A 51,385-nucleotide genomic window follows, 5' to 3' on the forward strand; every position below is an offset into this window, starting at 1 on the left:
CCCTGGCCGCCGCCCTCGCCGGCGCGGTGGTGGTCGCGGGCGGCGGCCGGGTAGTCGCCGCAGCGGCGGGCGCGGCGGGCGGCGTCGACCAGCCGGTCGGCGAACGCGTCCCGGTCGCCGGGCGCGCGGGCGGCCTCGTGCCAGGTGCGGCGCGGACCGGAGGGCAGGGCCTCGGCCAGCGCGGCGTGCGCGGCGTAGCGCAGGGCCAGCGGGATCTCGGCGCGCAGGGTCGAGCGGACCAGCGGCCCGCCGTCCAGCAGCGCGCGGGCCTGCTCGACGGCGGCGAGGTCGAGGTCGGGCATCCGGGCCAGGGTGTCCGCGTCGACCTCGTCGTCCACGACCAGCAGCGCGGTCGCGTAGCGGGCCTGCGGGGACAGGTCGTGGAAGCGCGCGCTGAACCGGGCGCGCAGCGAGCTGTCCTCGGGCAGCTCGTCGGGCGGTGGCGCGGTGCCGCCGAGTTGCTCGGAGGTGAGCGCGCGGGTCAGCTCGACGAGGGCGAGCGGGTTGCCCAGGGCGAGGTCGGCGACCGCGTCGGCGAGGCCCGGGGGCAGGCCGGGGCGCAGGTCGCGCAGGACGCGGAGGCTGTCGGCGTGGTCGAGCGGGTCGAGCCGGACCCGGGGCAGGCCGAGGGTGTCCCCCTCGGTGGCGATGAGCAGGGCCACCGGTTCGTCGGCGACGTCCCGGGCCAGCTCGGTGAGCCACGTGGTGTCGTCGAGCAGGTGGGCGTCGTCCACGCACAGGAGGACCGCGCGCGAGGCCGACCCGCCGGGGGCGGGGTCACCCGGGCCTGAGCCGGCGGAGCCGCCCCGGGCGGACCCGCCGGAGCGCGCCGCGCCGAGACCTCCGGAGACGCCCTCGTCGGACCGTGCCGCACCGGGGCCCCCTGAGGCGCCCCTGCCGGACCGCGCCGCGCAGGGGCCACCGGAACCAGCCTCTCCAGGACGAGCGGCTCCAGGACCAGCGGCTCCAGGGCCGCCCGTTCCAGGACCACCCGCTCCGGAGCCGACCGCGTCGAAGCCGCCCGCGCGGGCCGCGGCCTCGCGGGCGGCGGCGAGCACCGCGCTCTTGCCCGAGCCGGGGCCGCCGCGCAGCACCAGTGCCCCACCGCGCCCGGCACGGGCCCTGGCGAGCAGCGCGTCCACCTCGACGCGCTGCCGATGACGTCCGCGCAGCATGCGGCCAGTTTTACGGGCCTGGGCCGTTTCGCGGAAGGGGTCGGGCCGAAGTTATCTACCAGCGTTAGGTTTCGTGGCGGACCGGTGGTTGCACCGATGCGGTGCGGTCACGCGGCGGAGCAGGGTCGTCGCTGTCCGCAGTTCCCTGCTTAGCGAGGTGTACACCGACGTGCAACTCCGCAAACTGATCCCGGCGCTCGTGCCCGCCCTGGCCCTGGCGCTGGTCGCCCCCCAGGCGACCGCCGCCGAGACCGAGTACCGCCGCGGCCCCGCTCCGACGAACTCCAGCATCGAGGCCTCGCGCGGTCCGTTCTCCACCTCCGAGACCTCCGTGTCCTCGTTGGCCGTGACGGGCTTCGGCGGCGGCACCATCTACTACCCGACGAGCACCTCCGAGGGCACGTACGGCGCGGTCGCCATCTCCCCCGGCTTCACCGGGACGCAGTCGAGCATCGGCTGGCTCGGCCCGCGCCTGGCCTCGCAGGGCTTCGTGGTGTTCACCATCGACACCAACACCACCCTCGACCAGCCGGACAGCCGGGCGAGCCAGCTGCTGGCGGCGCTGGACTACCTGACCGAGCGCAGCTCGGTGCGCAGCCGGATCGACACCTCCCGGCTGGGCGTCATGGGCCACTCGATGGGCGGCGGCGGCACCCTGCGCGCCGCCGAGCAGCGGCCCGCCCTCCAGGCCGCGATCCCGCTGACCGGCTGGCACACCGACAAGTCGTGGAGCGGCGTGCGCACGCCGACCCTCGTCATCGGCGCCGAGAACGACTCGGTCGCGCCGGTCTCGTCGCACTCCGAGCCGTTCTACTCGTCCCTGCCCTCCACGCTGGACAAGGCGTACCTGGAGCTGAACGGCGCGAGCCACTTCGCGCCGAACACGTCCAACACCACCATCGCCAAGTACAGCATCGCCTGGCTCAAGCGGTTCATCGACAACGACACCCGCTACGAGCAGTTCCTGTGCCCGGCGCCGGGTCGCAGCACGCAGATCGAGGAGTACCGGGACACCTGCCCGCACTCCACCTGATCGCGGCCGGGGCGCCCCTCCCCGCCCCGCCGCGCCACGACCGGAGCCGCGTCACCCGTCAACGGGTGGCGCGGTTTCGCCGTGAACACCGGTGGCACTCGCCCCGGTGGTGCTCCCCGGGGGTCACCGACCGCACGGTGGCGAGGATTTCTCACTTTCCCCGAGGTTCACCCGAACAGCGTTTTCGCATAAATCGGGGTACACATCCCCGCGAAGGAGTACCCACACAAGGATGATTTTTTGTCCGCACATCGGCGAAACAGGCACAAACAGGCGGGGCTGACCTCTGTCAATGACACCATCGCGTGAAAAAAGCTGGTACGAACGTGGTAAACATTCCACGTAAGAGCGAATAAAACACTGTTCAAACCGAAGAATCACCCGTTGTCACCTGTGTCGCTGCCCAATTGCACTATCAGTGCACACAAAGCGCTGAAATGACCCCCAAGGGGGTCGCCGCATCGGCCGCTTCCCGTGACGCATTCGGTCTCACTACCGTCAACCCGGCCCAATGAACCAGATCCGATTGGCGGTGTCCCGGGTGTCTGTGACCGATTCGGACGTGGAGGTCGAGCGACCTCAGCTCAGCCTGAGCAGGGCTGCGGCGCGGAACCTCGCGACGACCACCAAGTCCGTGCCCCAGATGCAGAACATCACCTCGCGTTGGCTGCTCAAGGTGCTGCCCTGGGTGGAGGCGAAGGGCGGCGCCTTCCGGGTCAACCGCAGGCTCAGCTACGCCATCGGCGACGGTCGCCTGACGTTCACCAACATCGGCGCGAACGTCTCGGTCGTGCCGCAGGAGCTGACCGAGCTGCCGCTGCTGCGCGACTACGACGACGTCGAGGCGCTGGCCGCCCTCTCCACCCGCTTCGAGCAGCGGGAGTACCAGCCCGGCGACGTGATCGTGGAGCGCGGTCGCCCGCAGGACGCCGTCCACCTCATCGCGCACGGCCGGGTCGACAAGATCGGGCAGGGCGAGTACGGCTCGGAGACCGTGCTCGGCGTGCTGGCCGACGGCGACTACTTCGGCGACCAGGTGCTCGCCGGGCCCCGGGGCGAGTGGGACTTCACCATCAAGGCCGTCACGCCGGTCATCCTGCTCGTCCTGCCCTGGGAGGTGTTCGAGCGGCTCAACGGCGAGGCCGGGGGCCTGCGCGCCCACATCCAGCGCGCCTTCGCGGGCTCGGCCGGCCGGGCCAACCAGCACGGCGAGGCCGAGATCGAGATCGCCTCGGGCCACGACGGCGAACCCGACCTGCCCGGCACCTACGTCGACTACGAGCTGGCGCCGCGCGAGCTGGAGCTGAGCGTCGCGCAGACCGTGCTGCGGGTGCACAGCCGCGTCGCCGACCTCTACAACCACCCGATGGACCAGGTCGAGCAGCAGTTGCGGCTCACCATCGAGGCGCTGCGCGAGCGCCAGGAGTACGAGATGGTGAACAACCGCGACTTCGGCCTGCTGCACAGCGCCGACCTCAAGCAGCGCATCCACACCCGCAGCGGCCCGCCCACCCCGGACGACCTGGACGAGCTGCTGTCCACGGTGTGGAAGGAGCCGACCGCGTTCCTGGCCCACCCGCGGGTGATCGCCGCGTTCGGGCGGGAGTGCAACAAGCGCGGCATCTACCCGGACACGATCGACTTCAACGGCCACCACGTGCCCGCGTGGCGCGGTGTGCCCGTCCTGCCCTGCAACAAGATCGCGGTCAGCGAGACCCGCACCAGCTCGATCCTGCTCCTGCGCGCCGGCGAGCAGAACCAGGGCGTCATCGGCCTGCACCAGACCGGGCTGCCCGACGAGTACCAGCCGGGGCTGAACGTGCGGTTCATGGGCATCAGCGAGAAGGCGATCATCTCCTACCTCGTCAGCGCCTACTACTCCACCGCGATCCTCGTCCCGGACGCCGTGGGCGTGCTGGAGCACGTCCAGATCGGCCGCGAAGACTAGTCCCCACGACCAGATCGGACACCTGACGTGACCGTGACCGACCCCGGCCTCACCCCCGAGGAAGCCGAGCACCAGCGGCAGAGCCTCGGCACCGCGGCCGCGCGGAACCTGGCGAGCACCACCAAGTCCACGCCCCAGATGCAGGGCATCTCGCCCCGCTGGCTGCTGCGGAAACTGCCCTGGGTGACCACCCAGGCGGGCACCTACCGGGTGAACCGCCGCCTCACCTACGCCGTCGGCGACGGGCGGGTGACCTTCATCAGCACCGGCGCCGACATCCGCGTCATCCCGCAGGAGCTGCGGGAGCTGCCCGTGCTGCGCGACCTCCCCGACGACGAGGTGCTCGTCGCGCTGGCCGAGCGGTTCGAGCAGCGCGAGTACCAGCCCGGCGACCTGCTGGTCGAGTCCGGCGGCCGGGCCGACGAGGTCTTCCTCGTCGCCCACGGCAAGGTCCAGAAGATCGGCCGCGGCGAGTACGGCGACCAGACCGTGCTCGACACCATGGCCGACGGCGAGCACTTCGGCTCCGAGGCGCTGACCGGCGTGGAGGCGTCCTGGCAGCACACCTTCAAGGCGGTCACCCCGGTCATCGCGCTGGTGCTGCGGTGGGAGGTGGTCCAGCGGCTCAACGGCCGGGCCGACGCCCTGCGCGCGCACGTCGACTCGCTGATCCGCGCCGACGGCAAGCCGCAGAACAAGCACGGCGAGGCGGACATCGAGATCGCCTCGGGCCACGACGGCGAGCCGGACCTGCCGGCGACGTTCGTGGACTACGAGCTGTCGCCGCGGGAGTACGAGCTGGAGGTCGCGCAGACCGTGCTGCGCGTCCACACGCGCGTGGCGGACCTCTACAACCACCCGATGAACCAGACCGAGCAGCAGTTGCGGTTGACCATCGAGGCGCTGCGCGAGCGCCAGGAGTACGAGATGATCAACAACCGGCGCATCGGGCTGCTGCACAACGCCGACCTCAAGCAGCGCATCCACACCCGCACCGGCCCGCCGACCCCGGACGACCTGGACGAGCTGCTGTCCCGGCGGCGCAAGACCGGGTTCGTGCTGGCCCACCCGCGCGCCATCGCGGCGTTCGGGCGCGAGGTGAGCAAGCGCGGCCTGTACCCGGGCACGACCAACGTCGAGGGCACGCAGGTGCTGACCTGGCGCGGCGTCCCGCTGTTCCCCTCGAACAAGATCCCGATCACCGACCGCGGCGCCACCTCGATGATCGCCATGCGCGTCGGCGAGCAGGACAACGGCGTGGTCGGCCTGCACCAGCCCGGCATCCCCGACGAGGTGCAGCCGGGGATCAACGCCCGGTTCATGGGCGTCAATGAGAAGGCGATCGTGTCCTACCTGGTCAGCGCGTACTACTCGGTGGCCGTGCTGGTGCCGGACGCGTTGGGCGTCCTGGAGAACGTGGAGATCGGCAGGGCGTAGTCCCGCCGGCTCGACGGCAGCCGGGCCCCCGCGCCCGGCTGCCGGATCTCCCGCCCGCGTCGCGGGCGCATCCCCCGAACAGGAGCTGTGGCGATGACCGACCTGGACGTGAGCCCCGCGCACCGGTCCGCGCGCGAGGTGCTGAGCTGGAGCCGTGCCGGCGTGGACCCGGCGCTGCGGGCCGCGGTGGAGCGGTTGCCGGAGTCGATGCGGGTGATCGCGGGCTACCACTTCGGGTGGTCGGACGAGCAGGGCAGGCCCACCCGCACGGACGCGGGCAAGGCCATCCGCCCCGCCCTGGCCCTGCTGGGCTCCCGGGCCGTCGGCGGCTCGGTCGAACAGGCGCTGCCCGCGGCCGTGGCGGTGGAGCTGGTCCACAACTTCTCCCTGCTGCACGACGACGTCATGGACGGCGACACCACCCGCCGGCACCGGCCCACCGCCTGGAGCGTCTTCGGCGTCAACCCGGCCGTCCTGGCCGGCGACTCCCTGCTCACCCTCGCCCTGGACGTGCTCGCGGGCAGCGGGCACCCGGCGGCGCAGCAGGCGATCCGGGTGCTGTCGGCCGCCGTGCAGCAGCTGCTGGACGGGCAGAGCGCCGACCTGGCGTTCGAGGAGCGCGGCGACGTGCGGCTGGCCGAGTGCGTGCGCATGGCCGAGTGCAAGACCGGTTCGCTGCTCGGCGCGGCGTGCGCGCTCGGCGCCCTGCTCGGCGGCGGGCGACCCGACCAGGTGGAGCACCTGCGGTCGTTCGGCGAGCGGATGGGGCTGGCCTTCCAGTTCGTGGACGACCTGCTCGGCATCTGGGGCGACCCCGCGGTGACCGGCAAGCCGGTGTACTCGGACCTGGGCAACCGCAAGAAGTCCCTGCCCGTGGTGGCGGCGCTGACCTCGGGCACGCCCGCCGCGCGCGAGCTGGAGGTGCTGTACCACTCGGACCGGCAGCTGTCGGGGACCGACCTGGCGCGGGCGGCCGACCTCATCGAGGTGTCCGGCGCGCGGGCGTGGAGCCAGGGCCGGGCCGACGACCTGCTGGCGCGGGCCCGGGTCCACCTGCGGGCGGCGGAGCCGACCGAGTCGGCGGCGCGGGAGCTGGACGCCGTGGCGCGCCTGGCCACGCGCCGCGACCACTGACCCGCGCCCCCACCGCACCGACCCACCCGCGCCCACTGGACGAGGAGCCGCCCGCATGGTCCTTCCCGTTGTGCTGCTCGCGTCGCCCCGGTCGTTCTGCGCCGGGGTGGAGCGGGCCATCGACATCGTCGACCGCCTGCTCGACCAGCGCGGCGGACCCATCCACGTGCGCAAGCAGATCGTGCACAACACCCACGTGGTGGCCGAGCTGGAGGGGCGCGGCGCGGTGTTCGTCGACGAGCTGGACGCCGTGCCCGACGGCGCCACCGTGGTCTTCTCCGCCCACGGCGTGTCACCGGCCGTGCGCGAGGACGCCGCCCGCCGGGGCCTGGAGGTGATCGACGCGACCTGCCCGCTGGTGACCAAGGTGCACGCCGAGGCCAAGCGGTTCGTCGCCCGGGGCGACACCGTGGTGCTGATCGGGCACGAGGGCCACGAGGAGGTCGAGGGCACGGTCGGCGAGGCCCCCGAGCGGATCGTGCTGGTGGAGAGCGTCGCGGACGTCGAGGCCCTGGAGGTGCCGGACCCCGAGCGGGTGTCCTACCTGACCCAGACCACGCTGGCGGTCGACGAGACGGCCGAGGTGCTGGACGCGCTGCGGGCGAGGTTCCCCGCGCTCAAGGGCCCCGCGTCGGCCGACATCTGCTACGCCACCACCAACCGGCAGGAGGCCGTGCGGGAGATCGCCGGCGAGGCCGACATGGTGCTGGTCGTCGGGTCGGCGAACTCCTCCAACTCGGTGCGCATGGTCGAGGTGGCGCGCCGGATGGGCACGCCCGCGCACCTGGTCGACGACGTGACCGACCTCCGGCTGGAGTGGATGGAGGGCGTGCGGGTGGTCGGCCTGAGCGCCGGCGCGTCCGCGCCGCCGCGCCTGGTGGACGAGGTGATCGAGGCGCTGGGCGCGTGGGACGTGCAGGTGCGCGAGACCGTGCGCGAGACCATCCAGTTCACCCTGCCGGTGGCGGTGAGGTCGCGGTGACCCTGCTGGACGCCATCGCCGGGCCGGGCGACGTCCGGGCCCTGCCGTCCGCCGACCTGCCGGCGCTGGCGGACGAGATCCGCTGGTTCCTGGTGGACCGGGTGACGCGGACCGGCGGGCACCTCGGGCCCAGCCTCGGCGTGGTGGAGCTGACCATCGCGCTCCACCGGGTCTTCGACTCGCCCCACGACGTGCTGCTGTTCGACACGGGCCACCAGGCCTACGCCCACAAGGTCCTCACCGGCCGCGCCGACGCGTTCGCCGGGCTGCGCCGCGCCGGCGGGCTGTCCGGCTACCCCTCCGCCGCCGAATCGCCCCACGACGTCATCGAGAACTCCCACGCCTCCACCGCCCTGTCCTACGCCGACGGGCTCGCCAAGGGCCTGCGGCTGCGCGGCTCGACGCGGCGCGTGGTGGCCGTCGTCGGCGACGGCGCGCTCACCGGCGGCATGGCCTGGGAGGCGCTGAACAACCTCGCCACGACCCGGCACCCGGTGGTGGTCGTGCTCAACGACAACGGCCGCTCCTACGCGCCGACCGCGGGCGGCCTGGCCGAGCACCTGGCGGAGCTGCGCGTGGGCGAGCGGCCCACGCTGTTCGAGGCGCTGGGCCTGGCCTACGTCGGCCCGGTCGACGGGCACGACGTGGTCGCGGTGGAGCGCGCGCTGGTCGACGCCGCCGAGATGGGGCGGCCGGTGGTGGTGCACTGCGCGACGCGCAAGGGCAAGGGCCACCCGCCCGCCGAGCAGGACCCGGCCGACCGCCTGCACGCGGTGTCGCCGACCGGCTCGGGCGGCGGCGCCACGTGGACCGACGTGTTCGGCGAGGAGATCGCCCGCATCGGCGGGCAGCGGGACGACGTGGTGTGCCTGACCGCCGCCATGCAGGGCCCCACCGGGCTGGACGCCTTCGCCTCCCTGTTCCCCGACCGCCTGTTCGACGTGGGCATCGCCGAGCAGCACGCGGTCACCTCGGCGGCGGGCCTGGCGCTGGCCGGGATGCACCCGGTCGTCGCCGTCTACTCCACCTTCCTGTCCCGCGCGTTCGACCAGGTGCTGCTGGACGTGGCCCTGCACCGGCTGCCCGTGACGTTCGTGCTCGACCGCGCCGGGATCACCGGTCCCGACGGGCCCAGCCACCACGGCATGTGGGACGCCTCCGTGCTGCCCGTCGTGCCCGGCCTGCGCCTGGCCGCGCCCCGGGACTGCGCCTCGCTGCGGGAACTGCTGCGCGAGGCCGTCGCCGTGGAGGACGGGCCCACCGCCGTCCGCTACCCCAAGGCCCCGGCGTCGGCGGACATCCCGGCGCTGCGGCGGGCCGGCCGCTACGACGTGCTGCGCGAGGAGCCCGACGCGGTGGTCCTGGTCATCGCGGTCGGCCCGATGGCCGGACCGTGCCTGGCCGCCGCCGAGGAGCTGGCCGGGCACGGCGTGCCGGTCACCGTGGTCGACCCCCGCTGGACCGCGCCGCTGGACCCGGACCTGGTCGAGCTCGCCGCCGGGCACCGGTTCGTGCTGGCCGTCGAGGACACCACCACGCCCGGCGCCCTCGGCGGGCGGCTGGCCCAGGCCCCGGCCGTGCTGGGCGCGCGGACCCGCGTCGGCACCTTCGCGCTGCCGGCGGGCTTCCTGCCGCACGGCTCGCGCGAGGAGATCCTGCGCGCGCACGGCCTCGACGCGGCCGGCATCACCACCACCGTCCTCAAACGACTCGGGGAGCACTGTTGACCACCCTCCTGCTCGCACCGCCCGCGCGGCGGCGCAGGGCGTCCCGCAAGCTCGACGTCGGCGGTGTCGCGGTCGGCGGCGACGCGCCGGTGACCGTGCAGTCCATGACCACCACCCCCACCGCCGACGTGGAAGCCACCCTGCGCCAGATCGCGGAGCTGACCGCCGCCGGGTGCGAGATCGTGCGCGTCGCCGTGCCCTCCCAGGACGACGCCGACGCCCTGCCCGCCCTCGCCCGCAAGTCGCCGATCCCGGTCGTGGCCGACATCCACTTCCAGCCCCGCTACGTCTTCGCCGCCATCGACGCCGGCTGCGCCGCCGTGCGCGTCAACCCCGGCAACATCCGCCGGTTCGACGACCGGGTCGGCGAGATCGCCCGCGCCGCCGCCGAGGCGGGCACCCCCATCCGCATCGGCGTCAACGCGGGGTCCCTGGACCAGCGGCTCCACGAGAAGCACGGCGGGGCCACCCCGGAGGCCCTGGTGGAGTCGGCGCTGTGGGAGTGCTCCCTGTTCGAGGAGCACGGCTTCACCGACCTCAAGATCTCCGTCAAGCACCACGACCCGCTGGTCATGATCTCCGCCTACCGGCGGCTGGCCCGCGCCTGCGACTACCCGCTGCACCTGGGCGTCACCGAAGCGGGCCCGCTGATCCAGGGCACCGTCAAGTCCTCCGTCGCCTTCGGCGTGCTGCTCACGGAGGGCATCGGCGACACGATCCGCGTCTCCCTCTCCGCGCCGCCCGTCGAGGAGGTCAAGGTCGGCGACCAGATCCTGGCCTCGCTCGGCCTGCGCCCCCGCAAGCTGGAGATCGTCTCCTGCCCCTCCTGCGGGCGCGCCCAGGTCGACGTCTACGAACTGGCCGAACAGGTCACCGCCGCGTTCGAGGGCTTCCCCGAACCGCTCCGCGTCGCCGTCATGGGCTGCGTGGTCAACGGGCCCGGCGAAGCCCGGGAAGCCGACCTCGGCGTCTCCTCCGGCAACGGGAAGGGGCAGATCTTCGTGCGCGGTCGGGTCGTGCGCACCGTCCCCGAGTCCCGGATCGTCGAGGCCCTCCTGGAGGAGGCGCTGAAGCTCGGGGCCGACGGGTAGGCGCCCGGTACCAGCGGGTGGCCGAACCTCAAACCTTGGTCAACAACCGTTGTGGGAGCGCTCCACCGGTGCCTAGCGTCGAGCACGTGATCGCGAACCCGACCCCCATCGGTTAGTCCCGTCGACGCCCGGGACCCCCGTCCCGGGCGAACCGGGGGTGAACGCGCGGCGACCGTTCGATGATGGGATGCCTACCGAGGGGTTCAGACACCCCCCGAGAACGGTCGGACACACACCGTCGCAACGGTGCGGAAATCCTCCCACCTGGTGGGAAAATCGAGACAGAATGCCTGATCAACCGTATGGTCGGGTGCCGTCAGAGACCCTGATCACAGGGGAACGAAGATCAACTCGACCGCTTCGAGGAGCTGGTGTGTCCACCCTCCGGGTACGCCCGTACGCCAGGACCGGCGGCCGCACGCGTTCCGCCCGGACGCTGGCCATCGAAACGATCGTGTCCACCAACGAGCGGGTGGACCGCGACGCCCTGACGTCGACCGCCGAGCACCGCGCCATCAGCGACCTGTGCCGCCACCCGCACTCGGTGGCGGAGGTGGCGGCCCGGCTGCGGCTGCCGCTCGGCGTGGCGCGGGTGCTGCTCGCGGACATGTCCGAGCTGAGCCTGATCACCGTGCACCAGGGCGAGCCGATCGACGAAGAGGGCCGGCCGGGGATGGACCTGATGGAACGGGTCCTGGCCGGCCTGCACCGCATCTGACCGAGCCGGCGCCCTCCCTGCCCGCACCCGCACGGCGCCGCCCCCTGCCAGCTCCGCTCACCCCTGCGCCCGCCCCTCCCGCCCTTCCGCCGGCTCCGCTCGCTCCGCCGGCGCCGCCGCTCGCCCCTGCACCGCCTCCGTCCGCTCCCTGATCGCCCGGACGACGGCGGCCATGTCCTCCTTGCCGTACCCCAGCTCCCGGGTGCGGGCGAACAGCTCCAGGCACACGTCCAGCAGCGGCGAGGCGATGTCGGCGGCGCGGGCCGCACCGGCGATCAGGCGGTTGTTCATCAGCACGTCGGCGATCGCCGCCTGCGCCTCGAAGTCGCCGGTGAGCAGCTTGGCGGTCTTGGCGCGGGACACCTTGCTCGACATCGGACCCGAGTCCAGCACCTCGACCAGCTTGGCCAGGTCGAGGTCGTGGCGCTCGGCGAAGTGGAACGACTCGACCAGGCCGGTGGTCATGGTGATGAGGAACAGGTTCACCGACAGCTTCATCAGCAGGGCCTTGGGCGCCTCGCCGCACTCGACGACGTTCGAGCACATCGGCCCGACGACCTCCCGCACCCGCGCGACGGCCTCGGGCTCACCGGCCAGCATGGCGACCAGCTCGCCCGCCTCGGCCGGACCGCGCGAACCGGACACCGGCGCCTCGACGTAGTGGCCGCCCGCCGCCCGGACGTCGGCTTCGAGGGCGTGGGAGAAGCCGGGCGAGGTGGTGCCCATGTGGACGACCGTGCGACCGGCGACCTTGCGGGCGAAACCGGCGGCGCCGCGTTCCAGCACGGCGTCGATCGCGGCCTCGTTCGCGAGCATCACGATGACCACCTCGGCCCGCTCGAAGACCTCCGCCGCCTCGTCCACGACCAGCGCGCCCGCCTCGCGCAGCGGCTCGCACCGGTGCGGCGACCGGTTCCACACCACCAGCGGCCGCCCGGCGCGCGCCAGGTTGAGGGCCATCGGCTGACCCATGATCCCGAGCCCGATGAAACCGACCTCCACCACGACCTCCCGCTGCACCCGTGCGACGCCTCCCCCGCCACCCAACCACCACCCTGCCCACCCGTCTTGAACGCTGGTGCGCCGCGAATGCCGACCCCAGGCTTCCTGAACGCAGAACTCGGGGTACCTGAACGTACGACACGGTGGACCTGAACGTACGACTCGCGGTGCCCGAGTGGACGACTCGCGATGCCGGACCGGAGGACACGCGCGCAGGAAAGCCCTTTCCCCGGCGTGTCCTCCGGTCAAGCACCGCGAGTCGTACGTTCAGGTCGGGTGAGTCGTACGTTCGGGTCGGGTGAGTTGAGTGTTCAGGATGGTGAGTTGAGTGTTCAGGGGGCCTGGGTTTTGCGTTCGGGAGTGGTCAGGAGGTGGGTAGGCGGAGCAGGGTGGTGTTGTCCTTGGTGTCGCGGATCGCGAACTCGGTGATCTCGTGCCAGCGCAGGCCCACCGCCGCCTGGAGGTGGGCCGGGTCGCGGTCGGGGGTCGGGGACGCGGCCAGCCAGGAGCCCAGGACCAGGGTCTCGCCGGTCTTGGACTTGGCGATCAGCTCGCACCTCGTCGGGCCCTTGGCGCCCTTGACGTCCAGTTCCAGCGACATGCCCCACGGTTGCGGGGTGGCGACCAGGTCCGCGGTCACGCCGGTCGCGCCGTCGGTCCTGGAGAGCCTGCCGGAGGCGTCCGGCGCGTCCTTGGCCACGTTGGTCCGCGCCGGCACCGACGGGGTGGGGTTGGCCACCTGGTCGGACGGCGCGACCGCGTACACCGACACGGCCGCGGTCAGCACGACCAGCAGCACGGCAGCGGCGGCGGCCAGCAGTGCCGTGGTGCGGCGCTTGCGCGCGCGGAGGTCCGAGACGTCGTCCAGCATGGCGCGCACCGAGCGGCCGTCGGGCCGCTCCCCCGTGCCGGCGCGCAGCAGGCCGTTGGCGTTCGCCTCGTCGAGCAGGTCGGGCAGCTGGGCGAAATCACGCAGGTCGAGCGCACATCGGCGGCACTGGGCCAGGTGGCTCTCGAAGGCGTCGACCTCGTCCTCGTCCAACACCCCGAGGACGTATGCCGCCACGTCGATGTGGTTGGTAGGCGATGTCACGCGAGTCAGCCCCGATCCTGCAACGCCCGCCGCAAGGCGCGGAGCGCGTAGTACACCCTGGATTTGACCGTGCCGGGCGGTACCCCGAGCACCGCTGCGGCCTCCCCGACGGTCCGGTCCCTCAAGTACGTCTCAAGAATAGCCTCCCGGTGTTCCTCGGTCAGTCCGTTCATCGCTTCGGCCACGACTATCGCCGCCAGGGTGCGGTCGGCTTCGTCCCGCACCGGGGCTTCGTCCGACGGCGTCAACTCCGACTCCTGCGGTCTCGCGCTCCGCTTGCGACGGTCGTCGATGACCAGTCGCCGGGCGACGGTGAACAGCCAGGAGCGCAGCAGGACCGGGTCCCGCTCCAGCTTCTCGGCGTTCCGCCACGCCCGCACGAGCGTCTCCTGGACGATGTCCTCTGCCCACTGCCGGTCGCTGCCGGTCAGTCTCATGGCATGTCCGAGCAGCGCGCTGCCGAACTCCTGGTAGAGCCTGCGGATCAGCTCGTCTTCCGGGCTCACGTCCGGCCAGGTGCGTTCTCTTTGGGGGGAAGTGCTGCGTCTGTGCCGCGCCACGCCGTGCATCCAAGCGCGCCGAGTGGTTCCGCGTCGAGGGTTTGGCCGCAAAAAAAGTGGTTGATTTGTTCGTGAACCGTCACCGCATCGTGTCCGTACTTCTCGGTATCCGCCCCAACGGCCAGGACCCGACCACCCGGTCCCTGGTCCTTCCGGCGGATCCCGCCAGCAGGAGAAAGGACCAACGATGCGCAGTCGACGCACCCGAAAAGCGTTGCTGCTGGTTCCGGCGGCCGCGGCACTGGTGCTGGTCAGCGCCTGTGGCACGACCGGCACCGGCACCGCGGGCAGCCAGGACGGGGCGGCCGGCGCCAACTCCGGCACGACGACTCTCCAGCAGAACCCGGAATTCAGCAAGGAGCCGCACCAGCTGCTGTTGGCGACCGAGTCCAGGCAGGTCGGGTGGTTCGTGGCGGACGCGGGCGGCTTCGCCCTGTACCGCTTCGACAAGGACACCGCGAAACCGCCGAAGTCCAATTGCGACGCGGCGTGCCTGGAGATGTGGCCCCCGGTGCTGGTCGGGGAGCACACCATGACCTCGGGGGTGGATCCGACGCTGGTCGGTTCGGTGAACCGGGCCGACGGCCGGAAGCAGGTCACGCTCGCGGGTTGGCCCCTCTACCGGTACGCGGGCGACAAGGAGGCGGGCGACCTGACCGGTCAGGGCAAGAACGGCACGTGGTTCGCGGTGACGCCGGAGGGCAAGAAGGCGCAGGCGAACGACGGCGCCGCGGCCGGCGGCACGACCGGCACGACCGATGACGCGACCGAGGGCGCGACCGGCGACGTGGAGGCCGATCCCGGGGCCCGCACCGGCGACGGTTACTAGACGACCACGACCACGACGGCGACCAGGACGAGAAGACCCATGTCAGCCAAGCGTTTCACGGCGATCGCGCTGGCCCTGCACCTGCTGTTCCTGCCCGTGTCGACCGGTGTCGCGCACGCCGACGACCCGGCGGACGCCGGCCCGGTGCAGCAGACCCCGCTCGGCCCGATCACCGCGCTCGACCAGGACCTGCTGGTCAAGGTGCGGTTGGCGGGCCTGTGGGAGATGCCGATGGGCGAGGAGGCGCAGACCCGCGCGGCCAGCAGGCGCGTCAAGGAGGTCGGGCAGCAGCTGGCGAGCGACCACGAGTTCCTCGACGAGCGGGTGGTGCGGCTGGCGTCCCAGATGGGCGTTGAGCTGCCCGCCGAGGCCAACGCCGACCAGCAGTCGTGGATGGCGGAGATGCGCTCGCGCACCGGCGCCGCGTTCGACGACTCGTTCGCCAACCGCCTGCGCGCCGCCCACGGCTCGATCTTCCCGGTCATCGGCACGGTGCGGGCGAACACCCGCAACGAGGCCATCCGGCAGTTCGCCCAGGTCTGCAACCAGATCGTGCTCAAGCACATGACGCTGCTGGAGAGCACCAACGTGGTCTCCGACATGGGCCTGTCCAAACCGGTGGCCGCGGGCGCGGTGAACCAGGTCGACCAGGCGGCGGTCGCCGCGGACCCGGTGCGCGCCGCCCGGGTGGCGCCCGCGAACGAGCCCGGTCCCCTCGCCGTGCTCCTCATCTGCCTGGTGGGCGTGGTGGTGACCATCGGAGTCCTGCGCCTGCTGCGGCCCCGCGGCGACGTCAGGTGAAAGGAGGTGGTGGCCGGACGGACCGACACCACAGCTCGAACCCCTCTCGGAGATCTCCCGAACCCCTCGACCCGCCCGGCCGCCGTGACCACTCCTGCACGGTGGGCCGGGCGGGTCCGCAGCCCCGACCGCCTGCGAGTTCTCTCCCGCCATCTCGGAGGTAAAGCCCCGTGCTCTCCCAGGTTCCGCTGCTGGTCGCCCAGGCGGCAGGCGGCGACCACGACGCCGGTGTGCGCCACGTCGCGCAGGTCTCGGCGCGCCTGGCCTACGTGTTCATGTGCGCGACCCTGTGCTGGGGCGCGCTGATCGCGACCGGCTGGGCCAACAAGATCACCGGTAGGCAGGGCCTGCGCAACAGCCACATGGTGCTGGCGACGCTGGCCCTGGCCTTCGCCTCGCTCCACGCGTTCGCGTTCACCCTGTTGCGCCTCGGCGCGTTCTCGCACCTCCAGCTCCTGGTGCCCTTCGCGAACGGCGGCCTGCTGCGGCACGCCCTGGGCATCGCGGCGCTGGAGCTGATGCTGGCCATCGCGTTCACCGCGGGCCTGCGCAAGAAGGTCTACTACCGGAAGTGGCTGCGCGGGCACCAGCTCGCCTACGCCGCGGTCGCGCTCGGGGTGGTCCACTCCTGGTTCGGCGCGATCGCCAACGGCACCCTCTCGGTGCTCTGGCTGGCCGGCCTCACCGTCCTGATCCCCACGGCGACCATCGCCACCGCCCGCTTCCTGCCGCCGGACGTGCTGGTGAAGCTGGGGATGCTGGAGCCGGAGCGCGGTTTCGAGCCCGAGCCGGACGGCGCGGGCGGCAGCGCGCTCGACATCAGCGTCGACAACGAGCGCTGCCACCGCTACGGCATCTGCCAGGCCGAGGCGCCGGGGCTGTTCCAGCTGGTCGACGACGAGCGCCTGCGCTACGAGCGCAGGCCGCCGCCCGAGCAGTTCGCCAAGGCTCGGGCCGCCGCCCGCGCGTGCCCGATGCGCGCGATCGAGCTGCGGGAGCGTGTGCGGTGAAGAACGAGGAACGCGTGGTCATCGCGGGCGGCGGCCTGGCCGGCCTGCGCGCGGGCGAGCGGTTGCGGGAGCTGGGTTTCCGCGGCGAGATCGTGATCGTGAGCGCGGAGCGGCACCTGCCCTACCACCGGCCCGCGCTGTCCAAGGAGGCCATCAACGGCGAGCTGACGGCGACGGACCTGCGGTTGACCATCAGCCGCGAGCTGAACGCGGTCTGGCGGCTGGGGACGTGCGCCACGCACCTGGAGCCCGACCGGCGCGTGGTCGGCCTGCCCGGCGGCGAGGAGCTGAAGTACGACGGGCTGGTCATCGCGACCGGCGTCGAGCCGCGGCACCTCGCGGGCGCGCCGCGGCAGGACGCGCGCATCCACGTGCTGCGCACCGTGGACGACGCGATCGCGATCAAGCGGGCGATCAACTCGACGCAGGGGCTGGTCGTGGTCATCGGCGGCGGGCTGATCGGGTGCGAGATGGCCGCGTCGGTGAAGTCGATGGGGCGTGACGTGGCCATCGTGAGCCGGTCGTCCACGCTGCTGGGCAGCGCGGTCGGCAAGAACATCGCCGAGACCGTCACGGCCGCGCACCGGGCGCGCGGCGTGCGGATGGCGATGGGCGTCAAGATCCGGCACTGGGTGCGCCAGGCGGGCGGGGTGGCGATCCACCTGTCCGACGGGCAGGTGTTCTTCGCCGCGGTCGTGGTGATCGCGGTGGGCGCCTCGCCGTCGGTCCACTGGCTGCGCGGGTCGGGTCTGGTGCTGGAGGACGGGGTGCTGTGCGACCCCACGTGCCACGTGGTCGGCGCGACCGACGTCGTGGCCGCGGGTGACGTCGCGCGGTGGCCTAACCTCCGGTTCGGAGGGCAACCGCGTCGGGTCGAGCACTGGCTCAACGCGGTGGAGATGGGGCGGGCGGCCGCGGAGAACCTGTTGGCGGGCAGGGAGAACTCGCGGCCGTTCGCCCCGGTGCCCCGGTTCTGGACCGAGCAGTACGGGATGCGGATCCAGGGTTCGGGCATCCCGGCGCTGGGCAAGGACACCACGACGCTGGCCGGGTCCCAGAAGGACCACCGGACCATCACCGGTTTCGTCCAGGACGGCCGCCTGGTCGGGATGGTGGGCCTGGACGCGCCCACGGCGATGATCAAGCTGTCCACGGAGCTGTGGCGGCAGAACCGGGTGGCCGCGAGCGGGCCGGGTGGTGGCGGGCCCCAGCACCTGGCCCCGCCGGAGCGCCTGGCCGACCGCGGCGGGCCGCCCCGGCGGACCACCGCGGCGGAGCGGGCCCCGGAGCCCTACGAGCCGGCGCGGTTCGACGCGCAGGTGCCCCGGCAGCAGCAGGAGTCGCAACCGCTGCCGATCCCCGCGCACGCGCCTGTGGTGCGCACGCGCGGGCACGGCGGCCGGCCGCTGGCCCGCACCGGACCGCGGGCGAGACCACGCTGAGCAACGGCCCGCCGGACGACTCCCCCGAACCACGACCACGTCGAACGGCGGCCTTCCGACCACCTGCACCCGACAACGGCGTCGGGTCCACCTCGCGCCGGCCGGTCACCGCACCGGCCGACGCGCCCCCTCCCGACCCGGTCGTTCGCCCGCGCGTCACCCGGCGGTCGCGCGACCGCCCCCGGCTGTCACCCGGAAAGGGGGTTTGGCACGACGGGGACCAGTTCGGACCGGATCGCACACCTGTGTCCGGGCATCTGTTACCTCGATGCCGTGTCGCCGTAACGCGGGGCACCAAGCATTCGCTCCTATGGCGAATCGGAGTGGAGTCACCGTCGTCGGGATCCCGGCCCGCGACGAGGCGCGCACGGTCGGCGCGGTGGCCCTGGCCGCCGACGCCGGCCTGCACCTCGCTTTCCCGGGCGGCGCGAACGTGGTGGTGCTGGCCGAGAACGGCAGCACCGACGACACGGTGCGGCGCTTCACCGAGGCGCCGCTGCGGAGCCGGAAGGTGGTGGCCAGCTCCGGCGGCGAGGGCACCGGCAAGGGCACGAACGTGTTCGCGATCGCGGACCGGGCGCTCGACCTCGGCGCGGACCGGCTGCTCCTGCTCGACGCGGACGTGCGGTCCACCGAACCCGGGTGGATCTCGGCGCTGGCCGACGCCGTGGACTCCGACGAGCCGACGCTCGCCGTGCCCGCCTACCGCCGCAACCGGTTCGAGGCCAACACCACCAACCACCTGGCCAGCCCGCTGCTCGCGGCCGTGTTCGGGGTGCACGTGCAGCAGCCCATCGGCGGCGAGTTCGCGTTCAACCGGGCGTTCCTGGAACGGGCGCGCACCTGGCCGCGGCCGGACAGCGCGTACCTGTACGGCATCGACGTGTGGCTGACCGCCAACGCGCTGCGCGAGCACATGCGCGTGGTGGAGGTGCCGCTGGGGCGCAAGCTGCACAACTCGCCGTTCCCGAAGATCCTGCGGTTGCCGCAGCAGGTGCTGGACTCGCTGTTCCACGTCGTGCTGCGGACCGACGCGGTGCGCGCGCCGGGCCCCGTGGCGCCGAGGGCGCGGGCCGCGGTGGACGGCGCGGCGGCGCCGCAGGACCCGGCGGTGGTGTCGCGGGTGTCGGAGTCGGTGGCGCGCTACCTGGAGGCGCACCGGGGCGACGTGCGGCGGCTGTTCCCGTCGGCGGCGTCGGCGGGCGTCGCGCCGTGGGGGCTGCGGGTGACCACCGAGGACTGGCCGCACGTGCTGGCCGACGCGGTGGCGGCGGTGGCGCGCGGCCGGTTCGAGGCGGCCCGGGACCACCTGGTGGCGCTGTACGTGAACCGGGTGCTGACCTTCTGGGAGGAGATCGACGGCCTGCGCGACGCCGAGATCGACGCGTTGCTGGACCGGCAGGCGGCCGAGACCGTGGCCGCCGTGCGCGGCAGGGGTGTCGTGCTGGGCGGGCGCACCGGGCCGACCGGTTTCGACGTGCGCCACTGGGCGGGTTTCAACGACGTCTCCCCCGCGTGGAGCGTGCCCGCGTGACCCGGTGGCGCCGCGGCGTCACCGGCCCGCCGCGCGCCGACGGGCGATCCCTTCGTTCACAAACTGTTCTCCATGTGTGAAAACTTCGGACATCCCAGACAGATTGACGTAAGTTTTCCACTTCCGCCAGGCTCCAGGTCTCCTGCACCCGAACGGTCTGGAGGACCCTGTGCCCCGACTCCTGTCCTACCTCGCCTCGTTGGCGCTGGTGGCCGCCGTGCTCGTGGTCGGCGGCGGCACCGCGCAAGCCGACGGCTGCTACACGTGGAACCGAACCCTCTCACAGGGCGCGTCCGGTGAGGACGTCCGGCAGTTGCAGATCCGCCTGGCCGGCTACCCCGGCAGCGGCGCGGTGCTCGGTCTCGACGGCCAGTTCGGCCCCGCGACGAGGTCGGCGCTGATCCGCTTCCAGCAGGCCTACGGCCTGGGCGCGGACGGCGTGGCGGGCAACGCGACCTACTCGCGCCTCTACGCCCTCCAGGACGACGACTGCACCCCGATCAACTTCACCTACGCCGAGCTGAACAACTGCAACTCGGACTGGTCGGGCGGCCGGGTGTCGGCGGCCACGGCCCGGTTCAACGCGCTGGTGTCGATGTGGAAGCTCCAGGCCATGCGGCACGCGCTGGGCGACCAGCCGCTCCGGGTCACCAGCGGCTTCCGCAGCGTGGCGTGCAACAACGCGGTGGGCGGCGCGTCCGACTCCCGGCACCTGTACGGCGACGGGGTCGACCTGGGCTCGGGCCCGCACTCCCTGTGCCGCCTCGCGCAGCAGGCCCGCAACCACGGCTTCAACGGCATCCTCGGTCCGGGCTACCCCGGCCACAACGACCACACCCACCTCGACCACCGCGGCAGCCGCTTCTGGTCCGCGCCCTCCTGCGGCATCTGAACCGCGCTCAGCGCCTGACGGGGCCCGCCGCGTTCCGCGCGGCGGGCCCTTCCCGTCACCCGGCAGGCCGCCGACCACCTCGACGGCGGCAGTAGGGTGGCCGCCTGGCTGGACGAGGGGACGTCATGGGGTCGCAGGCCGAATTACCCGACTTCGGGCCGTACCGGGTGCTGGAACTGCTGGGCCAGGGCGGCATGGGCGTGGTGCACCGCGCCCACGACACCGCCAACGACCGCCTGGTGGCGCTGAAGCGGCTGTCGCCGTCGACCACCGACCCGGAGTACCGCGCGAGGTTCCAGCGCGAGGCCCGCCTCGCCGCCTCGCTGGACCACCCGAACGTCGTGCCCGTGCACGACTCCGGCGAGATCGACGGCACGCTGTTCCTGGACATGGCGCTCGTCGAGGGCACCGACCTGCGGCGGGCGCTCGGCGCGGGCTCCGTGGACCGCGACCGGGCGCTGGACGTCCTGGGACAGGTCGCGCTCGCGCTGGACGCCGCGCACGAGCGCGGCCTGGTGCACCGCGACGTCAAGCCCTCCAACGTCCTCCTCACCCAGACCTGGCACGCCTACCTGGCCGACTTCGGCATCGCCCGCGAGACCTCGCCCGAGGCGACCGCGCTGACCCGCTCCGGCGACCTGATCGGCTCGTGGGACTACATGGCGCCCGAACGCCTGTCCGCGGCCCCGGTGGACGGCCGGTCGGACCAGTACTCGTTGGCCTGCGTGCTGTTCGAGTGCCTGACCGGCCGCCTGCCGCACCCCGCCGCGGACCCGGCGGCCAAGGTCGCCGCCCACCTGCTCCAGCCGCCGCCCGCGCCGTCGGTGTTCAACCCGACCGTCACACCCGGGCTGGACGCGGTGGTGCTGCGCGGGTTGGCCAAGGACCCGGCCCGGCGCTTCGGGTCGTCGGGCGAGCTGATGACCGCGGCCCGCGAGGCGGCCTACGCGGGCGCGACGGCACGCGCCGCGCGGCCGACGCTGCCCGGACCCGACGTCGAGCGCGACCAGGGCAGGCTGGTGCGGGCGGTCCTGCGCGCGGGCGCGCGGAAACCGCCGACCAGGGTCCTGCGCCGGGAGGCGGCGCCCACCGCGCCCTACCCCGGCCTGAGCGGGTTCGAGCGGGCCGACGCCGAGCTGTTCCACGGGCGCGACCACGTGGTCACCGACCTGCTGGTGCGGCTGGCCGAGCAGGTCGGCGGCGGCGAGCCGGTGGTGCTGGTGGGCGCGTCCGGGTCGGGCAAGTCCTCGGTGCTGCGGGCCGGGGTGCTGCCCGCGCTCGCGCTCGACGGCGACCGGGACTGGCCGCAGGTGGTGCTGACGCCGGGCGCCGACCCGATCGCCAACCTGGCCCGCGCGATCGGACCGCACACCTCGGTCGTGCCCGCCGAGTGGGCGCGGCTGCTGCGTGAGGAACCCGCCTCGTTCGGCGAGCTGTGCGGGCGCACCACGACCGCCGAACGGCCGGTGATCGTGGTCGACCAGCTGGAGGAGCTGTTCACGCACGGCGCGCCGGAGGCCGACCGGCTGGCGTTCGCCACCGCCCTGGCCAACGCCAAGCCCGCCCTGGTGGTGCTGGCGGTGCGGGCGGACCTGGTGGACCGGTGCATCGAGCTGGCGCCGCTGCGACCCGCCCTGGCCTCGCCCGTGCTGCTGGGCCCGATGGACGCCACCGAACTGCGGCAGGCGATCGTGACCCCGGCGCGGGACTTCGGCGTGGACGTCGAACCCGGCCTGCCCGAGCGGATGATCGCCGACCTGGGCGTGCGCGGCGACATCGGCTACGACCCCGGCGCGCTGCCCCGGCTGGCGCACGCGCTGCGCGAGTCCTGGCACCACCGGCAGGGCCCGGTGCTGACGCTGGCCGCCTACCGCCGCGCCGGCGGCATCGACGGCGCGGTGGCGCGCACCGCCGAGGAGATCCACGCCCGGCTCGACCCCGGGCAGCGGCAGGAGCTGCGCCGCGTGCTGCTGCGCCTGGTGGCGGTGCTCGACGACGGCGCGGTGGTGCGGCGGCGGGTCGACCCCCACGAGCTGGCCGCGCACCGGCACGTGCTCGACCAGCTGATCGCGGCGCGGCTGGTCACCGTCGACGGCACCGGCGCGCGGCTGAGCCACGAGGCGCTGCTGACCGCGTGGCCCCGGCTGCGGGACTGGATCGAGGAGGACCGCGCGGGCCTGGTGCAGCACCGCCGCTTCACCGACGCGGTGCGAGCCTGGGCCGAGTCCGGGCGGCACGACGACGACCTGTACCGGGGCGTGCGGCTGACCGCGCTGACCGGGTGGCTGGAGCAGTCCCGCGACCGGGTCCGGCTGCGACCGGAGGAGCAGGAGTTCCTGGCCCGCTCCACGGCCGCCGAGCAGGCGGGCCGGCTCACCGAGCGCCGGCGCGCCACCCGGCTGCGCGGCATGGTGGCGGCGCTGAGCGCGCTGCTGGTGGTCGCCTCGGTGGCGGGCGTCGTGGCGACCCGGTCCCGGCAGACCGCCCGAGCGCAGCGGGACGTGGCGGAGAGCCAGCAGCGGCAGAACCTCTCGCGCCAGCTCGCCGCCGAGTCCGCGCTGGCCCGGGACGTGGACCCGAGGCGCGCGGCGCTGGCCGCGCTCGGCGCGTGGCACGCCGGGGACACCGTGGAGGGGCGCAGCGCGCTGCTCGGCGCGCGGGTCGACTCCTACCGGGGCCGGCTGACCGGTCACGTCGGCGCGGTGTCCGGGCTCGCGGTCAGCGGCGACGGCGCGGTCGCCGCCACGGGCGGCCGGGACGGGTCGCTGCGGCTGTGGGACGTGCCCGAGCGCCGCGAGCTGGCCCTGCTCGACGAGGACGGCGGCTGGTACCGCACGGTCGCGATGAGCGCCGACGGCGGGCTGCTCGCCACCGCGAACGTCACCACCCGCAAGGCCGAGCTGTGGGACGTGGCAGGCCGCGAGCGGCTGTTCACCGTGCCGGACGACGCGGCCGACATCGCCCTGACGCCCGACGGCCGCGCGTTCGCCGCCTACACCGGCCGGGGCGTCGTCGTGTGGGACACCGGGACGCTGGCCGAGCGGGCGGTCTTCCCGGCGGCCGCGTCGATCCGGATGGTCTTCAGCCCGGACGGCGCGCTGATCGCGCTGGCCGACGGCGACGGCGTGGCCGTGCACCGGGTGTCCGACGGCGCGCGGGTGGCGACCCTCGAAGGCCACACCGCGGAGGTGAACTCGCTGTCGTTCCACCCCTCGGGGGGCGTCCTGGCCTCGGGGGCGATGGACTCGCAGGTGCGGCTGTGGGACACCTCGTCGTGGACCGAGCGGCGCGTGCTGAGCACCTCGGACCTCGGGATCGCCTCGCTGGCGTTCTCCCCGGACGGCCGCTCGCTGGTCGCCGGCGTGGTGGGCAACAGCGTCTACGGCTGGGACCCCGACAGCGGCGAGGTGCTGGCGCGGCTCCCGGTCGGGTCGGTGACCACCTTCGGCGTCGCGGTCACCGGCGACGGCCACACCCTGCTGACCTCCGACTCCGACGGCGCGGTGACGCTGTGGTCCTACGGCCGCTCGGCGCTCGGCTCGCGGGCCGGCGCGATCACCGGCGCCGCGTTCCAGCCCGGCGGCGACCTGCTGGCCGCGGTCGGCGCCAACGGCTCGGTGGGGTTGTGGGACAGCACCACCGGTGACGTGGTCCGGCAGACCGCCGGGCACGCCGCGGAGGTCCACGACGTGGCGTTCAGCCCCGACGGGTCGGAGTTCGCGACCGTCGACATCGGCGGCGAGGTGGTGGTGTGGACGACCGCCACCGGGGCCGAGGCGCGCCGCTTCTCCCGGCCCGGCACCGAGTTCACCTCGGTGGCGTTCAGCCCGGACGGCGGGACCATCGCGGTCGCCGGCCGCACGCCCGCCGAGGCCGACCACGGCGAGGACCGCGACGAGCTGCTGCTGCTCGACGCCGCCGACCTCGGCGTGGCCACCCGCCGCCCCACCCGCGCGGAGCCGCGCAACCCGCAGGGCAACGAGGTGGACCGGAACTTCGTCACCGGGATCGCGTTCAGCCCCGACAGCCGCACGCTGGCCCTGACCCTGTCGGCGGGCAGGGTGGGGCTGTGGAACCTGGCCGACCCCGGCGCGGAGCTGACCACCCTGCCCGGCCACGACGGGCTCGCGGTCGACGTGGAGTTCAGCCCGGACGGCGAGCTGCTGGCCAGCGGCGGCTCGGACCGGGTGGTGCGGCTGTGGCGGGTCCGCGACGGCGCCCGGGCCGGCGAGATCACCGGGCACGACGCGACCGTGCGGCGGGTCGCGTTCAGCCCGGACGGCCGCACGCTGGCCACCGCGAGCCAGGACACCGTGCTGAGGCTGTGGGACGTCGCCGGCAGGCGGCTGCTCGCGCGGCTGGACCGGCACGACGACGAGCTGAACGACGTCGCCTTCGACGGCGGCGGCGAGCGGGTCGCCAGCGCGAGCGCGGACGGCACCACCAGGGTCTGGCAGCTGTCCGAGGAGCGCGCGGCGGAGGTGCTGTGCGGCGTGTTCGACCGGGGGACGATCGCCGAGGAGTGGAGCCGGCTGGGGCCCGAGCGCGGTTCACCGCCCGACTGCGGCAGGTGAGCCGTGCCGCGGGTGGTGGTGCGGGGCGCTGGCCTGCCGTCGGTGGTGCTGGGCCCCGGTGAGTCGCTGCTGTTCGGGCGCGCTCCCCACGGCCTGTTCCGGCCCGGCCCCGGCCGGGTGGCGGTGGCCCTGCCGGACTGCGCGCCGCACGTGTCGCGGTTGGTCGGCGAGCTGGCGGTCGGCGCGGACGTGGTGGCGCTGACCTGGCTCGGCGCGGGCGAGGCCCAGCTGTCCGGCCTGTTCGACGCGCCCGGCGGCGCGCGGCGGGTGATCCTGACCAGGTCGGCGTCGGCGCTGCTGGACGCCGGGGAGAACCAGCTGGTGCTGCTGCGGGGCAGGCGCGACGCGGCGGGCCGGTTCGCGGACCTGGTGGTGACCCTCGACGTCGAGCCCGCGACGCGCGACGCGCCCGTGGAGCCGGTCGGCGCGGGCGACACCCGCACCGGTCCGGGCCTGGCGCGCGGCGGCCGGGACTGGTTCGTGGCGCTGGCGCTGGCCGAACCGTGGCTGGTCGGCGCGGACGACTACCCGCGCCCGCCGTCGAACCGGGAGATCTTCGAGCGGGTGCGCGAGTGGCACGGCTACGCGTGGAACCTGCACCGACCGCAGCGGGTGGACGAGGCGATCCGCGCCATCTCCGCGATCGCGTTCGGCGCGGCCGACGACCCGTACCTCGCGCCGCGCGCGGGCCGCCTGCTGAACACCAGGTTCGCGGTCGCCCGGCGGGCCGCGGAGGTCCGGCTGGTCACCGCGGCGGACCTCGCCGAGGTGGAGCGGGCGGCCAGGAACCGGAAACTTCCACCCCCGCCGGGCTCGTCCGGCGGCCCGGCCGCTCCGTAACTTCGCGGGCACGGGATCCAGTCCCGCACCGGCGCCGCACCGGGCCGTTCACCCCGCCGCCGCGCCGTTCCCGTTCCCCGAGAGGAGTTCGGTCGTGGCACAGGTCAACCACTCGTCCCGTCCCGGCGCGTTCGAGCCCCGGCGGCAGGCCGCGCCGAGGAAGAAGGCGGGCATCGTCGTCCTGCTCGTGGTGCTCAGCCTGGCCAACGTCGTCGTCCTGGTCGCCGCCGCGGCCGGCTGGGTCGACGCGTCCGAGCACGGCGCGGAGGACGCCTCACAGGCGTTCGGTCTGGTCACCGCCGTCAGCGTCCTGGCGCTGGTGGGGCTGGGCGGCGCCTGGTTCACCCGCCGGTGGGGTCCCCGGCTGTACGCCGCCACGGCCGGGGCGAGCCTGCTGCTCGGTCTCGTCGTCAGCGGCGGCGAGGGCTTCTCGCCGCTGAACCTGGTCGGTGTCTGCATCGCGGCGGGGTTGTGGCTGCACGCCGAAACCGACTGGTGAGGCGGGAGCGCCGAACGCCGGGGCGTCCACACCGGACACCCCGGCGGCCGCGCGCCTGCGGGTCAGCGCGATCGCCGCGGCGGCCGTGCCGGTGCCCACGGCGATGCCCGCGAACAGCAATGCCAGCACGACCAGGACCGCGTCGTCGCCGGCCCTGCCGCCCCGCTCGACGGCGAGCCGCCGGTGCTCGGTGGCCTGGAGGTGGCCGGGCGAGGCGGCCAGCACGTCGTCGAACGCCTCGACCGCGCCGTCGTGGTCGCCCTCGAACCAGCGGTCGAGACCGGTGCGGTAGTCGCGGTCGTGGTCGCCGGGGCCGAACGCGATCCCCTTGCCCTCCACCAGCTCCACCAGCGTCTCGGAGGCGGCGGCGAAGTTGAACGACTGCGTCTCGCCGGGCGCGGCCTGGCTGATCAGGCCCACCACGCGGCCCTCCGCGTCGACCACGGGCCCGCCGCTCATGCCGTGCGCGGCGGCGGCGCTGAACTCGTAGAAGGGCCGGCCGTCGCGCGTGCGGCGGGCGGACACCTGGCCGTTCTTGTTGCTGGGCTCCAGGGACTGGTCCACCGCCGAGCCCGGGTAGCCGATGGCCAGGACCGGCGTGCCGACCGGCGTCCGGTCGCGGCGCACCTCCAGCGCGGGCAGGCGGTCGCGCGGCACCTTGAGCACGGCCACGTCGCCGTCGGTCGGCGCGACCAGGTCCACCACGGTGGCGGGCGCGACGTCGCGGACCGGGCCGTCGCCCGTGGCCTCCATGCGCTCGACCCGGATGTCGCGGTCGACCGGGCGGTCGGGCACGGCGCCCTCGGCGACCGCGTGCTCGGCCAGCTCCCGCACCGCCGCCTCCCGGCTGACGACCCGGTTCAGGCCCGCCAGCTCCTCCACGGCCGCGCCGAACAGCGCGCCCGCGCCACCCTCCGGTCCGGTGTGGACGCAGTGGCTCGCCGTGGCGACGTGCCCGTCGGGGCTGACCACCACACCGGTGCACGACGTCTTCGCGGTGTAGCCACCGGCCCCGCCGAACACCTCGCCGGTGCGCTTGTCGCGCACCCAGCCGTGCCACTCCACGGTGATCAGCACGATCGCCGGGCGGGCGATCGCGGCGGCCAGCTCCTCGGGGCTGGAGGGCTGGGCGGCGTGCGCCGGCGCGGCGGCGTGCGCCAGCAGCGCCGCGGTCAGGCCGGCCACCGCCGGCAGGACCCGGGTCATCCGCCGTACACCCCCCACGTGGTGGTGCGCACCCACGCGGACCGGAAGCCCAGCGACTCGTTGGTCTCCCGCAGCTCCGCGCCCGTGCAGGTGTACTGCTCGGTCTCGTCGAGCGGGTGGTCCGCCGGCAGCGGGTGGGTGCTCAGGTGGCCCCGCTGGTCGTGGAACGCCCAGGTGGCGTCGGTCGTGGTGCGGTGCCGGTAGGTGATCGCCCGGTCGGTGGCCGACCAGGTGAACTCGGAGGTGCCGTTGCCCACCATGCGGATCCGGTTGCCGCGGAAGTCCGCCGCGAACACCACGTCGGTCATCCGCTCGGTGCCGGTGCCGTCCGGGCGCAGCTCGTAGACCCGCCCGCCGCCGTGCAGCGGCAGCTCCGGCTGGTCGGTGTAGAACTTGACCGTGATCTGCTCGTCCACGGTGCGCCAGGTGCCGAGCAGGCACGTGGGCGGCCCGGGTTCGCGGCTGGTGGCCGGTCGCGCGGTGGGCGACGGGCGGTCGGTGGCGACCGGGCTCGGCGCCGGGCGGTCGTCGGCGAGGACGACCGCCGTCAACCCGCCGGCGGCGAGCAGCGCGCACGCGGCGACGGCGGCGAGCGCCACGACGGCGGAGCGCGCGGGTAATCGGGGGAATTCGCTCACCGCCACATCGTATTGACGGCCGGACCCGCGCCGGGCGGGCGGGAACCGGAAGTTTCCGGCGCGCGGCCCTACCATGGGGTCGTGATCCTGCTAGCCGTGGTGCTCACCCTGCTGGGCGCGGGCACGCTCCTGTGGCGCGACACCGACCTGGTCGGGCTGCCCCCGGTGGTCGCGGGCCTCGGCCTGCTCGCCCTGGGCGCGGCAGCCGGCGCGCTGTGGGTGGTGCGCCGCCGCCGGCGGTGGGAGCGCGACGGCGAACCCCGACCGGTCGGCAACGTCTTCCAGCGCGCCCGCGCCCTGCCCCGCCTGGTCCGGGAGCGCAAGGCGTACGGGCTGCCCACCACCACCCTGGCCACGTGGGCGTTCGGGCTGGTCTACCTCGTCTCGCCGATCGACGTGCTGCCCGAGCTGCTGCCGCTGATCGGCGTCACCGACGACGCGGGCGTGGCGGTGTGGCTGCTCACCAGCGTGTCCACCGTCGCGGGCCAGTACCTCAACTGGGAGCGGTCGGGTCGGCGCGAGCGCCGACCCTGACCCGGCTCACCGGTCCCCGGGGCGCGGCAGCTCCCTGATGCCGGTCAGCAGCGCGGTGACCGCGCCCATGATCCGCTCGGTGGCCTCGTCCAGCACGGCCTTGGTCGGCTCCAGCGCGTACAGGTCGGACAGGTCGACCTCCGCGCCCGCGGCCACCGACACCCGCCGCCACGGGCGGGGCAGGAAGCGGCCGGGCGGCAGCAGCTCCCGCGTGCCCCACTGCGCCACCGGCACCACGGGCGTGCGGGTGGCCAGCGCGACCCGCGCCACGCCGTTCTTGCCCCGCATCGGCCACCCGTCCGGGTCGGAGGTGAACGTCCCCTCGGGGTAGACGATCACGCACTCGCCCTCCTCCAGCGACGTCCGGGCGGCGTCCAGGGCGCGCCCGGCGCGGGCCGTGCCCCGGTCGACCGGGATGTGCCGCCCCGAGGACATCACCCACCCCAGGACCGGCACCCGCCACAGGCTCGCCTTGGCGAGGTAGCGCGGCACCCGGCCGGACGCCAGGGCGAACGCGGTCAGCGTCACCGGGTCGGAGAACGACAGGTGGTTGGAGGCCAGCAGCACGGGCCCCTGTCGGGGGATGTTCGTCCGGCCGCCCATCCGCATCGGCACGAACAGCACGACCAGCGGCCACAGCAGGTCGATCGCCACCGAGTACCAGAAACCCCGGCCACGGCGGGGCAGCCGGGCGGTCATCGCCGCCATCCGGTAGAACGTCACGCGGGAATCTTCGGTCATGGCCGGCGCTCCCGTTCCGGCGACCCACCGCACCACGTCACCCGGCGCTGATCGATTTCGACTAATCTCCCTCCCCGTGGCAGGGCTCACCGCACCGCGCACCGCGGTCGACCGCATCAGCGTGCTGCTCGTCGAGGACGACGAGGGCGACGCCGTGCTGGTCGAAGCCCTCCTGGACGAGGTGGACGCCGACGTCGAGCTGCACCGCGCGCGGACCCTGCGCGAGGCCGAGCTGCTGCTGACCAAGGTGGACTGCGTCCTGCTCGACCTCGGCCTGCCCGACACCACCGGGCTCGACGGGCTGACCAGGCTGATCGCGCACCCCGCGCCGGTGGCGATCATCGTCCTCACCGGCCTGAACGACGAGCACCAGGGCACCCGCGCGGTGGCCGCGGGCGCGGAGGACTACCTGGTCAAGGGCCAGGTCGACGGCGTGGGCCTGGCTCGCGGCATCCGCTACGCGGTCGGCCGCAAGCACGCCGAGGAGACCCAGCGGCAGCTGCGCGACGAGCAGCTGCTCGCGGCGGAGAAGACGCGCCTCGAACGCGGCCTGCTGCCCTCGTTCATCCTGCACGACGACGCGCCCGACGTGCGCTTCCGCTACCGCCCCGGCGGCAGCCGGATGCTGCTGGGCGGCGACTTCTTCGACGCGGTCAGCAGGCCGGACGGCACGCTCCAGGTGATCATCGGCGACGTGTGCGGGCACGGGCCGGACGAGGCGGCGCTGGGCGTGTTCCTGCGCATCGCGTGGCGGGCGCTGGTGCTGGCCGACCAGGAGCCGTCGCGGGTGCTGCGCACGTTGCACGAGATCCTGGAGCACGAGCGCCACCAGCCCGGCCTGTTCACCACCGCGTGCATGGTGACCATCTCACCCGACCGCCGGTGGGCGCGGATCTACCTGGCCGGGCACCCCGAGCCGATGCTGATGGTCGGCGACCGCGTGGTGGAGCTGCCCCGGGACCGGGCGGGCCTGCCGCTGGGCGTGCTGCCGGGCAGCACGTGGAGCGGCCTGGACGTCCCGCTGCCGCGCGACTGGTCGATGCTGCTCTACACCGACGGGCTGGTCGAGGGCCGGGTGGTCGGCGACCCCGAGCGGCTCGGCTCGGAGCGGCTGATCGAGTTGATCGGCGAGGCCACCGGCGGCGACATCAGCCGGGTGGACGACCCCGATGTGCTGCTCGACACCCTGATCTCCAGGGTCAAGGAGCTCAACGGCGGGGAACTCGACGACGACATGGCCGTCATGCTGATCTCGGAACAGGACTGATGGACTACCGCACCCGCTGGCCCGCCTCAAGGCTGCTGGTCGCCGCCGTGGCGACCCTGATCATCGTCAGCGGGGGTGCGATCACCAGCCTGGCCGTCGCCCTGTCGGGCCTGTCCGACGCGCGCCACACGCTGCTGGACCGGATCGCGCCGGCGCGCGACGCCGTGCTGGAGATCGACACCGCCGTCATCAACCAGGAAACCGGCGTGCGCGGGTACCTGCTCAGCGCGAACCAGGAGTTCCTGGAGCCCTACGAGGCCGGCCTGGCGGACGAGCGGGACGCGATCGCGGAGGTCGAGCAGCTGGTCGTGCCGATGCGCCCGGACCTCTCCGACGATATCGGCGGGGTGGCCGCGCTGGCGGAGCAGTGGCGGTCGGAGTACGCCCGGCCGCTGATCGCCTCGGTCGACTCGACCGGCAGGCCGGAGACGCGGCCCGCGGAGTCCCTGCTGGGCAAGGAGCTGTTCGACCGGCTGCGGTCGGCCATCAACGGGGTGGTCGGGCAGCTCGACCAGGACGCCGCCGCGGCCCGCACGGAACTGGACGACGTCGCGCGCGACGTGGTGTGGCTGCTCGTCGGCCTCGGCGCGCTGCTGGTGCTGATCATCAGCGGGATCGCGGTGGTGCTGTACCGGATCCTGATCGCGCCGCTGTCCGGGCTGGCGGCCGACGTGCGGCAGGTGTCCTCGGGCGATTTCGCGCACGAGGTGCGGGCGGGCGGACCGCGGGAGGTCGTGATGCTCGGCCACGACGTGGAGACCATGCGCTCGCGCATCCTCTCCGACGTCAAGGACCTCCAGCGGTCGAACTCGGAGCTGGAGCAGTTCGCCTACGTGGCCTCGCACGACCTCCAGGAGCCGCTGCGCAAGGTGGCGAGCTTCTGCCAGTTGCTGGAGCGCCGCTACTCCGGTCAGCTCGACGAGCGCGGCGAGCAGTACCTGCGGTTCGCGGTGGACGGCGCGAAGCGGATGCAGGTGCTGATCAACGACCTGCTGGCGTTCTCCCGGGTCGGGCGGATCACCCGCGAGCAGACCCTGGTGGACTGCGAAACGCTGGTCGAGCACGTGCTGGACAGCTACTCCGAGGTCATCGAGCGCACCGGCGCGACGATCGAGGCGGGCGAGCTGCCGACGGTGCGCGGCGAGGAGTCCCTGTTGAGCGGCGTGTTCGGCAACCTGGTCAGCAACGCGCTCAAGTTCCGCGGCGAGGACCCGCCGCACGTGGTGATCAACGCCGAGCGGACGGGTGATTGCTGGACGTTCACCGTGAGCGACAACGGCATCGGGATCGACACCGAGTACGCTGAGCGCATCTTCGTGATCTTCCAGCGCCTGCACCACAAGGACGACTACCCGGGCACGGGCATCGGCCTGGCCATGTGCCGGAAGATCATCGAGTACCACGGCGGCACCATCTGGCTGGACACCACCGCGGAGACCGGCACGACCTTCAAGTTCACCCTCCCCGCAGTAGAGGACGACGACCAATGAGCAACCCGCTGAACGTGATCGACGTGCTGCTGGTTGAGGACGACCCGGGCGACGCCCTCATGACGCAGGAGGCGTTCGAGCACCACAAGATCCGCAACCAGCTGCACGTGGTCCGCGACGGCATCGAGGCGCTGGAGTTCCTGCGGCGCGAGGGCCAGTACGCCGACGCGCCCCGGCCGGGCCTGATCCTGCTGGACCTGAACCTGCCCAAGCGGGACGGGCGCGAGGTGCTGGCGGACATCAAGGCGGACGCGTCGCTGCGCACGATCCCGGTGGTGGTGCTGACCACCTCGGAGGCGGAGGAGGACATCCTGCGCAGCTACAACCTGCACGCCAACGCCTACGTCACCAAGCCCGTCGACTTCGACCGGTTCATCGAGGTCGTGCGGCAGATCGACGACTTCTTCGTGACCGTGGTGAAGCTGCCCCGCTAGGACCGTCGAGGGGCGAGGGGGACGACCATGGGTCCGGTGATCTCGGCGGACGGCACGCGGATCGGGTTCTCGCGGGTGGGGACGGGTCCGGCGGTGGTGCTGGTCGACGCGGCGTGCTGCTTCCGGGCGTCCGGGCCGATGGCCGGGGTGGCGGAGGCGCTGAGCGGGTCGTTCACGGTGTTCACCTACGACCGGCGCGGGCGGGGCGAGAGCGGTGACACCGCGCCCTACGCGATCGCGCGAGAGGTGGAGGACCTGGCTGCGGTCGTGGAGGAGGCCGGCGGGTCGGCGTTCGCCCACGGCTTCTCCTCCGGCGCGGTGCTGGCGCTGCACGCCGCCGCGGCGGGGGTGCCGCTGCGGGCGCTGTCGCTGCTGGAGCCGCCGCTGTCGTTCGAGCCCGCCGGGGGCCCGGACGTGCGGCCGGAGATCGAGGCGCTGGTCGCGGCCGGTCGGCGCGGAGACGCGGTGACCCGGTTCCAGGTGGCGTGCGGCGTGCCGGAGGAGTTCGTGGAGGGCGCGCGGCGCTCGCCCGGCTGGCCCTTGCTGGAGGCCCTGGCCCACACCACCGCCTACGACCTGACCATCACCGCCACTCCCCCGGACCTGGCCGCGGTCACCGCGCCGGCGCTGATCCTGGACAGCGCGAGCAGCGACGACCGGCTGCGCTCGTGGGCCGACGGGGTCGCCGAGCGCCTGCCCGGCGCGACGCGCCGCACCCTGCCCGGCGAGTGGCACGGCGTCACCCCGGAGGCGCTCGCCCCGGTGCTCGCCGAGCACTTCCGCTGAGCGCGCGGCCCCCGCGTCAGGCGACCTCGTAGGCGATCACGCCGTCCTGTTCGGTCGAGCGCGCCAGGCCGCGCCTGACCAGCACGTCCAGGTGCGCGGCGGTCTCGCCGACGGCCAGCACCCGGTTGAACGGGTCAAGCTCGGCGAACGACCGGCCGCGGCGGGTCCAGCCGAGCCCGCCCGCGGTCCCGAAGGCGGTGCCGGCGCCCGCGCGGACGACCTCCAGGGTGGCCGCCAACCGGTCCTCGTGGTGGGCCAGCAGCTCGTCCACCCGGGCGTGGCTGGAATCGGTGACCGGGCCGTGGGCGGGCAGCAGCCGCAGGTCGGGGCAGGAGCGCACCAGGCGCAGCGAGTCGAGGTAGTCGCCGAGGGGCAGGGCGGGCCGGGCCGGTTCGAAGCCGATGGACGGCGTGATGTGCGGCAGCACGTGGTCGCCCGAGAACAGCAGTTTCGCCTCCGCGTCGACGAACACCACGTGCCCCCGCGTGTGGCCGGGCGTCGGCAGGACGCGCAGCACGCGCTTGTCCAGCTCCAGGTCGCCCTCCTCCAGCCACTCGTCGGGTTCCTCGTAGTCGCGCACCGCGTCCTCCCCGAGGGCGGCCAGCACGGCCCGCCACCGCTCGGCCAGGTGCGGCGCGCCCCACCGGCGCAGGTCCTCCACCTGGCTGTTCGCCGCGCGGGCGGTGATCCTGGCCAGGGACGGCTGCTCGCCGAGGCCGAGGGCGACCCGCGTGCCGAAGCGGCGGCGCAGGGCGACGGCCATGGTGTAGTGGTCGCGGTGGACGTGGGTGACCAGGAAGCGGCGGACGTCCTCGAAGCCGTGCCCGAGGTCGCCCAGCGCCCGCTCCAGGGCGGTGAAGCCGTCGTCGAGCGCCCAGCCCGGGTCGACCAGGACCAGGCCGTCGCCGTCCTCGACCGCGTAGCAGTTGACGGTGCGCAGGCCGTCGTTCGGCAGCGGCAGCGGGATGCGGTGCACACCGGGGGCGACCTCGAAGGCGCCGGGCAGGGTCCAGTCCACACCCCGATCCTACTGTCCGGTAGCTTCCCGGGTCCGGGCGGTGCGCCCGGACGCCCGGCGCGACGTGCAAGATTGTTCACATGGACGTCTACCTGCTGATCCTCGGTGACCACCTGCCCAACCCGAGCACGGGGCACGTGGTGACCGAGGCCGATCGGCTGCACGCGATCGTGGAGCAGGCCGTGGTCGCCGAGGAGGCGGGCTTCACCGGTGTGGCCATCGGCGAGCACCACTTCACGCGCTACATCGTCTCCGCGCCGGAGCTGCTGCTGGCGGCCATCGCCGCGCGCACGTCCACGCTCCGGCTGTCCACCGGGGTGACCCTGCTGGCCCACCACGACCCGGTGCGGGTGGCCGAGGAGCTGGCCACCCTGGACGTGCTGTCGCGGGGCCGGGCGGAGCTGATCGTGGCGCGGGGCGTGTCGCAGCGCACCGACGCGGCGTTCGGGGTGCAGGACGACCTGCGAGCGCGGTTCGACGAGAACCTGCGCCTGCTGCTGCGGCTGCTGGAGGAACCGCACGTGACCTGGGAGGGCCGGTACCGCAGCCCGCTGGTCGACGTGACCACGACCCCGCGGCCGGTGCAGCGGCCCCGGCCGCTGGTGTGGATCGGCAGCGGCTCGGCGGTGTCCGCGGACCTGGCGGTCGAGCTGGGCCTGCCGCTGATGCTGCCCAGCACCCTGCGCGACCCGGGCACGCACCGGTCGGTGGTCGAGCGCTACCGCGAGGCCATGGGCGGCGGCGGCCGGGTGGCGCTGCCCAGCCACGTGTTCGTGGCGCCCACCGCGGCCGGGGCGCGGGCCCGGTGGCGACCGCACCTGACCGCTTACGCCCGCTTCGCCGACCGGTGGCGGGGCGACGGCGACGTGGACGTGGACGCGTTGATGGAGGGCGCGGCGGTGTGCGGCGACCCGGCCGAGGTGACCGAGCGGCTCAACGCGCTGACCGGGCTGCTCGGGCTGGACGCCCAGCTGGTCGTGGTCGACATCGGCGGCCTGCCGCACGAGGCCGTGCTCGACGCGATCCGGCTGTTCGGCGCGGAGGTGCTGCCGAACCTGAAGCGTTGACGGGTTTGGTTCCCGCGCCCGCTGGATAAGGAGTGTTCACCTCGTCGCGGAATCCTTGGCGGAACGGTGGACATGCTGAGTTCGTACCTGGAGCCCGCGCGGACGGGGTTCCTCACCTTCGTGGGCGTGGGAGCGCTGCTGCTCCTGCCCCTGGTGGCGCTGCACTACTGGCGGTTCGGGCGGGTCGAGCCGCGGCGCGCGCTGGTGCTCTACGGCCTGCTGGCCTACGGGCTGGTGGCGCTCGCGCTGATCTTCCTGCCGTTCCCTGACCGGGACGCGGTGTGCCGGGGCGAGACCATGCTGTCGACCACGCCGTTCCAGTGGGTCACCGACATGCGCAACAACATGGCTGCCACCGGCCGGTCGGGCATCCAGGCGATGGTGACCTCCCAGGCGTTCCTCCAGCAGGCCTTCAACGTGGCGCTGTTCGTGCCGCTGGGCGTGGTGCTGCGCAAGGCCTACCGGCGCGGGCCGCTCGCGGTGGCGTGCATCGGCCTGGGCGCGGCGCTGATCGTCGAGGTCGTGCAGTACACCGGGAACCTCGGTTTCTACCCGTGCCCGTACCGGATCGCGGACGTGGACGACCTGATCTCCAACACCGGCGGCGCGCTGCTGGGGTGGATGGTCGCGCCCGTGGCGCTGGTGGTGCCGACCGTGCCGGCCCAGGACGACGTCGTCGCGCCGCCGGGCACGGTGAGCCTGCCGCGCCGGCTGTGCGGGGTGGTGGCGGACCTCCTGGTGGTGGTGCTGGTGTCCCGGTTGCTGCTGCCCGACCTGAGGTGGGCGCTCGCGCTGCTGGTGCTGCTGCGGGTGGTGGCGCCCTCGGTGACCGGCGGCTGGACGTTCGGCGGGTGGCTGCTGAGGTACCGCACGCGCCTGCCGGGCGGCGGCCCGGCCGGTGCGTGGCGGATCGCGCTGCGCGAGCTGCTGGGCGTGACGGGGCTGTTCGCGTACGCGGTGGTGGTGTCGCCGCGGTCGGACCAGTGGTGGGAGTTCGGGCTGGACCTGGTGGTGATCGCGGTGGTGCTGGTGGGGACGTTCGTGGTGCCGGTGTTCCGCCGCGACCAGCTGGGGTGGCACGAGCGCGTGGCGGGCACCCGCACGGTGGTGGTGCGCCCGGCCCGCGTGCCGGAGCGCGTCTAGGACCGGCCGCGCACCCGGCGGCAGGCGGTCGGCGACACGGCCGGCGACACGGCCGACGGGCGGTCGGCGACACCGTCACCGGGCGCGGCGTCACGGTCGACGGGCGGTCAGCGGCGGAACCAGGCGCGTCGCGACTGCTCGCCCGACACCAGCGCGTCGCCGAGCGACCGGCCCACCAGGCCGCGTTCCCCGTAAGCGCCCAGCAGCCGGCGGGTCAGGTCGCCCCGGTCCACGACCGGGACGGGGCCGTCGTCCACGCCGTCCTCCGGACCGGCGAAACCGTCGTGGCCGAGCACGATCGACCCGGCCCGGCTGTCGCGCACCGCACCGGCCACCCGGTCGGACTGCGGCACGTCCGACCAGTCGCGCAGCACCGGTCCCCACAGCACCGGCACCAGCCCGTCCCGCGTCACCGCGCGCCAGGTCCGCGGCGACTGCGTGCCGTACGGCGGGCGGAACCAGGTGGTGCGGCGGCCGGTCAGGTCCTCCAGCTCGGCGCGGGCGGCCCTGGTGCGCAGCTCGACCTCGCGCGTCGGCAGGCCGGTGAGGCGGCGGTGGTCCGGCCCGTGCAGCGCTATCTCGTGGCCCTCCGCCGCGACCTCCGCGAGCAGCCCCGGGGAGCGCCTGGCCCGGGTCAGCAGCACGAAGAAGGTGGCGGTCGCGCCGAAGTCGCCGAGCGCCGCCAGCACCGCCTCCGTGCTGCCCGGCTCGGGGCCGTCGTCGTAGGTCAGCACGACGTGCGGCTCGGCGGTCCGCACCCCGCACACCGAACCGGCGATGCCGCCGAACATCCGCTCCACCGGCTCCGCGAACCGCCGGACCCCTGATAACGCGCCCATCGCCGGAGCGTAGGCGGCGGTGTCGGGGACCAAGCCGCAAAACGGGTGCCCCGCGGGGGTTTACCCCTCGCGCGGGGCGGGCTGGGCCAAGTCGTGGAGCGCGGCGAGGGCCGTCGGTTCGGCCAAGAGCAGGCGTTGGAACTCCTCGCGGGTGACGCGGCCGTCCGCGTCGGCGTCGGCCCGCTCGGCGAGCCGGTCCCAGAGCGCCCGGTAGCCGTGGCGGATCGCCCTGGCCCGCGGCGAGCCCGGCGGTTCGCCCGCGCCCTGGGCTAGGCGCAGGGCGAAGACGTCGAAGTCGTCCCGGGTGAGGTCGCCGTCGCCGTCGGCGTCGAGCGGGTCGAAGTCCGGTGGGGCGACCTCGTCCCGGATCAGCTCGTCGGCCCAGTCGATGAGCCGGTCGTGGTCCGCCCGGAGGACGTCCGCGTGGGTGGCGCCGGCGTGGCGGTCGAAGCGGACGGTGGCGCCGGCGCCCTCCAGGTCGGCCACGAACCGCTCCACCACGACCAGGGGCACGAGCTCGTCCGCGCCGCCCGCCGACACCAGGACCGGGCGGTCCATCCGGGTGACCGGCACGCGGCAGGCGCGCAGGACCGGGGCGACGCCGGGGCGGGAGGCCAGGTCCGTGGTGCCGGTGTCGTCGTTGGTGAGGCGGCCGACGGCCCGGAACATGTCGACCAGGGTCGCGGTCTCGGCCACGTCGACCAGCCTGCCGCCCGCGGCGGTGAGCAGGGCTCGGGCGTCGAAGTCGGGGTGGGAGGTGCGCAGCCCCGCGAGCAGGAACGGCAGCAGCACGGACGTCCGCGCCGCCCCGTCCGCGGTGACCAGGTCGACCAGCATCGGCAGGTGCACCGGCGGGGCGAGGGCGAGGGTGCCGCGGAAGTCCAGCTCGGGGGCGTGGGCCGCGGCGATCAGGCCGGTGAACAGGGCCGCGTGGCCGCCCTGGGAGAAGCCGGCGACGAGCCAGGTGCGGCCGACGTCGGGGTGGAGCAGGCGGGCGGCGCGCACGATGTCCACCACGTCGTCGGCCACGGCCTCGCCGTTGAAGTACGGGTGCGGGCCCGGGGTGGCCAGGCCCTCGTAGTCGGTGGCGGCGACCGCGTACCCGGCGGCGAGCCAGCGGGCGACGTGCTCCCGTTCGAGCCTGGTCAGACCGGTGGTGGAGGGCGCGCAGTGGTCGGCGAGACCGGTGGTGCCGTGGGCGTAGCTGACGACCGGCAGGCCGCCGGGCGGCGCGGGCCGGTCCGGGAGGAAGAGCGAGCCGCTGACCGCGCGGCCGGAGCCGTCGTAACCCAGCCCCTGGTAGACGAGGTGGAACGCCTCGGCCGCGTGGTCGGGCCACAGGGCGCGCGGCAGCGGGCGGTGGTCGAGCACCGCGCCCGGTTCACGTCTCGTGCCGCTTCGCATGGCCCCTCCCCCGAAGACCGTAGTGGTCCGGCACACGACAGGGGGATGGGTGTCACCCGTCGGTGTCGGGCCCTCACCCCGGTGCGGCGCGGCGGTGGACGTCTGGGTGATCGCCCGGCCGGGTAACCCCGCGGCGAAGGGAGGTTGCCATGGTCCACCCCGAACCACCCGGGCAGCCGTCGATACCGGTGCCCGAGCCGATCCCCGACCACCCCCGGCCGGAGCCCGGTCCGGGCACCGAGCCGCCGTTGCCGCCCACGCCCGAACCGCCGACGCCGAGGTGAGGCCGGCACACCGCTGAAGCGGCGTGCGGGTGGGGCGAGCGCCCGGTGGGTCCCGGCCCACCGGGCGCGGTCGGCGATAAGGTGGCGGTGCAGCGCCAGGACGAGGGGGACCACGTGCCGCAGCACCGCGAGCTGTCCGTCAACGGCATCACCGTGCACGTCGCCGAGCAGGGCGAGGGGCCGCTGGTCCTGCTGCTGCACGGCTTCCCGGAGAGCTGGTACTCCTGGCGGCACCAGTTCGAGCCGCTGGCCGCGGCCGGGTACCGGGTGGTCGCGCCCGACCAGCGCGGCTACGGCGGCACCGACCGGCCGGAGGACGTGGACGCCTACACGATCATGCACCTCGTCGGCGACGTGGTGGGGCTCATCGCGGCGCTGGGCGAGCGGGAGGCCGTGGTCGTCGGGCACGACTGGGGCGCGCCGGTCGCCTGGCACACCGCGCTGCTGCGCCCCGACCTGGTGCGCGGCGTGGCCGGGCTGAGCGTCGCGCCGACGCCGCGCGGGTCCCGGCGACCGCTGGAGGCGGCCCGGGAGCGCTTCGGCGACGGCTTCTACCAGCTGTACTTCCAGCAGCCGGGCGTCGCCGACGCCGAGTTGGCCCGCGACCCGCGCACGACGTTCCGCAAGACCCTGGTCGGCGCGTCCGGCGACGCCGTGCCGCCGTCCGCGCCCGGCGAGGGCTTCCTCGGTCCGTTCGCCGACCCGGAGGAGCTGCCCGCCTGGCTCACCGAGGCCGACGTGGACGCGTTCGCGGAGCAGTACCGCCGCCACGGTTTCACCGGCGGCCTGAACTGGTACCGCAACATCGACCGCAACTGGGAGCTGACCGCGCCGTGGGAGGGCGCCGTGATCACCCCGCCCGCGCTCTTCATCACCGGTGAACGCGACCTGGTGCGCGGCTTCTACCCGCCGGGCTTCTTCGAGCACCTGCCGGCGATCGCGCCGAACCTGCGCGCGGTCCACGACCTGGCCGGGTGCGGGCACTGGATGCAGCAGGAGCGCCCCGACGAGGTCAACTCCGCGCTGCTGGAGTTCCTCTCCGGCTTGTGAGAGGCGCCTCAACGCCCTTCTCCGCTCAACCATGGCCCAGTAGGTTATAAGCTATAGCCTGAAGGGGGCCGGGGTGTTCCAGACCAAGGCCGAGTTCGCCTACCACGAGGTGCGGCGCCGGGTGCTGACCGGCGCGCTGGCCCCCGGCGCGGTGATCAACCAGGGGTTGCTGGCCGAGGAGATCGGCATCAGCACCACCCCGCTGCGCGAGGCGCTCAAGCGGCTCAAGGCCGAGGGCCTGGTCGAGCTGGGCGCGCACCGGGACGCCGAGCTGCGCGCCGAGGAGGCCCGGGACCTGCTGGAGGTGCGACGAGCGTTGGACCCGCTGGCGGCGCGGCTGGCGGCGGCGCGGCGCACCGACGAGGACGTGCGGGCGATGCGGGAGGCCGCCGTCGGCCTGCACGCGCTGCCGCCGGACCAGGCGTACGACGAGCTGCTCGCGCACCGGCGGTTCCACGCCGCGCTGTACCGGGCCTCGCACAACGCGCTGCTGGTCGAGGCGCTGGACGGGCTGTGGGACAAGACCGACCGCTACCGCCGCCTGGCGCTGGAGGCCGGGCGGGACGAGGCCGAGCGCGCGAAGAAGGACCACGAGCACGCGGCGCTGCTCGACCTGGTCGTCTCCGGTGACGGTGACGGCGCGGCGGCGCTGATGCTGGCGCACGTCGAGACGAGCCCCGGCGCGCCGGCCGCGCGGCGGCTGTCGCGGTGAGGCGCCCGGCGGTCGTCGCGCTGTTCGCGCACTCGGTGCTCACCCAGGTCGTGACGTTCGTGCTGCGGCCCGCGGCGTCCTACCGGGCGCTGGAGCTGGGCGTGCCCGCCTCGTGGCTGGGCGTGCTGTCGGCGTCCTTCGCGCTGGTGCCGCTGGTGCCGGCGCTGCCGGCCGGGCACGTGGTGGACCGGGTCGGTGAACGCCTGGTCATGGCCGCGGGCAGCGCGCTGATGGTCGGCGCGGGCGCGGTGTTCGTGCTCCTCGGCGACTCGCCGGCCCGGTGCGGGCGCTGACGACGAGCTGCGTGGTGATCGCCGGGGTGGACATCTCCCTGGTCCACCTGCCCGCGCTGGGCGCGGACCGGGACCTGTCCGCCGGGTTGGTGAGCGCGCTGCTGGCGCTGCGCGCGGCGGCGTCGATGGTGTCGAGGCTGCTGCTGGGCCGGTTGAGCGCGGCGCTGGGTCGCGAGCGGCTGCTGGTCGGCAGCATCGCGTCGGCGGCGCTGGGGCCGGCCGCGTGCGCCCTGCCGGTGCCGCCGTGGGCGCTGGTGGTCGCGGTCGTGGTCGCGGGGCTCGGCCTGGGGGTGGGTCAGCCGCTGACGATGTCGTGGCTGGCCGAGTCCGCGCCGCCGGGTGCGCGCGGCCGGGCGATGTCGCTGCGGCTCACCGGGAACCGCGCGGGCCAGGTCGTCATCCCGGCGGCGGTCGGCGCGGTCGCCGCCGGGCTCGGCGCGGCGGGCGTGCTGGGCGTGACCGCGGCGGCCCTGGCGTGGACCGGTTTCCTGGCGCGCAAGCCGGCGGTGGACGGTCCCTGACCGGGTGACGGCGGAGAGCGCTCGGAGGTGGCGGGGAGAGCGCTCGGAAGTCGCGGCGGCGGGCGTCACCGGAGGCGTCCGGCCGAGCCCGCGACCCCGGCGGCCATCGCCGGAGACCTCCGGCCAGGGGCGTCACCGGAGGCGTTCGGCGGCCAGCCGGCCCGAGATCAGCACCGGCGGGATGCCCACGCCCGGCGTGGTCCCGCTCCCCGCCAGCACCACGTTGCCGTCGCGGTGGGGCAGGTTCCGGGGTCGGAACGGACCCGTCTGGGCGAAGGTGTGCGCGACCGAGAACGGGGTCCCCGCCGCCTGGCCGTCGCGAGCCCAGTCGTCCGGGGTGGTCAGCGACAGCCGGGTCACCTCGTCCGCCGAGGCGATCAGCTTGCGGTGCGCCAGCTCGTCCACGAGCCGGTCGGCGTAGTCCTCGCCCAGGTCCCGCCAGTCGAGGGGCCCCGCGTCCAGGTTCGGGCACGGCGCCAGCAGGTAGTGCAGGTGCCGGTCCGCCGGAGCCAGCTCCGGGTCCGTCACCGTGGGCGTGGTGAGCAGCAGGGACGGGTCGGTCATCAGCTCGCCCCGGTCCACGATCTCGTCGAACGTGCGGTCCCAGGCGTCGCCGAAGGAGATCGTGTGGTGCGCGTGCCCCTCGACCCGCGGCCCGCTCAGGTGGACCACCACGGCCGACGGCGACCAGCGCACCGGCGCCGGTCGGCGCGGCCGGCGGTGCAGCAGGCGGGTCGTCTGCGCGGGCCCGGCGGCCAGCACCACCGCGTCGCAGGGGAACCGCTCGCCGGAGGCGATCACCGCCCGCGCCCGGTCGCCGCGCATCTCCAGCGACTCCACCTCGCACCCGTAGGCGAACCGGACCCCGGCGTCGGCGGCCGCGTCGGCCATCGCCCGCGGCACCGCCCGCATCCCGCCGCGCGGGAACCACACGCCCGCCACCGTGTCCATGTAGGCGATCACCGCGTACGCCGCCAGGGCGTGCTTCGGCGCGACGCCGGCGTAGAGGGCCTGGAAGGTGAACACCCGGCGCAGGCGCGGGTCGCGCAGGAACCGGCCCACCGCCCGGTCCAGCGACCCGAACCCGCCCAGGCGCGCCAGCGCCACCAGGTCGCGACCCACCAGGTCGAGGGGGCTGTCGAAGTTCGCGCCGACGAACCGGTCCCGCTCCGCCTCGTACAGCCGGGTCAGCCACGTCCGCAGCTCCCGGTACCCGGCGGCCTCCCGCCCGCCGGCGAACTCGCGGACCGCCTGCTCCATCTCGTCCGCCGACGTGTGCACGTCCAGCGCGCTGCCGTCGGCGAAGCACGCCCGGTAGGCCGGGTGCAGCGGGAGCAGGTCGAGCCGGTCGGCCAACCGCTCCCCCACCGCGCCCAGCGCCTCGTCCAGCAGCTCGGGCATGGTCAGCACGGTCGGCCCGGTGTCCACCAGGTGGCCGGCCACGTCCAGCCGCCCGGCCAGCCCGCCGGGGTGCGGCAGCCGCTCCAGCACGGTCACCTCGTGCCCGGCCCCCCGCAGGTGCAGCGCGGCCGACAGCCCCGCCAGTCCCGCGCCGACCACCACGACCGAGTCCGTCCTGCCCTTCACCGCGCGCACCGTCACCACCGCCGCTCGGTCGCCTTGGCGGCCAGCGCGCCCAGCGCCAGTCGCACCGGTTCGTCCAGCCCCGCCCCGTCGATCGTCAGCAGCGCCTGCTCCGCCAACACGTGGATCCGCTCCTCCACCGCGTCGACCGCGCCCAGGTCGCGCAGCAGCTCGCCCACCTCGTCCACGGTCCGGTCGCTGACGCCACCGCCCTCCAGGCAGTCCCGCAGCAGCCGCGCCGCGTGCGGGCGGCGGGCGGTCCGCGCCAGGCCCAGCGCGAGCGCCATCAGCGCCGTGCGCTTGCCCTCGCGCAGGTCGTCGCCGACGGGTTTGCCGGTGATCCCGGTGTCGCCGAACACGCCCAGCAGGTCGTCGCGCAGCTGGAACGCCACGCCCACGTCGCGGCCGTAGGAGCGCAGGGCGTCCACCAGCTCCTGCGGCGCGCCCGCCAGCGCCGCGCCGAGGTGCAGCGGCCGTTCCACGGTGTAGGCGGCGGTCTTGAGCCGCGCCACCCGCAGCGCCTTCTCCAGCGACTCGTCGCGGCGGGCGCCCGCCAGCAGGTCCAGGTGCTGCCCGGCGATCATCTCGGTGCGCATGGCGCGCCAGGGCTCGCGGGCGCGGTCCAGCGCGGCGGTGTCGAGGCCGGCGGCGGCCAGCGCGTCGTCGGCCCAGACCAGGGCCAGGTCGCCGACCAGGATCGCGACGCTGTCGCCGTAGTGGCGGGGGTCGCCCGCCCAGCGGCCCCGGTGGTGGCGGGCGGTGAACGCGGTGTGCACGGTCGGCCTGCCGCGTCGGGTCGCCGAGCGGTCCATCACGTCGTCGTGCACCAGCGCGCCGCCCTGGAGCAGCTCCAGGGCGACCAGCGCCCGCACGGTGGCGTCCGCCGCCGGGCCCCGCACCGGGCCGCCCGCCGCGCGCCAGCCCCACCAGGCGAACGTCGGCCGCACCCGCTTGCCGCCCGCCAGCACCAGGTCGGCCAGCGCGCCGCCCACCTCCGGCGCGGTGTCGGGCGCGTGGGCGAAGAACTCCTCCAGCTCGCGGTGCAGCCGGGGCACGAGGCCGTCGTCGAGCACCGACGCCTCGACCCGGTGCTCCCTGGAAACCAGCGCCATCGTGCCTCCCGGCTGCTTCGTGGTGGCACGAGCTAAACAGCGCCGGCCGTGGTCCGCACGACAGATCAAGTGGTCCGCGCGACAGATCAACCCGTCATGCGGAGCGCCACCCCGGGTTCTAGCGTTGTGCGAGAAGCCTGCGGAAGGACTCCCTGCTCCCATGTCGGTCGACCGCGAACTCGACGCCGCCGCCATCACCGATCCGGCGCTGCGGCACGCCTACCGGCGTTGCCGCGAGCTGAACGCCGAGCACGGCCGGACCTACTACCTGGCCACGCGGCTCCTGCCGCGCGCCCGGCGACCCGCGATCCACGCCCTGTACGGGTTCGCCCGGTGGGCCGACGACATCGTGGACGAGGTGCACGACGGCCGGACGCCGGCCGAGCGCGCCTCCCAACTGTCTACTTTGGAGGAGAGGTTGGCCGCGGGGCTGGTCGCGGGCCGCAGCGACCACCCGGTGATCGCCGCCGTCGTGGACACCGCGCGCCGGTACCACGTCGACCGGTCGCTGTTCGCCGACTTCATGGCGTCGATGCGGATGGACCTGACGGTCACCGCGTACCCGACCTACGACGACCTGGCCCGCTACGTGCACGGGTCGGCGGCGGTGATCGGGCTCCAGGTGCTGCCGGTGCTGGGCACGGTCGTGCCCCGGGAGGAGGCCGCGCCCGCCGCGGCGGCGCTGGGCGTGGCGTTCCAGCTGACCAACTTCCTGCGCGACGTCGGCGAGGACCTGGACCGGGGCCGGGTGTACCTGCCGACCGAGGAGCTGGCGGCGTTCGACGTGGACCGGGAGCTGCTGCTGTGGTCCCGCCGCACCGGGCGCGCCGACGACCGGGTCAAGCGCGCCCTGGCGTTCCAGGTCGACCGCGTCCGGTCGGTCTACCGCCAGGCCGCGGTGGGCATCCCGATGCTCGCGCCCGAGTCCCGCCCGTGCGTGGCCACCGCCTATCGCCTGTACGGGCGGATCCTCGACCTCGTCGAGCGCGCCGACTACGACGTGCTGTCCCAGCGGGTCACCGTGTCCAACGGACGGCGGTTGGCGATCGCGCTGCCCGCCCTCGCCCGCGCCGCACTGCACTAGGAGTAGCGACATGCCCATCCCGTTGCGCCGGTTCGCCGCCAAGCCGTGGCCCGAGCAGGAGCCCACCTGGCGGGACGCCAAGCCCGCGCTGATCGAGGCGGCGCTCAAGCGCGCCTCGGCCCGCGCGTCGGGCAACTGGTTCGTGCTCGCCGCCAGCCGCGAGGTCACGGCCTCCGCGCCGTTCGGCCGGACGATCGCCGGCGTCGAGGTGGTGGCGTGGCGCTCGGGCTCGACCGTGCTGGCCGGCCCCGGCTCGTGCCCGCACCTGGGCGCGCCCCTGTGCGACGGCGCGGTGCACCGGGGCGAGCTGGTGTGCCGGTGGCACGGCCTGGCGCTGGGCTCGCGGCGCTTCGGCGCGTGGAGCCCCTACCCCGCGCACGACGACGGCGTGCTGGTGTGGGTGCGGCTGGACGAGGCGGGCGGCGAGGAGCCGCTGGACGCGCCCGTGCTGCCGGAGCGCCCGCCGGCGGCGTCGCTGGACGCGGTGGCCACGGTGATCGGGCGCTGCGAGCCGGAGGACGTGGTGGCCAACCGCCTCGACCCGTGGCACGGCGCCTGGTTCCACCCGTACTCGTTCGCCAACCTGGAGGTGCTGGAGACCCCGACCGAGGAGGACGACCGGTTCCTCGTCGAGGTGACGTTCAAGCTCGTCGGGCGCATCGGCGTGCCGGTGGTCGCCGCCTTCACCTGCCCCGAGCCGCGCACCGTCGTGATGCGCATCGTGGAGGGCGAGGGCGTGGGCAGCGTGGTGGAGACCCACGCCACCCCGCTGGGTGCGGCGAGGACGGCCGTCATCGAGGCGACCATCGCCCACTCCGACCGGCCGGGGTTCTCGAAGTCGCTGCCCGTCGCGCCCGCCATCCGACCGCTGATGAAGTGGGCGGCGGCCCGGCTGTGGAAGGACGACCTGGCCTACGCCGAGCGCCGCTACGCGCTGCGCACGACCGGCCGGTTCCCGGGCTGACGGGATCGTCAGGGCGCGCCGGGACGGCCCGGCGCGCTCATGACCCGGTGCGTTCGGGGCGCCGGAGCGCCTGATCCCCGAAACCCGCCTCAGCCGCACGGCGGAGCCAGACCTCAGCCTCCTGCGGCCGGTCCATGATCTCCAACAGCGACCCCAGCAGGCGCATCATCCGGGGGTACCTCAACTCGGCCGAACGACGAAGCACCTCCTCGGCCTCGGCAAACCGTTCCAGGTGGAACAGCACCATCGCCAAGCCCATGGAGGCGAACTCGTCCTCCTCTTCCTCCTCGACCGCACGCCGAAGAACGACTTCCGCTTCGACCAGCCGGCCCACCTGCCAGAGGAGCACGCCCAAGCTGGACCGGGCCTCGTGGTCGCCCTGCCCGACCGCACGCCGGAGCGTCGCTTCCGCCTCGTCCGATCGCCCCTGGTCCTTGAGCACGAGTCCGAGGGGGAACAGCGCCTCGTCCCGGCCCGCCGCCACAGCTCGGCGGTACGCCCGCTCCGCGACCTCCAACTCCTCGCAACCGTACGCTGCGTAACCGATAGCGATGGCGGCCCAGGGTGGAGTGGCGGCCAGCAGCGCCGGCCACAGCTCGGCTCGCACGGGGCCGGTGAGCGGGGACTGACCGCTCTGCGTGCGGTCGAGCAGGTAGTCGGAGGCCAGGTGGGTGCCACCCGGGCGGGGTTGCAGGCAGGAGCTCGCTCCCAGGACCGGCCGGTGGGCCCAGGCCAACGCCTCGGCGATCGGGGGCAGGTCGTTCCGATCGCGCCACGCGGGGGGCAGGTAGTGCCGGTGGACCTCCTCCAGCAGGCTCGTGGGCACGGGTTCGTGGTGACCCGCGCGGCGGCAGTCCACCGCGGCGCTGACCAGTGCCTGGCCGAGGAGGAACAGCGGACCGTCGCCGATCGCCCAGCGGTCCATCATGGCGACCCCCGCGGCCAGGTGCTCCGCGAACCCCTCGGGGGCCTCCACCGCGCGCCGGACCCGTCCGTCCGGGACGGCCAGTGCCCTGTCCTCCTCCGCCGGGCCGAGCGACGGCGCCACCGCGATCCGGCGACGGCCCTGCACCCGCGCCAGGAGTTCGGCCGCCGCCCGGTCGATGCCCACCACGTCGAAGTCACGGGCGACAGCGGCTCCGGTGTGGCGGGCCAACTCCTCGTCGCGCATCGTCGCCACGACCGCCGTGCGGCTCCGGTCCGGGCACAGCCGCTGGAGGAGCCCGAGGTCCAACCCTCCCGGCCCGAGGTACCGCTCCAGGTCGTCGAGCCAGATCACCGCGTCGGCCAGGTCGACCAGGTCTGCCAGTTCACGCAGTTTCGCGCCGTCCTCGGGCACCAGGAGCGGGTTGTCGGGACGCAGCCTGCGCAGCGCCTCGACCGCGGTCCTGGACTTGCCCGCCGCCGCCCGCCCGTGCAGCAGTACCAGCCCGCCCTCGGCGACGGCCCACTCCAGGTCCTCGTCCACGTCCCGCCCGACGTAAGGCGGCAGGTCGAGGCCACCCTCCTCGCTCGTGTCGACAGCGGGCTTGATGCCCAGCTCCAGCAGGCCCACCTCGGAGACCCCGGGCAGCCGCCCGTCCACCAGGTGCAACGCCCGACCCACGAGCGGGTTCACGGCATCGGCCGGGCGGGGCGCCGAGAACCAGCGCCGGACCGGCGGGGCGATCATCAGGACCAGCGCGAGCACGCCCGCCGGCCAGCTCAGCCCTTCCAGCACGTTGCGCACCGGGTGCTCGTCGGTGAGCAACCAGCCCGGCATGCCGAACCTCGTCGACAGCGACACCACGACGGCCGCCACGACGACGCCCAGGGCGAACCGCCACCACGAGCGTCCTGCCACAAGTCCTCCGCCGCGCTGCCGCGCCTCGGCCACAGCGCGGCACGAGGGTACGGGACTCGGCACGGCACGCGCGCCGGCACCGGAGCGGCGTGCCCTACGCCTCGCCCACGAACGTGTGCACCACGCCCCGCTGCCAGCCCGCCGCGGGCAGGGTTCGAACACCCGTGAAACCGTTGCGGCGCAACCGGTCCCGCAGCGCGGCCGCGCCGTCGAAGTCCAGCACGCTGCGCCACAGGTAGGTGTAGAGCCCGGCGGACCGGGTGACCGCGACGCCGCTCGGGATGATCACCGACCAGCACACCGCCGTCCACAGCGCGGTGGCCGCCCACGAGTCGCGCACCGAGTACTCGTGCGCCACGAACCGCGCCCCGGGCCCGAGCAGCCCGCGCACGGACCTCAGCACCGGGTCGGGGTCCGGCAGGTTGCGCACCAGGTAGGCCGCGAACACGCCGTCGAACGGGCCGTGCACGGCCAGGTCCTCGGCGCGGGCGTGCACGAACGACACGGTGTCCGGCCACGGCTTGCGCCGGGCGCGCTCCAGCATGCCGCGCGAGGCGTCGACCGCGACGATCTCCGCCCTCGGCGCGACCGACAGCAGCGCCGCCGTCGACGCGCCCGTGCCGCAGCCCAGGTCCAGCAGCCGCAGCCCCGCCCCGTCGCCGCGGACCCGCAGCGCGGTCGCCGACCGGCGCAGCTCCCGGTGGTAGTCGGGGTTCGCGCCGACCAGCAGGTCGTACCCCTCCGCCGCCTCGTCGAACGCGTCCGGCACCGCCGCGGTCGCCAACTTGACCATCGTGCACCTCCGGTGGTCACCGTAAGGGCGGCTTCAGCCGTTCGCATGACGGATCGAGTCGTGGTTTCCGGCCGTGAACGGGTACTCGGCGGCGGTGACGACTGCGACGAACCTCTACTCGACCACCGCCGTGTCCAACTCCGGTTCAGTCCGGGTGGACGGCACGGCCGACCTGCCCGTGGCCGCGCCGACCGAGTTGGGAGGTCCGGGCGGCGGCTGGAACTCCGAGCAGCTCTACGCGGCCTCGCTGGCGACGTGCCTGCACCAGAGCATCGTGCTCATCGCGTCCTCGGCCGGCGACGACACCTCCGACTGCGCGGTGAGCGCGGGGGTGACGCTGCGGCACGAGGGGGCGGAGAAGTACGACGTGGACGCGCGCTTGAAGGTCGAGCTGCCCAACGTGCCCGAGCAGCGGCGGCAGGCGCTGGTGGACCTGGCCGTCTCGCACGCGCCGCTGATCGGTGGTTGGCCGGTCACCGTGGCGTGACCGGCCGACCACCCGACCCCTCGCTCAGCCGCCCGCGGGCAGTCCCGCGCGGGCCTCGGCCGCGGTCAGCGGTCGCAGGGTGAGGGTGTGCTCGTAAGTGGTGTCGGGCCGCACCCGGCCGCGTTCCCGCACCGGGTTCGGGGTGTCGCCCACACCGGTGACGGCGTGGCTCGCGTGCAGCGTGTGCCACCCGTCGTTGGGTCGCAGCTGGAACGGGTAGGCGGCCCGGTCCAGGTCGTCGTACCGGGTGACGCCCACCTCGGGCGCGCCCGCGACCAGCAGCCCGCCGGTGCGGCCGTCGGTGAGCAGGGCCCAGCGGGTGCCGGTGTGGTTGCCGTGGTCCTGCGGCCGGTGGTACTCGACGTACTGCTCGGCCACGGTGGAGCGGTGCACGCCGATGGGGGTGCCGTCCTGCCGGTCGACGTAGCTCTCCGCCTCCCGCCCGTACCAGGTGAACCGGTCGTAGCGCTCGGGCACGGCCAGCGACACCCCGATGCGCGGCAGGTAGGGCAGGTCGCGGATCGCACCCCGCGGTGTCACGCGGTGGCCGAGGCGCAGCGTTCCCGTCCGGTCCACCGAGTAGGTCATGACCTGGTCGAACCAGGCCCCGGTCACGTCCGGCGCGGCGACCCGGCTGTCCACCACGACCCGCACGCCGTCGCCGTCCGGCTCGACCCGCACGCCGGTGGCGGTCGTCTCCAACCGGTCGAGGCCGGCGCGGCGCCAGTCCTCGCCCTCGGCCCGGCCCCAGGCGAACGTCTCGTTGCTGATCGGCGCCCGCCACGCGTCCAGCCGCGGCCCGCCGTGCAGCAGTTCGCGGCCGCGCACGCGGATCGACGACAGCGCGCCGGTCCGCTTGTCCACCTCGTAGGTGACGCCCCGGACCGACGCGGTGACCGAGTCCGCACCGTCCGAGGTGCGCACCCGCCCGGACGGGGTCGCCTGGTCGAGGCCGGGCACCCGCGTGCCGCCGAGGGCGAACTGGTCGTGGGCGAGCACGTGCCCGGCGGGCAGCAGCGGCTGGTCCGCCCTGGTCACGGCCTCGACGGTGAGGAACCGCTCGCGGTCGCCCGGGTTCGCCGGCACGCGCGGCCGGGCGGTCCCGGTCTCCCCCGCCGCCACGCGCAGCGGCTGCTCGCCGCGGGCCACCACGCGTGAGCCCTCCTGGACCCGCCACCGCAGCGCCAGGTCGTCGGTGCCGGTGAACGCGCGCTCGTTGTGCACCGAGAGCACGCCGTCCGCCCAGCCGAACCGCAGCGGCTGGTGCGCCCACGCCATCTGGGTCGTCTCGGGCTGCGGGTCGCGGTCGGCGGACACCAGGCCGTCGACGCCGGACAGGCTGGAGCCGTAGGACAGGTGGGTGCCGCGCTCCTCGACGCGGTCGAAGTCCAGGGCCAGCACCGCGCCGCCGACGGGTTCCGGCGCGTTCAGCTCTTGCGGGGTGAGCGCGCGGTCGTAGATCCGCGCGTCGTCGAACGAGCCCTGTGCCATGCGGCCGACCCGCGCGGGGTCGTTCCACGAGGTCTCGAAGTCGCGCCCGATGTTCACCTCCGCCGACGACGGGTCGATGCGACCGCTGAACGGCGTGCTCGCCACCTCCCGGCCGTCGATGTACAGGCGCAGCGCCGTGCCGTCGTAGGTGCCGCTGACCCGGTGCCAGTTGCCGTAGAAGCCGGCCGGCACGGTCGCCTGCACCGCCTGCCAGGTGCCGCTGTGGATGAAGAACTCCAGCGTGTTCTCGGTCTTCATCTTCAGCGCGTACTGGTGGTC

46 protein-coding genes are annotated in these 51,385 nt (G+C 74.3%); 30 read left to right on the plus strand and 16 right to left on the minus strand.

Going from position 1 to position 51,385, the window contains the following annotated elements; genetic code table 11:
• Nucleotides 1–1,175, minus strand: a 1,175-nt coding sequence (locus tag ABD223_RS40435) for an AAA family ATPase (RefSeq protein WP_344043082.1), incomplete at its 3' end; no start/stop codon positions are given.
• 169 nt (nt 1,176–1,344) lie between these two features.
• Here ABD223_RS40435 and bdeA point away from each other — a divergent pair.
• The 8 genes from bdeA (at nt 1,345) to ABD223_RS40475 (ending at nt 11,245) form a co-directional block, all read left to right on the plus strand.
• A complete protein-coding gene (bdeA, locus tag ABD223_RS40440; RefSeq protein ID WP_380646624.1) occupies nt 1,345–2,208 on the plus strand; it encodes a bis(hydroxyethyl) terephthalate hydrolase in 864 nt (287 codons plus the stop codon).
• A gap of 541 nt (nt 2,209–2,749) precedes the next feature.
• Complete coding sequence (locus tag ABD223_RS40445; protein WP_344043084.1) at nt 2,750–4,156, plus strand: family 2B encapsulin nanocompartment shell protein; 1,407 nt, start codon at nt 2,750–2,752, stop codon at nt 4,154–4,156.
• 27 nt (nt 4,157–4,183) lie between these two features.
• Entirely contained in the window at nt 4,184–5,593 is a 1,410-nt protein-coding gene (locus ABD223_RS40450) for a family 2B encapsulin nanocompartment shell protein (protein ID WP_344043086.1), read from the plus strand.
• A 93-nt stretch (nt 5,594–5,686) separates the two neighbouring features.
• Nucleotides 5,687–6,727: a family 2 encapsulin nanocompartment cargo protein polyprenyl transferase gene (locus ABD223_RS40455; protein ID WP_344043088.1), complete on the plus strand. Its 1,041-nt coding sequence runs from the start codon at nt 5,687–5,689 to the stop codon at nt 6,725–6,727.
• A 55-nt stretch (nt 6,728–6,782) separates the two neighbouring features.
• Nucleotides 6,783–7,709, plus strand: coding sequence for a 4-hydroxy-3-methylbut-2-enyl diphosphate reductase (ispH, locus tag ABD223_RS40460; RefSeq protein WP_344043090.1), 927 nt, complete (start codon nt 6,783–6,785; stop codon nt 7,707–7,709).
• Nucleotides 7,706–9,436 (plus strand): 1-deoxy-D-xylulose-5-phosphate synthase, encoded by a 1,731-nt coding sequence (locus tag ABD223_RS40465; RefSeq protein WP_344043092.1) that lies wholly within the window; start codon nt 7,706–7,708, stop codon nt 9,434–9,436. Before ispH ends, ABD223_RS40465 begins: the two co-directional genes overlap by 4 nt.
• Nucleotides 9,433–10,527, plus strand: coding sequence for a flavodoxin-dependent (E)-4-hydroxy-3-methylbut-2-enyl-diphosphate synthase (gene ispG, locus ABD223_RS40470; RefSeq protein WP_344043094.1), 1,095 nt, complete (start codon nt 9,433–9,435; stop codon nt 10,525–10,527). Before ABD223_RS40465 ends, ispG begins: the two co-directional genes overlap by 4 nt.
• Nucleotides 10,528–10,900: 373 nt before the next feature.
• Nucleotides 10,901–11,245 (plus strand): DUF742 domain-containing protein, encoded by a 345-nt coding sequence (locus ABD223_RS40475; RefSeq protein WP_344043097.1) that lies wholly within the window; start codon nt 10,901–10,903, stop codon nt 11,243–11,245.
• 57 nt (nt 11,246–11,302) lie between these two features.
• On the opposite strand, the gene ABD223_RS40480 is transcribed toward ABD223_RS40475, so the two are convergent.
• The 3 genes from ABD223_RS40480 to ABD223_RS40490 form a co-directional block, all read right to left on the minus strand.
• Nucleotides 11,303–12,265: an NAD(P)-dependent oxidoreductase gene (locus ABD223_RS40480; RefSeq protein WP_344043099.1), complete on the minus strand. Its 963-nt coding sequence runs from the start codon at nt 12,263–12,265 to the stop codon at nt 11,303–11,305.
• A gap of 346 nt (nt 12,266–12,611) precedes the next feature.
• Nucleotides 12,612–13,340 (minus strand): anti-sigma factor family protein, encoded by a 729-nt coding sequence (locus tag ABD223_RS40485; protein WP_344043101.1) that lies wholly within the window; start codon nt 13,338–13,340, stop codon nt 12,612–12,614.
• A 5-nt stretch (nt 13,341–13,345) separates the two neighbouring features.
• On the minus strand, nt 13,346–13,909 hold the full coding sequence (locus ABD223_RS40490) for a sigma-70 family RNA polymerase sigma factor (protein ID WP_344043103.1): 564 nt from the start codon (nt 13,907–13,909) through the stop codon (nt 13,346–13,348).
• A 178-nt stretch (nt 13,910–14,087) separates the two neighbouring features.
• On the opposite strand from ABD223_RS40490, the gene ABD223_RS40495 reads away from it, so the two are divergent.
• The 8 genes from ABD223_RS40495 to ABD223_RS40530 all read left to right on the plus strand — a co-directional run bounded on the left by ABD223_RS40495 (nt 14,088) and on the right by ABD223_RS40530 (nt 25,822).
• Entirely contained in the window at nt 14,088–14,729 is a 642-nt protein-coding gene (locus ABD223_RS40495; protein WP_344043105.1) for a hypothetical protein, read from the plus strand.
• A gap of 39 nt (nt 14,730–14,768) precedes the next feature.
• The gene (locus tag ABD223_RS40500) at nt 14,769–15,530 is read left to right on the plus strand and encodes a DUF4142 domain-containing protein (RefSeq protein ID WP_344043107.1); all 762 of its coding nucleotides are present in this window, start codon (nt 14,769–14,771) and stop codon (nt 15,528–15,530) included.
• Between the two features lie 170 nt (nt 15,531–15,700).
• A complete protein-coding gene (locus ABD223_RS40505; RefSeq protein WP_344043109.1) occupies nt 15,701–16,540 on the plus strand; it encodes a ferredoxin in 840 nt (279 codons plus the stop codon).
• Nucleotides 16,537–17,982, plus strand: a complete 1,446-nt coding sequence (locus tag ABD223_RS40510) for an NAD(P)/FAD-dependent oxidoreductase (protein WP_344043112.1) — start codon at nt 16,537–16,539, stop codon at nt 17,980–17,982. Before ABD223_RS40505 ends, ABD223_RS40510 begins: the two co-directional genes overlap by 4 nt.
• A 310-nt stretch (nt 17,983–18,292) precedes the next feature.
• Nucleotides 18,293–19,516 carry a glycosyltransferase family 2 protein gene (locus ABD223_RS40515; RefSeq protein WP_344043114.1) on the plus strand — a complete coding sequence of 408 codons (1,224 nt, stop codon included), beginning with the start codon at nt 18,293–18,295 and terminating at the stop codon, nt 19,514–19,516.
• 199 nt (nt 19,517–19,715) lie between these two features.
• The gene (locus ABD223_RS40520) at nt 19,716–20,408 is read left to right on the plus strand and encodes a D-Ala-D-Ala carboxypeptidase family metallohydrolase (RefSeq protein WP_344043174.1); all 693 of its coding nucleotides are present in this window, start codon (nt 19,716–19,718) and stop codon (nt 20,406–20,408) included.
• 125 nt (nt 20,409–20,533) lie between these two features.
• Nucleotides 20,534–24,982, plus strand: a complete 4,449-nt coding sequence (locus tag ABD223_RS40525; RefSeq protein ID WP_344043116.1) for an nSTAND1 domain-containing NTPase — start codon at nt 20,534–20,536, stop codon at nt 24,980–24,982.
• Nucleotides 24,983–24,985: 3 nt separating this feature from the next.
• Complete coding sequence (locus tag ABD223_RS40530) at nt 24,986–25,822, plus strand: hypothetical protein (RefSeq protein ID WP_344043118.1); 837 nt, start codon at nt 24,986–24,988, stop codon at nt 25,820–25,822.
• A 48-nt stretch (nt 25,823–25,870) separates the two neighbouring features.
• Here the strand turns inward: ABD223_RS40530 and ABD223_RS40535 are convergent, their stop codons facing one another.
• Genes ABD223_RS40535 through ABD223_RS40545 form a run of 3 tightly spaced genes read right to left on the minus strand, consistent with a single transcriptional unit; the run spans nt 25,871 to nt 28,165 of the window.
• Nucleotides 25,871–26,119, minus strand: coding sequence for a hypothetical protein (locus tag ABD223_RS40535; protein WP_344043120.1), 249 nt, complete (start codon nt 26,117–26,119; stop codon nt 25,871–25,873).
• Nucleotides 26,097–27,527, minus strand: a complete 1,431-nt coding sequence (locus tag ABD223_RS40540; protein ID WP_344043122.1) for a S1 family peptidase — start codon at nt 27,525–27,527, stop codon at nt 26,097–26,099. Before ABD223_RS40540 ends, ABD223_RS40535 begins: the two co-directional genes overlap by 23 nt.
• Entirely contained in the window at nt 27,524–28,165 is a 642-nt protein-coding gene (locus tag ABD223_RS40545) for a hypothetical protein (protein ID WP_344043124.1), read from the minus strand. Before ABD223_RS40545 ends, ABD223_RS40540 begins: the two co-directional genes overlap by 4 nt.
• Nucleotides 28,166–28,246: 81 nt before the next feature.
• Between ABD223_RS40545 and ABD223_RS40550 the strand changes: the two genes are divergently transcribed.
• Nucleotides 28,247–28,699, plus strand: a complete 453-nt coding sequence (locus ABD223_RS40550) for a YkvA family protein (protein ID WP_344043126.1) — start codon at nt 28,247–28,249, stop codon at nt 28,697–28,699.
• Between the two features lie 6 nt (nt 28,700–28,705).
• On the opposite strand, the gene ABD223_RS40555 is transcribed toward ABD223_RS40550, so the two are convergent.
• The gene (locus ABD223_RS40555; protein WP_344043128.1) at nt 28,706–29,440 is read right to left on the minus strand and encodes a lysophospholipid acyltransferase family protein; all 735 of its coding nucleotides are present in this window, start codon (nt 29,438–29,440) and stop codon (nt 28,706–28,708) included.
• Nucleotides 29,441–29,516: 76 nt separating this feature from the next.
• Between ABD223_RS40555 and ABD223_RS40560 the strand changes: the two genes are divergently transcribed.
• From ABD223_RS40560 to ABD223_RS40575, 4 genes are read left to right on the plus strand one after another with little or no spacing between them, the layout of a single operon-like run.
• Nucleotides 29,517–30,707 carry a PP2C family protein-serine/threonine phosphatase gene (locus tag ABD223_RS40560; RefSeq protein WP_344043130.1) on the plus strand — a complete coding sequence of 397 codons (1,191 nt, stop codon included), beginning with the start codon at nt 29,517–29,519 and terminating at the stop codon, nt 30,705–30,707.
• Nucleotides 30,707–32,197 carry a sensor histidine kinase gene (locus ABD223_RS40565; RefSeq protein ID WP_344043132.1) on the plus strand — a complete coding sequence of 497 codons (1,491 nt, stop codon included), beginning with the start codon at nt 30,707–30,709 and terminating at the stop codon, nt 32,195–32,197. The genes ABD223_RS40560 and ABD223_RS40565 overlap by 1 nt, the downstream gene beginning before the upstream one ends.
• Nucleotides 32,194–32,631, plus strand: a complete 438-nt coding sequence (locus ABD223_RS40570) for a response regulator (RefSeq protein ID WP_344043134.1) — start codon at nt 32,194–32,196, stop codon at nt 32,629–32,631. The genes ABD223_RS40565 and ABD223_RS40570 overlap by 4 nt, the downstream gene beginning before the upstream one ends.
• 27 nt (nt 32,632–32,658) lie before the next feature.
• The gene (locus tag ABD223_RS40575) at nt 32,659–33,417 is read left to right on the plus strand and encodes an alpha/beta fold hydrolase (protein ID WP_344043136.1); all 759 of its coding nucleotides are present in this window, start codon (nt 32,659–32,661) and stop codon (nt 33,415–33,417) included.
• 16 nt (nt 33,418–33,433) lie between these two features.
• Here the strand turns inward: ABD223_RS40575 and ABD223_RS40580 are convergent, their stop codons facing one another.
• Nucleotides 33,434–34,435 carry an MBL fold metallo-hydrolase gene (locus ABD223_RS40580; RefSeq protein ID WP_344043138.1) on the minus strand — a complete coding sequence of 334 codons (1,002 nt, stop codon included), beginning with the start codon at nt 34,433–34,435 and terminating at the stop codon, nt 33,434–33,436.
• Nucleotides 34,436–34,515: 80 nt separating this feature from the next.
• Between ABD223_RS40580 and ABD223_RS40585 the strand changes: the two genes are divergently transcribed.
• Both ABD223_RS40585 and ABD223_RS40590 read left to right on the plus strand, forming a co-directional pair.
• Complete coding sequence (locus ABD223_RS40585) at nt 34,516–35,502, plus strand: LLM class flavin-dependent oxidoreductase (RefSeq protein ID WP_344043140.1); 987 nt, start codon at nt 34,516–34,518, stop codon at nt 35,500–35,502.
• 72 nt (nt 35,503–35,574) lie between these two features.
• Nucleotides 35,575–36,645: a VanZ family protein gene (locus ABD223_RS40590; RefSeq protein ID WP_344043142.1), complete on the plus strand. Its 1,071-nt coding sequence runs from the start codon at nt 35,575–35,577 to the stop codon at nt 36,643–36,645.
• A gap of 107 nt (nt 36,646–36,752) precedes the next feature.
• On the opposite strand, the gene ABD223_RS40595 is transcribed toward ABD223_RS40590, so the two are convergent.
• Nucleotides 36,753–37,484 (minus strand): polysaccharide deacetylase family protein, encoded by a 732-nt coding sequence (locus tag ABD223_RS40595; RefSeq protein WP_344043144.1) that lies wholly within the window; start codon nt 37,482–37,484, stop codon nt 36,753–36,755.
• Between the two features lie 60 nt (nt 37,485–37,544).
• Complete coding sequence (locus ABD223_RS40600; RefSeq protein WP_344043146.1) at nt 37,545–38,888, minus strand: alpha/beta hydrolase; 1,344 nt, start codon at nt 38,886–38,888, stop codon at nt 37,545–37,547.
• A gap of 371 nt (nt 38,889–39,259) precedes the next feature.
• Here ABD223_RS40600 and ABD223_RS40605 point away from each other — a divergent pair, with 371 nt between their 5' ends.
• The 4 genes from ABD223_RS40605 (at nt 39,260) to ABD223_RS40620 (ending at nt 41,748) form a co-directional block, all read left to right on the plus strand.
• On the plus strand, nt 39,260–40,222 hold the full coding sequence (locus ABD223_RS40605; RefSeq protein WP_344043148.1) for an alpha/beta fold hydrolase: 963 nt from the start codon (nt 39,260–39,262) through the stop codon (nt 40,220–40,222).
• 73 nt (nt 40,223–40,295) lie between these two features.
• Nucleotides 40,296–40,934: a GntR family transcriptional regulator gene (locus ABD223_RS40610; protein WP_344043150.1), complete on the plus strand. Its 639-nt coding sequence runs from the start codon at nt 40,296–40,298 to the stop codon at nt 40,932–40,934.
• Nucleotides 40,931–41,227: a hypothetical protein gene (locus tag ABD223_RS40615; RefSeq protein WP_344043152.1), complete on the plus strand. Its 297-nt coding sequence runs from the start codon at nt 40,931–40,933 to the stop codon at nt 41,225–41,227. The genes ABD223_RS40610 and ABD223_RS40615 overlap by 4 nt, the downstream gene beginning before the upstream one ends.
• 14 nt (nt 41,228–41,241) lie before the next feature.
• Nucleotides 41,242–41,748: an MFS transporter gene (locus ABD223_RS40620; protein ID WP_344043154.1), complete on the plus strand. Its 507-nt coding sequence runs from the start codon at nt 41,242–41,244 to the stop codon at nt 41,746–41,748.
• A gap of 132 nt (nt 41,749–41,880) precedes the next feature.
• Here ABD223_RS40620 and crtI read toward each other — a convergent pair whose 3' ends face one another.
• Both crtI and ABD223_RS40630 read right to left on the minus strand, forming a co-directional pair.
• Nucleotides 41,881–43,344: a phytoene desaturase family protein gene (gene crtI, locus ABD223_RS40625; protein WP_344043156.1), complete on the minus strand. Its 1,464-nt coding sequence runs from the start codon at nt 43,342–43,344 to the stop codon at nt 41,881–41,883.
• Nucleotides 43,345–43,346: 2 nt separating this feature from the next.
• Nucleotides 43,347–44,444 (minus strand): polyprenyl synthetase family protein, encoded by a 1,098-nt coding sequence (locus ABD223_RS40630; RefSeq protein WP_344043158.1) that lies wholly within the window; start codon nt 44,442–44,444, stop codon nt 43,347–43,349.
• 160 nt (nt 44,445–44,604) lie between these two features.
• On the opposite strand from ABD223_RS40630, the gene ABD223_RS40635 reads away from it, so the two are divergent.
• Both ABD223_RS40635 and ABD223_RS40640 read left to right on the plus strand, forming a co-directional pair.
• Entirely contained in the window at nt 44,605–45,528 is a 924-nt protein-coding gene (locus ABD223_RS40635; protein ID WP_344043160.1) for a phytoene/squalene synthase family protein, read from the plus strand.
• Nucleotides 45,529–45,538: 10 nt separating this feature from the next.
• The gene (locus ABD223_RS40640; RefSeq protein ID WP_344043162.1) at nt 45,539–46,492 is read left to right on the plus strand and encodes a DUF5914 domain-containing protein; all 954 of its coding nucleotides are present in this window, start codon (nt 45,539–45,541) and stop codon (nt 46,490–46,492) included.
• 37 nt (nt 46,493–46,529) lie between these two features.
• On the opposite strand, the gene ABD223_RS40645 is transcribed toward ABD223_RS40640, so the two are convergent.
• Nucleotides 46,530–48,335 (minus strand): tetratricopeptide repeat protein, encoded by a 1,806-nt coding sequence (locus ABD223_RS40645; RefSeq protein ID WP_344043164.1) that lies wholly within the window; start codon nt 48,333–48,335, stop codon nt 46,530–46,532.
• A gap of 94 nt (nt 48,336–48,429) precedes the next feature.
• Nucleotides 48,430–49,128 (minus strand): class I SAM-dependent methyltransferase, encoded by a 699-nt coding sequence (locus tag ABD223_RS40650; protein WP_344043166.1) that lies wholly within the window; start codon nt 49,126–49,128, stop codon nt 48,430–48,432.
• Nucleotides 49,129–49,222: 94 nt separating this feature from the next.
• On the opposite strand from ABD223_RS40650, the gene ABD223_RS40655 reads away from it, so the two are divergent.
• Complete coding sequence (locus ABD223_RS40655) at nt 49,223–49,615, plus strand: OsmC family protein (protein WP_344043168.1); 393 nt, start codon at nt 49,223–49,225, stop codon at nt 49,613–49,615.
• 24 nt (nt 49,616–49,639) lie between these two features.
• On the opposite strand, the gene ABD223_RS40660 is transcribed toward ABD223_RS40655, so the two are convergent.
• A partial coding sequence (locus ABD223_RS40660) for a beta-galactosidase small subunit-related protein (RefSeq protein ID WP_344043170.1) occupies nt 49,640–51,385 on the minus strand: 1,746 nt, incomplete at its 5' end.

It is taken from the genome of Saccharothrix xinjiangensis (genome assembly GCF_039527585.1).
GTDB classification, from domain to species: Bacteria; Actinomycetota; Actinomycetes; order Mycobacteriales; family Pseudonocardiaceae; genus Actinosynnema; species Actinosynnema xinjiangensis.

What these genes read in the sequence shown, in the direction of transcription:
- ABD223_RS40650 (WP_344043166.1), bottom strand. Translation starts at nt 49,128, where the DNA reads ATGGTCAAGTTGGCGACCGCGGCGGTGCCGGACGCGTTCGACGAGGCG.
- ABD223_RS40490 (WP_344043103.1), bottom strand. Translation starts at nt 13,909, where the DNA reads ATGCACGGCGTGGCGCGGCACAGACGCAGCACTTCCCCCCAAAGAGAA.
- ABD223_RS40635 (WP_344043160.1), top strand. Translation starts at nt 44,605, where the DNA reads ATGTCGGTCGACCGCGAACTCGACGCCGCCGCCATCACCGATCCGGCG.
- ABD223_RS40525 (WP_344043116.1), top strand. Translation starts at nt 20,534, where the DNA reads ATGGGGTCGCAGGCCGAATTACCCGACTTCGGGCCGTACCGGGTGCTG.
- ABD223_RS40575 (WP_344043136.1), top strand. Translation starts at nt 32,659, where the DNA reads ATGGGTCCGGTGATCTCGGCGGACGGCACGCGGATCGGGTTCTCGCGG.
- ispH (WP_344043090.1), top strand. Translation starts at nt 6,783, where the DNA reads ATGGTCCTTCCCGTTGTGCTGCTCGCGTCGCCCCGGTCGTTCTGCGCC.
- ABD223_RS40515 (WP_344043114.1), top strand. Translation starts at nt 18,293, where the DNA reads ATGGCGAATCGGAGTGGAGTCACCGTCGTCGGGATCCCGGCCCGCGAC.
- ABD223_RS40565 (WP_344043132.1), top strand. Translation starts at nt 30,707, where the DNA reads ATGGACTACCGCACCCGCTGGCCCGCCTCAAGGCTGCTGGTCGCCGCC.
- ABD223_RS40570 (WP_344043134.1), top strand. Translation starts at nt 32,194, where the DNA reads ATGAGCAACCCGCTGAACGTGATCGACGTGCTGCTGGTTGAGGACGAC.
- ABD223_RS40585 (WP_344043140.1), top strand. Translation starts at nt 34,516, where the DNA reads ATGGACGTCTACCTGCTGATCCTCGGTGACCACCTGCCCAACCCGAGC.
- ABD223_RS40630 (WP_344043158.1), bottom strand. Translation starts at nt 44,444, where the DNA reads ATGGCGCTGGTTTCCAGGGAGCACCGGGTCGAGGCGTCGGTGCTCGAC.
- ABD223_RS40495 (WP_344043105.1), top strand. Translation starts at nt 14,088, where the DNA reads ATGCGCAGTCGACGCACCCGAAAAGCGTTGCTGCTGGTTCCGGCGGCC.
- ABD223_RS40590 (WP_344043142.1), top strand. Translation starts at nt 35,575, where the DNA reads ATGCTGAGTTCGTACCTGGAGCCCGCGCGGACGGGGTTCCTCACCTTC.
- ABD223_RS40455 (WP_344043088.1), top strand. Translation starts at nt 5,687, where the DNA reads ATGACCGACCTGGACGTGAGCCCCGCGCACCGGTCCGCGCGCGAGGTG.
- ABD223_RS40600 (WP_344043146.1), bottom strand. Translation starts at nt 38,888, where the DNA reads ATGCGAAGCGGCACGAGACGTGAACCGGGCGCGGTGCTCGACCACCGC.
- ABD223_RS40500 (WP_344043107.1), top strand. Translation starts at nt 14,769, where the DNA reads ATGTCAGCCAAGCGTTTCACGGCGATCGCGCTGGCCCTGCACCTGCTG.
- ABD223_RS40640 (WP_344043162.1), top strand. Translation starts at nt 45,539, where the DNA reads ATGCCCATCCCGTTGCGCCGGTTCGCCGCCAAGCCGTGGCCCGAGCAG.
- ABD223_RS40595 (WP_344043144.1), bottom strand. Translation starts at nt 37,484, where the DNA reads ATGGGCGCGTTATCAGGGGTCCGGCGGTTCGCGGAGCCGGTGGAGCGG.
- ABD223_RS40540 (WP_344043122.1), bottom strand. Translation starts at nt 27,527, where the DNA reads ATGACCCGGGTCCTGCCGGCGGTGGCCGGCCTGACCGCGGCGCTGCTG.
- ABD223_RS40555 (WP_344043128.1), bottom strand. Translation starts at nt 29,440, where the DNA reads ATGACCGAAGATTCCCGCGTGACGTTCTACCGGATGGCGGCGATGACC.